The organism is Acetobacterium bakii (assembly GCF_001263355.1).
GTDB classification, from domain to species: Bacteria; Bacillota; Clostridia; order Eubacteriales; family Eubacteriaceae; genus Acetobacterium; species Acetobacterium bakii.
Genome location: NZ_LGYO01000010.1, coordinates 1 through 40989 on the forward strand (window position 1 = coordinate 1; position 40989 = coordinate 40989).

General features: G+C 40.6%; 39 protein-coding genes, 1 other RNA gene and 1 pseudogene. 6 read left to right on the forward strand and 35 right to left on the reverse strand.

Features of this window, described 5'->3' with window-relative positions; all coding sequences use genetic code 11:
* Window positions 1–74: 74 nt before the first annotated feature.
* The 7 genes from AKG39_RS04930 to dnaG form a co-directional block, all read right to left on the reverse strand.
* Window positions 75–1289, reverse strand: a complete 1215-nt coding sequence (locus AKG39_RS04930) for a Tm-1-like ATP-binding domain-containing protein (RefSeq protein ID WP_050739260.1) — start codon at window positions 1287–1289, stop codon at window positions 75–77.
* A 193-nt stretch (window positions 1290–1482) separates the two neighbouring features.
* Window positions 1483–3330: a sigma-54-dependent Fis family transcriptional regulator gene (locus AKG39_RS04935; protein ID WP_050739261.1), complete on the reverse strand. Its 1848-nt coding sequence runs from the start codon at window positions 3328–3330 to the stop codon at window positions 1483–1485.
* 108 nt (window positions 3331–3438) lie between these two features.
* An RNA gene (rnpB, locus tag AKG39_RS05125) (RNase P RNA component class A) lies at window positions 3439–3778 on the reverse strand.
* A 47-nt stretch (window positions 3779–3825) separates the two neighbouring features.
* Entirely contained in the window at window positions 3826–4944 is a 1119-nt protein-coding gene (locus tag AKG39_RS04940) for a Nif3-like dinuclear metal center hexameric protein (protein WP_050739262.1), read from the reverse strand.
* On the reverse strand, window positions 4935–5630 hold the full coding sequence (locus tag AKG39_RS04945; protein ID WP_242852557.1) for a tRNA (adenine(22)-N(1))-methyltransferase: 696 nt from the start codon (window positions 5628–5630) through the stop codon (window positions 4935–4937). The genes AKG39_RS04940 and AKG39_RS04945 overlap by 10 nt, the downstream gene beginning before the upstream one ends.
* A gap of 1 nt (window position 5631) precedes the next feature.
* Window positions 5632–6774 carry an RNA polymerase sigma factor RpoD gene (gene rpoD, locus AKG39_RS19680; protein ID WP_423230033.1) on the reverse strand — a complete coding sequence of 381 codons (1143 nt, stop codon included), beginning with the start codon at window positions 6772–6774 and terminating at the stop codon, window positions 5632–5634.
* Complete coding sequence (gene dnaG, locus AKG39_RS19685; RefSeq protein WP_050739263.1) at window positions 6775–8556, reverse strand: DNA primase; 1782 nt, start codon at window positions 8554–8556, stop codon at window positions 6775–6777.
* Between the two features lie 226 nt (window positions 8557–8782).
* Between dnaG and AKG39_RS04960 the strand changes: the two genes are divergently transcribed.
* Window positions 8783–9052: a hypothetical protein gene (locus AKG39_RS04960; protein WP_050739264.1), complete on the forward strand. Its 270-nt coding sequence runs from the start codon at window positions 8783–8785 to the stop codon at window positions 9050–9052.
* A gap of 91 nt (window positions 9053–9143) precedes the next feature.
* Here AKG39_RS04960 and ppdK read toward each other — a convergent pair whose 3' ends face one another.
* From ppdK to AKG39_RS05050, 18 genes are all read right to left on the reverse strand, one after another.
* Window positions 9144–11765: a pyruvate, phosphate dikinase gene (gene ppdK, locus AKG39_RS04965; protein WP_050739265.1), complete on the reverse strand. Its 2622-nt coding sequence runs from the start codon at window positions 11763–11765 to the stop codon at window positions 9144–9146.
* Window positions 11766–11770: 5 nt separating this feature from the next.
* Window positions 11771–12574: a pyruvate, water dikinase regulatory protein gene (locus AKG39_RS04970; protein WP_050739266.1), complete on the reverse strand. Its 804-nt coding sequence runs from the start codon at window positions 12572–12574 to the stop codon at window positions 11771–11773.
* Between the two features lie 15 nt (window positions 12575–12589).
* Complete coding sequence (locus tag AKG39_RS04975; protein ID WP_050739267.1) at window positions 12590–13228, reverse strand: helix-turn-helix transcriptional regulator; 639 nt, start codon at window positions 13226–13228, stop codon at window positions 12590–12592.
* A gap of 128 nt (window positions 13229–13356) precedes the next feature.
* Window positions 13357–13926, reverse strand: coding sequence for a ComEA family DNA-binding protein (locus tag AKG39_RS04980; RefSeq protein WP_050739268.1), 570 nt, complete (start codon window positions 13924–13926; stop codon window positions 13357–13359).
* A 3-nt stretch (window positions 13927–13929) separates the two neighbouring features.
* Window positions 13930–14781, reverse strand: coding sequence for a histidinol-phosphatase (locus AKG39_RS04985; protein WP_050739269.1), 852 nt, complete (start codon window positions 14779–14781; stop codon window positions 13930–13932).
* A 107-nt stretch (window positions 14782–14888) separates the two neighbouring features.
* Complete coding sequence (locus AKG39_RS04990) at window positions 14889–15647, reverse strand: amino acid ABC transporter ATP-binding protein (protein WP_278277920.1); 759 nt, start codon at window positions 15645–15647, stop codon at window positions 14889–14891.
* Window positions 15648–15657: 10 nt separating this feature from the next.
* Window positions 15658–16320: an amino acid ABC transporter permease gene (locus tag AKG39_RS04995; protein ID WP_050739270.1), complete on the reverse strand. Its 663-nt coding sequence runs from the start codon at window positions 16318–16320 to the stop codon at window positions 15658–15660.
* A gap of 116 nt (window positions 16321–16436) precedes the next feature.
* The gene (locus AKG39_RS05000) at window positions 16437–17267 is read right to left on the reverse strand and encodes a transporter substrate-binding domain-containing protein (protein ID WP_050739271.1); all 831 of its coding nucleotides are present in this window, start codon (window positions 17265–17267) and stop codon (window positions 16437–16439) included.
* A gap of 170 nt (window positions 17268–17437) precedes the next feature.
* Window positions 17438–18607, reverse strand: coding sequence for a TraB/GumN family protein (locus AKG39_RS05005; RefSeq protein ID WP_050739272.1), 1170 nt, complete (start codon window positions 18605–18607; stop codon window positions 17438–17440).
* A gap of 29 nt (window positions 18608–18636) precedes the next feature.
* The gene (lplA, locus tag AKG39_RS05010; protein ID WP_050739273.1) at window positions 18637–19623 is read right to left on the reverse strand and encodes a lipoate--protein ligase; all 987 of its coding nucleotides are present in this window, start codon (window positions 19621–19623) and stop codon (window positions 18637–18639) included.
* Between the two features lie 20 nt (window positions 19624–19643).
* Entirely contained in the window at window positions 19644–20654 is a 1011-nt protein-coding gene (locus AKG39_RS05015) for a LacI family DNA-binding transcriptional regulator (RefSeq protein ID WP_050739274.1), read from the reverse strand.
* A 46-nt stretch (window positions 20655–20700) separates the two neighbouring features.
* A complete protein-coding gene (locus AKG39_RS05020) occupies window positions 20701–21960 on the reverse strand; it encodes a pyridoxal phosphate-dependent aminotransferase (protein ID WP_050739275.1) in 1260 nt (419 codons plus the stop codon).
* Window positions 21961–22080: 120 nt separating this feature from the next.
* On the reverse strand, window positions 22081–22638 hold the full coding sequence (locus AKG39_RS05025; protein ID WP_050739276.1) for a Fe-S-containing hydro-lyase: 558 nt from the start codon (window positions 22636–22638) through the stop codon (window positions 22081–22083).
* A 1-nt stretch (window position 22639) separates the two neighbouring features.
* Complete coding sequence (locus tag AKG39_RS05030; protein WP_278277921.1) at window positions 22640–23485, reverse strand: fumarate hydratase; 846 nt, start codon at window positions 23483–23485, stop codon at window positions 22640–22642.
* A gap of 9 nt (window positions 23486–23494) precedes the next feature.
* Window positions 23495–24613, reverse strand: a complete 1119-nt coding sequence (locus tag AKG39_RS05035; protein WP_050739277.1) for a lysylphosphatidylglycerol synthase transmembrane domain-containing protein — start codon at window positions 24611–24613, stop codon at window positions 23495–23497.
* 98 nt (window positions 24614–24711) lie between these two features.
* Window positions 24712–25176: a tRNA (cytidine(34)-2'-O)-methyltransferase gene (locus AKG39_RS05040; RefSeq protein WP_083439423.1), complete on the reverse strand. Its 465-nt coding sequence runs from the start codon at window positions 25174–25176 to the stop codon at window positions 24712–24714.
* A 153-nt stretch (window positions 25177–25329) separates the two neighbouring features.
* Window positions 25330–26625 (reverse strand): sensor histidine kinase, encoded by a 1296-nt coding sequence (locus tag AKG39_RS05045; protein ID WP_050739279.1) that lies wholly within the window; start codon window positions 26623–26625, stop codon window positions 25330–25332.
* Between the two features lie 18 nt (window positions 26626–26643).
* Window positions 26644–27312: a response regulator transcription factor gene (locus AKG39_RS05050; RefSeq protein ID WP_050739280.1), complete on the reverse strand. Its 669-nt coding sequence runs from the start codon at window positions 27310–27312 to the stop codon at window positions 26644–26646.
* A gap of 150 nt (window positions 27313–27462) precedes the next feature.
* Between AKG39_RS05050 and AKG39_RS05055 the strand changes: the two genes are divergently transcribed.
* On the forward strand, window positions 27463–28140 hold the full coding sequence (locus AKG39_RS05055) for a response regulator transcription factor (RefSeq protein ID WP_050739281.1): 678 nt from the start codon (window positions 27463–27465) through the stop codon (window positions 28138–28140).
* Window positions 28127–29611, forward strand: coding sequence for a sensor histidine kinase (locus AKG39_RS05060; protein ID WP_050739282.1), 1485 nt, complete (start codon window positions 28127–28129; stop codon window positions 29609–29611). The genes AKG39_RS05055 and AKG39_RS05060 overlap by 14 nt, the downstream gene beginning before the upstream one ends.
* Window positions 29612–29627: 16 nt before the next feature.
* On the opposite strand, the gene AKG39_RS19975 is transcribed toward AKG39_RS05060, so the two are convergent.
* The 5 genes from AKG39_RS19975 to argC form a co-directional block, all read right to left on the reverse strand.
* The gene (locus AKG39_RS19975) at window positions 29628–29780 is read right to left on the reverse strand and encodes a hypothetical protein (protein WP_160316146.1); all 153 of its coding nucleotides are present in this window, start codon (window positions 29778–29780) and stop codon (window positions 29628–29630) included.
* A gap of 25 nt (window positions 29781–29805) precedes the next feature.
* A complete protein-coding gene (locus tag AKG39_RS05065) occupies window positions 29806–30978 on the reverse strand; it encodes an acetylornithine transaminase (RefSeq protein ID WP_083439420.1) in 1173 nt (390 codons plus the stop codon).
* Between the two features lie 11 nt (window positions 30979–30989).
* Window positions 30990–31859 (reverse strand): acetylglutamate kinase, encoded by an 870-nt coding sequence (argB, locus tag AKG39_RS05070; protein WP_050739283.1) that lies wholly within the window; start codon window positions 31857–31859, stop codon window positions 30990–30992.
* 91 nt (window positions 31860–31950) lie between these two features.
* Window positions 31951–33171, reverse strand: coding sequence for a bifunctional ornithine acetyltransferase/N-acetylglutamate synthase (gene argJ / locus AKG39_RS05075; RefSeq protein WP_050739284.1), 1221 nt, complete (start codon window positions 33169–33171; stop codon window positions 31951–31953).
* Window positions 33172–33185: 14 nt separating this feature from the next.
* Window positions 33186–34229, reverse strand: coding sequence for an N-acetyl-gamma-glutamyl-phosphate reductase (gene argC, locus AKG39_RS05080; protein ID WP_050739285.1), 1044 nt, complete (start codon window positions 34227–34229; stop codon window positions 33186–33188).
* Between the two features lie 290 nt (window positions 34230–34519).
* Between argC and AKG39_RS05085 the strand changes: the two genes are divergently transcribed.
* A complete protein-coding gene (locus tag AKG39_RS05085) occupies window positions 34520–35737 on the forward strand; it encodes an argininosuccinate synthase (RefSeq protein ID WP_050739286.1) in 1218 nt (405 codons plus the stop codon).
* Window positions 35738–35743: 6 nt separating this feature from the next.
* Window positions 35744–37123: an argininosuccinate lyase gene (gene argH / locus AKG39_RS05090; RefSeq protein WP_050739287.1), complete on the forward strand. Its 1380-nt coding sequence runs from the start codon at window positions 35744–35746 to the stop codon at window positions 37121–37123.
* A gap of 52 nt (window positions 37124–37175) precedes the next feature.
* Here the strand turns inward: argH and AKG39_RS05095 are convergent, their stop codons facing one another.
* Window positions 37176–37523 (reverse strand): GIY-YIG nuclease family protein, encoded by a 348-nt coding sequence (locus AKG39_RS05095; RefSeq protein ID WP_050739288.1) that lies wholly within the window; start codon window positions 37521–37523, stop codon window positions 37176–37178.
* A complete protein-coding gene (locus AKG39_RS05100) occupies window positions 37524–38000 on the reverse strand; it encodes a DUF6530 family protein (protein WP_050739289.1) in 477 nt (158 codons plus the stop codon).
* A 212-nt stretch (window positions 38001–38212) separates the two neighbouring features.
* Here AKG39_RS05100 and AKG39_RS05105 point away from each other — a divergent pair, with 212 nt between their 5' ends.
* Window positions 38213–38875 carry a TetR/AcrR family transcriptional regulator gene (locus AKG39_RS05105; RefSeq protein ID WP_050739290.1) on the forward strand — a complete coding sequence of 221 codons (663 nt, stop codon included), beginning with the start codon at window positions 38213–38215 and terminating at the stop codon, window positions 38873–38875.
* Window positions 38876–39009: 134 nt separating this feature from the next.
* Here the strand turns inward: AKG39_RS05105 and AKG39_RS05110 are convergent, their stop codons facing one another.
* The 3 genes and pseudogenes from AKG39_RS05110 to AKG39_RS20435 all read right to left on the reverse strand — a co-directional run.
* Window positions 39010–39549: a DUF2284 domain-containing protein gene (locus AKG39_RS05110; RefSeq protein WP_083439421.1), complete on the reverse strand. Its 540-nt coding sequence runs from the start codon at window positions 39547–39549 to the stop codon at window positions 39010–39012.
* A gap of 129 nt (window positions 39550–39678) precedes the next feature.
* On the reverse strand, window positions 39679–40656 hold the full coding sequence (locus AKG39_RS05115) for a uroporphyrinogen decarboxylase family protein (RefSeq protein ID WP_050739292.1): 978 nt from the start codon (window positions 40654–40656) through the stop codon (window positions 39679–39681).
* A 197-nt stretch (window positions 40657–40853) separates the two neighbouring features.
* Window positions 40854–40989, reverse strand: a pseudogene (locus AKG39_RS20435) (cobalamin-binding protein); the annotation flags it as partial.

The following is a 40989-nucleotide window of genomic DNA, read 5'->3' on the forward strand; positions in this document are numbered from 1 at the left end:
GCGATTTCTTCTGGTTGTGAAAACTGACGTCAAAGCAACCATTGTTTGATTCTATAAATTTTTGAAACTGCCGCTTATTTCTGGGCTTCCATCATTGAAATTAATTTTTTGGCCATTGCCAGGGCAAAGGCTTCGTTATTGATATCTGTATCGGATTCAATGAGTTCAACGTGATCCTCGATATTTTCTCTTAATTGTTTGAATAATTCCGCATCCTCTTCAGGGCCATAGAAGGGTGCCCCTTCCACATCAATGGCAGAAACGCCTTTTAGGGGAATAAACAGGGCCACGGGACCCGTTGCCATATTTAATTTACCGGCAATTATTTTTCCCATTTCTGAACATTCTTCAACCGTGGTACGCATGAGTGTCACACTGGCATTATGTTTATATAGATTTCTGTTTTTATATTTTTCCGGAACTGTATCAATGGCACCAAAGTTAACCATATCAAGGGCTCCCACCGAAACAACCTGGGGAATCCCAGCTTTTGCAGCCGCTTCCAAACGGGTGGGGCCGGCCGAAAATACGCCGCCGGCGACTTCATCACACCATTCTGTGGTTGTCGCATCCAAAACGCCTTTTATAAAGCCCGCTTCAATCAGGCTTTCCATTGCCATGCCACCTGCTCCGGTAGCATGGAATACCAAAACTTCATAACCCTTGTTTTCTAAATATTCTCTGGCCATGGTCACACAGGGGGTGGTTACACCAAACATACTTGCTGCCAGCAGTGTTTTTTCTTCCTTCAATTCAGGAACTTCAAAGCTGACCATTCCGGCAATCCCATTGGCTGCATTGGCCAGAATATGATTCGAAATGCTGTTAATGCCAGAAATATCTACTACCGAATACATCATGGTAATATCTTTTTCGCCAACATAGGGACGGGTATCTCCAGAGGCGACCGTTGAAACCATGATTTTCGGCACACCCACTGGGAGTTTTCTCATGACATAGGTCCCGATGGTTGTTCCTGCCGATCCGCCAAGGCTTATCACGCCATCAACCTTGCCTTCATCAAACAAGTCCTTAACAATTTTTCCAGCTCCGGACATCATCACATCAATGCCCAAACCCCGATCATGTTTTTGGTTAAGCTCTGCCAAAGTTGAACCCCCGGCGCTGGCAACCTTTTCGCTGGAAATGTCCGGTTCAAACAAAGGCTCACCAATCACACCGCAATTCACAGTCGTAGTTGTTAACCCCTGTTTTTCAATAAGATCTTTGATGAACTTAAACTCATGGCCCTTTGTATCAAAGGTACCAACAACAATAACATTTTTCATTTAACGATCCCCCTTTGGATTTTAGTCTGTCCTATATTATATATGCAAGAATTGAGCCAATAAACAAATCAATGAAAATAAAGGTTTAATCCCATTTTAAAATAAGTACTGTATAATTTTTTGCCCACATATATGAGAAACGGGCAAATAATTCCCAATAGATACACTGTTGGGAATTATTTGCCCGATATTATTAAACCAAGGTTTTAGGTTCCGGTTCTAATTCGTATTTTGCAATTTTATTATACAGGGTTCGTCTTGAAATTCCGATTTTCTTTGCTGTTTCCGTTCGATTCCAGTGACACTCCTTAAGGATTTCTGAAATATAGTTGCTTTCTAGTTGACTTTTACTTGTGGCTAAAATCCTGGGTACTTCACGTTCTGATAACAAGCCCATATCTTGATTCTTTGAAGCTGCCAGGATTCCAATGGGAATGTCATCCCGTCTGATATAGTCACCGTCACTTAATATAACCGCTCGTTCTAAAATATGCTTAAGTTGGCGGACATTTCCCGGCCAGGCATATTCCATTAAAAAAGCCATGGTTTCCGGTGCCAAACGTTTTTCTTCCAGCTGATACTTAATTTTGAATTCTTCTAAAAAACGATTACAGAGTAATGGGATATCCTCTGGATGGTTCCGAAGGGGTGGGGTGTTAATATCGACCACATTTAATCGGTAGTAAAGATCCTCCCTGAACAGATTTTTTTCCACTGCCTCTTTCAAGTCAACATTCGTGGCACAAACGATGCGAACATCCACAAAAATCGTTTTTTCTCCGCCTACCCGTTCAAATTCCCGTTGCTGAATAATGCGCAAAACTTTGGCCTGGAGGTCGAGATCCATTTCGCCAATTTCATCCAAAAATAAAGTTCCATGATTTGCAAGTTCAAATTTACCCAGTCGCCGTTTGTCCGCCCCGGTAAACGCCCCTTTTTCATGACCAAAAAGTTCGCTTTCCAGAAGATTCGGTGGTAAGGCTGCGCAATTTACTTTAATCAAAGGCCCAAGATAGCGTTTGCTGTTAGAATGCAGTGCTTTTACCACCAGTTCTTTGCCGGTGCCACTTTCGCCCTGGACGAGTACATTCACATCCTTGTCTGCCACCTTATTAATCAATTCATACATATTCTGCATTAACAGACTCTGACCCACAATTTCATCAAAGCCCCGCTTCTTCAAAAGTTCTTTCTTCAAATGTTTGTTTTCCTGTTTGAGTTTATAATAGTTTTTAAATTTATCCGTGGTTTCTAAGATCGCCAATTCCGTGGGAATCCGCTCAAAGCTTGAGCCACCGATATAACCGATGGTCTGAGTATTTTTATAAAAAAAGTAGGCATCCTCAGGGGTGTTAATAGGACCTCCGTAAATCATTTTAAATATTTTAGCATTGATTTGATCGACTGCGGTAAATATCAATTCGGCCATTTCCAGACACTCATTGATGGTTGAAAAAACCTTCCCGGCTTTTTCCCCTCCCCGGGTCCAGCCAAAATGGGCACAGATCACATCAACCCCCACCTTTGCCATGGCCCGGGCCTGTTCCTCATTAAAGACAAATGCAATGGTAAACAGATTAGCCTCCACGGCCTTTTGCATAAAGTCAACTTCCTGCTGATAACCAAGACCGGATTCTTCCAGCCATTCCCGAAATTGCCCATCTATGAGTCCGATGGTGGGAAAATTATTAACCCCACTAAAGCCCGATCTCAATACTTTTTGCAGTAATTCTTCATGGGTGTAATTCGGGTCCGTGGCACAGATCCCGCAAATGACGGCCTTGTCTTTTAGCCTGGGAAGAATTTCTCGATCTGAAAAATCAAAAACCATGTCATTGCTATTGCCAAACGGCATCATACAACCAATCGAAGGAATACCTGCAGATCGAAACCGCCCAGCGCTCAGAGCCAGCAAAAAATCCGCACCGCCCTTAATGGCCTGTTTTGCAAAAAGCCCGGAGCCCACCGCAACCCCAATCAGCGGCTTGTTCATCTTCAGACTATTCTTAATCATCTTCTCAATGGCTTCTCTTTTTTTCATGATTTTACTCCCGCTTTAAGAAATACTATTAATCGTATTATACATTCAAAATCCATAAAACGCAAAAAAGCATCACAGACGAATCTGTAATGCTTTGATACAAAATAATGGTTTACTAAATCTATAAGCCGAGTTCTGTTTAAATAGTCATCTATCTCGATTTATTGTTACCAATAAATTCTAGCGACCTACCTTAGGATAACGACGAGCAGCCGTCTTTTAAAATCCGTTCTTGGTCTTGCTCCAGGTGGGGTTTACATAGCTGATGTGTCACCACACCACTGGTGAGCTCTTACCTCACCCTTTCATCCTTACCATTGCTGGCGGTATACTTTCTGTTGCACTTGCCTTAAAGTTGCCTCCACCGGGCGTTACCCGGCACCATGCTCTGTGGAGCTCGGACTTTCCTCAACCGGTATAACCCGGGTGCGACTATCTGATTTACTAAACCATAATATTTTACCTTATTCTTTGCTTTTTTGCAATCAAAAGACCTTAATAAATAGAAATATAATCTTTTAAAGCTTTTGCAGTTATTAATTCCGGTGAACCATCGCCTAAACCGGCCATAATAATTTCCTTAAGACATTCTGTGACACATTTTTCCGTTCCAAAATGGCCGGCATCCAATACCCAGAAATTACTTTCCGCCGCTCGTTGGGCATCATGATGTTTTAAATCTCCGGTGATTAAAACATCCGCTCGCTGGGATTTGGCAATACCGATCATATCCGCCCCAGCCCCTGAACAAAGTGCGACCCGCCGAACAGTCCCCGGAGGAATTCCCCCGCCTCTGAGAAATGAAAGCTTCAGTTTATTCTTTACATAAAGACAAAAGTCAGCGGCAGGCATGGCTTCTTTGAGCAGTCCAATTTTCCCCAAACCATTTTGATTCAATAGCCGGCCGTTTTCAAGGGGGTAGACATCATAGGCCATTTCTTCATAAGGATGGTTCTTTTTTAATTGATTGATTAGATTTTTTAATAAGCCGCCGGGAACAATCGCTTCAACCCGATCTTCCATTACCTTTTCAATGCTGTCGATTTGACCAATAAAGGGATCTGATCCCAAAAGGGGACGAAAGGTGCCAACCCCTGAAGCATGGAAGGTACAAAAATCATAGCGTCCAATCGCGCCGGCACCGTTTTTCCCAAACACCTCAATGATTTTTTCCGTCATATCAATCGGAACATAAACCACTACTTTATAAAAGATTTCGGGGTTTGATGGGTCCAGGGTCCGAATGGACGTAAGGCCCAGCTTTCTGGCCAGAAAATCATTGAGCCCCGCTTCTGCTTTATCGAGGTTAGTATGAGCCACATAAAGGGCAATGTTATTTTTTATAAGCTTTGCGATCAATCGTCCCTTTTCATTATCCTGTGAAAGGGTTTTTAGTCCTTTGAAAATAAAAGGGTGGTGAGCAATAATGAGATCTGCTTTTTCATTCACTGCCTCTTCGATAACCGAAGGTGTCACATCCAATGTTAGCAGGATACGTTTTACCGGCTGTTGATAGGAGCCCATCTGCAGGCCGACATTGTCCCAGACTTCTGCCAATGCTTTAGGGGCTATTACCTCAATCACTTTAATCACTTCACTGAGTTTCACAGACATTTTTTTACCTCATTCAACCGCTTAATATACGCTTGACTTTCTGTAAATTGTTTCCGCGCAATAGCGGTTGTCTTTCCCCTGGTATGATCCAATATTTTCTCTTCAAATCGAATCTTGCGATTGATGTGAGCCTCCAGCAGCGGATGTTTTGTTTGGGTTGCCCGGTATCCCAGTTCATAATCCAGATGGTCTTCCACAATCATCACGCCTTTTTGAGCCACGATGATTTCATAAATACGATCACCTTCCCGGGCCAAATCTTCATGAATAATTTTAAAACCATTGGTTTCCAGATATCGACGAACCACCGCCTGATTATTCATCGGCTGAAGCACCAGTTTCTTAGCTGCAGCCGCAACCTCCGGTTCTGCTTCAAGCAGATCCCGAATCAGAAGACCGCCCATGCCAGCGATCACAATGGCCTCAGCTTCTTCAGGTTTAAGCACAGAAAGACCCGAACCAAGTCGGGTCTCAATGCTGCTATCAAAACCATAGTCTTCAATGATTTTTTTTGCTTTTTCCAGGGGTTTTTCATTGACATCACAGGCAATGGCACTTACCAATTTTCCTTTTTCAATAAGTGCCACCGGCAAGTAACCATGGTCGGTGCCAATGTCCGCCATTGTTTTCACATCGGTAACACAGCCGGCAATAACCCGTAATCGTGGGTTTAATTCCATAGGCATTTTAGGTTAAATAATCCTTTAGTTTTTTACTGCGACTGGGATGTCTCAGTTTTCGCAACGCTTTCGCTTCAATCTGTCTGATCCGTTCCCGGGTAACGTTGAATTCTTTTCCAACTTCCTCCAGTGTACGGGCGCGGCCATCATCAAGGCCAAAACGCAATCGCAGCACCTTTTCCTCACGCTCGGTCAATGTGTTGAGAACCTCAATGAGTTGTTCTTTTAATAAAGCATAAGAAGCAGCTTCAGCTGGTGCCGGAGCATCCTCATCGGGAATAAAATCGCCAAGATGACTATCCTCTTCTTCCCCAATAGGTGTTTCCAAAGAAACCGGATCCTGGGCAATTTTTTGGATTTCTCTGACTTTTTCTTCAGTAAATCCCATTTCCTTACCAATTTCAGCCGGGGTTGGTTCCCGTCCATATTCTTGGAGTAGCTGACGCGAAACCCGAATTAATTTGTTAATGGTTTCAACCATATGCACTGGAATCCGAATGGTTCGGGCCTGATCAGCAATGGCTCTCGTGATAGCCTGACGTATCCACCAAGTGGCATAGGTACTGAATTTAAATCCTTTGGTATAATCAAATTTTTCAACCGCTTTAATAAGACCCAGATTTCCTTCTTGAATTAAATCCAAAAATGACATGCCGCGGCCAACATAACGTTTGGCAATACTAACAACCAAACGGAGGTTAGCTTCTGCCAGTTCCTTTTTAGCACTGTCATCCCCTGCTTCCATTCTTCGGGCCAATATCATTTCTTCATCCCCGGTAAGCAGTGGAACCTTTCCGATTTCTTTCAGGTAAAGACGCACCGGGTCATTGACACTGACCGAATCTGCCAATTCTATTTCCTTACGGTTTTCTTCCTCAAGCTCTGCTGCCTCAATGGCTTCAAGTTCAAGATCAGTAAAGGCAACTTCAATGCCTTCCTTTTGGAGGTAAACATAAATGGAGTCTATTTCTTCCGGATCAAGATCTACCTTTTCCAGACATTCCTCGAAATCATGATTATTCAGGTTCCCTTTTGTTTTTCCGCGTTTTAAAAGCACCTGGACTTCAGGCATTTGTTCAATTGATATTTTTTCTACTTCAACACCATCGTCGTCAACATCTATTATGACTTTCACTGCATTTTTTCCCATTTAGTGCCTCCTGTTTTCCTTCATCATTTTCTTTATTCCAATTAATTGGTTAGTAAGCCTGGCAACTTCTTTTTCATTTCCATTGTTGGTTTCTTTTTTTATTTGTTCTGAAAGCTCTTCAATCTGAGCTTCTTTATAAAAACGTTTCATAATATCAAGCGCATCCTGATAATCAAGACGGGATACTTCCTCTTCGTTCATCACCAGTTCAACTATTTTTTGGACCTCCTCTGAATCCTCGAAATGATTCATTAAATGAGTGGTGTCCAATACCCCATTTTTTCTAACTTCTTCAGAGATTACTGTTAATAAATGATGAAAAAATTCATTGGTTAAATAATCCACGGGAAACTCTGTTATCATTTCAGGTGATTTCAAACAATGTCGAATGGCTAATTCCTGGGCCTTTTCATAGGCTTTTGGAATTTTTTGACTCATTAATTTTGTCTTCCCAAAATCCACCACCGTTGGTATGGATTTTTCCTGATTATTTTTTGAACGAATAACCTCGCGTCGAATGGTTGCTGCATTAATTCCGGTATCATTAGCAACTAACTTGCTGTAATAATCAACCTCCACTGAAGTTTCGAGCTCTTTTAAAATGTTTATGGCTTGATTGCCAAAATGAATTCGTCCATCGGTTTGTGTGAGATCATGTGATTTTTTTAATAAATCCAGCTGATATTCGACAATTGTCCAGGCTTTGGAAATTGCCATATTAAAATCTTCCGTGCCATTCTTCTGAATATATGAATCCGGATCTTCATTTTGAGGCAAGATAAGTATTTTAACATTTAAATTGCTTTTTTTCAAGATATTCATTGCTTTTTCTGTTGCCGCCGCTCCGGCACTGTCCCCATCAAAAGCTATAATAACCTCACTGGCATATCGCTCCAGAATTTTTGCATGGAATAATGTGAATGCAGTCCCCAAAGATGCCACCGTATTCATTATTCCTTTTTCATATAGGGAAATCACATCCATATAACCTTCAACGATTAATAATTGGTTATTTCCCAGGTGATTTTTACTTCGATTCAAATTAAACAACTCATAACTCTTTGAGAAAATGGCTGTTTCCGGTGAATTTAAATATTTGGGTCCATTATCATCAGCCTCCATAATACGTCCGCCAAACCCGACAATCTGATTTCTCGGGTTCAAAATCGGAAACATCAAACGATTCCTGAATCGATCATAATATCGTTTATTTTCACTTTGCATTACCAAACCAGATGATACCATTTCGTCCATAGTAAAGCCCTTGGTTTTTAGATAAGTCAATAGACTATCCCAGTTCTCATTTGAGTACCCCAAACCAAAGATTTTAATCGTTTCCGTACTAATACCACGTTTTTTAAGATAATTTAATGCTTTTCCACTACTACTCAAACATTTAAAATAGTAGTTCGCACCTTCTCTGTGCAAATCATAAAGGCGTTGTTTTTTTTCATAAATCTGTCGATCCTCAATCTCATTGTTTTTTTCCGGCAAAATAACATTCCCACGAGTGCTCAAAAATTTAAGGGCATCTATAAAAGAAAGTTTTTCCATTTCCATTATAAAGGTAATGACATTTCCCCCGACTCCGCAACCAAAGCAATGATACAATTGTTTCTCTCTGGACACAGTAAAAGATGCTGTTTTTTCGTTATGAAAAGGACATTTCCCTTTAAAAGAACTTCCTACTCGTTTTAGTGTCATATAATCTGCAATGACTTCCACAACGTCATTGGCTTCCACCACTTCTTGAATTACTTCTTCCGAATAATATGCTGCCATTTATTTTTCCTTATTTTAGAGTAGCAGAGCTATCCCCGCTGGATAGCTCCTCACTAATTCTATTCTCATTAAAAAGATAAACTCCTTTTTATATTATACTTTTCTTAAAACTATATCAGAAATCATACCTACATACTTTCAAACTCATGATTTCGGTGGACAAAAGCATTTTAGGGGAGTATAATTATTTAAACAAGTCTATAAAATTTTCAGAAAGAGGTGTCCTATGGTAAAACAAGAAATTATTACATTATTGAAAGAAAAAATTAAAACTGCCAAATACAATAACGAGGGAGTTGCAATTATTTCGATCAGTGAAGTTGGTGATGGTGCTGATATGGCCGATGTTTTAGAGGATTTAAAAGCTGATTGTACTTTAGATTTCGATTTGGACCTTGATAAAATGACCTTGAAAATACACAATGTTGACGATGATATTGAAGGTTTCGTAGCGAAACATCCTTCTCCACAACCATGCGATAAAATTCTAACTTAAACACATAAATTTAGCCACCCCATGGGGTGGCTTTTTTAATGCGTTAATTAAGAGACATAGAATTAATTCTATGTCTCTTAAATTTCAGTTTTTATTTGCCAAGCGCTGCCTGGGCTGCTGCCAAACGGGCGATTGGTACTCTAAATGGTGAACAGGAAACATAATCCAGACCTACCTTATGAAAAAAGTAAATTGATTTTGGGTCTCCGCCGTGTTCTCCGCAAACACCAACTTTCAAGTCTGGCTTTGTTTGACGACCCAGGGTTACACCTGTTTCCACCAATTTGCCGACACCTTCAATATCGATGCTTTCGAATGGATCATTTTTAAGAATGCCTTTTTCCTTGTAGTCGGTGATAAATTTACCGGCGTCATCCCGTGAGAAACCATAGGTCATCTGAGTCAGGTCATTGGTTCCAAAAGAGAAAAATTCGGCTGTTTCGGCAATCTGATCGGCAATCAGGGTTGCCCGAGGAATTTCCATCATGGTGCCAACCAGATATTTTATATCAGATTTTTTTTCGGCCTTGACTTGTTCGGCGATCTTTCGAACAACCTCATCCAGATAGGTTAATTCTTCTTTAATCCCAATAAGGGGAATCATAATTTCAGGAACCACATCAAAACCATAGGCTTCCTTGGCTTCAATAGCAGCTTCCATAATGGCTCTGGTCTGCATTTCTGCAATTTCCGGATAAGTAATGGCCAAACGACAGCCACGATGACCAAGCATGGGATTAAACTCTTTCAAGCCACTGATCACGGCAATCATATCGTCATTGGTAATTCCTATATCCGTTGCCAGAGCTGCGATATCTTTTTCTTCGGTTGGTAAAAATTCATGGAGTGGCGGATCAAGTAAACGTACGGTAACCGGTCGACCTTCCATGGCTTTGTAAATGCCAATGAAATCTTTCTTCTGCATCGGCAATATCTTTGCCAGAGCTTCTTCTCGTTGTGCCTTAGTACTTGCCAGAATCATGCGTCGGACGATGGGAATTCTGACTTCATCAAAGAACATATGCTCGGTGCGGCATAGACCGATACCTTCTGCGCCAAAGCGCACGGCAACTTCTGCATCTCTTGGGGTATCAGCATTAGTCCTGACATTGAGGGTTCTGTACTCATCTGCCCAAGCCATAATTTCACCAAAATGGCCAGAAAGTTCGGGGGTCATGGTTTTTATGCTGCCCTTATATACCTTGCCGGTACTGCCATTCAAAGAAATATAATCTCCTTCTTTAAACACCATTCCGCCGACGATAAATTGTCTTGAGGCTTCATCAACCTTAATGCTTTCACATCCGGCAACACAACATTTACCCATGCCCCGGGCAACAACAGCTGCATGAGAGGTCATTCCCCCCCGAGCCGTTAAAATGCCATTAGCGGCGTACATGCCTTCTATATCTTCAGGAGAGGTTTCTTTTCGAACGAGGATGGTTTCTTCCCCATTGGCAACGGCGGTACAAACGGATTCAGCCGTAAAGTATACTTTTCCGGTGGCCGCTCCTGGAGAAGCTGGCAGACCGGTTGCTAAAAGTTCGGCCGCGGCTAGCGCAGCGGTTTCAAACGTAGGATGAAGTAATTGATCCAGAGAAACAGGATCCAATCGTAATATTGCTTCTTCTTTGGTAATAAGGCCCTCTTCCACCATCTCGGTTGCCGCACAAAGAGCCGCAGCAGCCGTTCTTTTTCCGGTGCGCGTTTGAAGCATATATAATTTTCCCTTTTCGATGGTAAACTCAATATCCTGCATATCTTTATAATGGTTTTCAAGTAAGTTAGCAGTATCATGAAATTGCTGATAAATATCAGGCATAATATCTTTCAGATCATTAATGTCTTTTGGCGTCCGAATTCCTGCTACAACATCCTCGCCCTGGGCATTAATTAAAAACTCCCCGTAGAGTTTGTTTTCTCCGGTGGCTGGGTTTCGCGTAAAGGCAACACCGGTTCCACTATCATCGCCCATATTTCCATAAACCATGGATTGAACGTTAACAGCCGTTCCAATATCATGAGGAATATCATTCATATTTCGATAACTAATGGCACGATTATTATTCCATGATCTGAATACCGCTTCAATGGCCATCAATAACTGCTCTTTGGGATCCATTGGAAAATCTTTTCCGGTTTCATCCTTAATAATTTTTTTGTAAGCAACAACAATTTTTTTAAGGTCCTCCGCCGTAAGCTGAGTGTCATCCTGGTAAGCATTCGCTTCTTTGGCATCATCTAAAACACGATCAAATTTTTCCTTACTAATTTCCTGAACAACATCACCAAACATTTGAATAAAACGGCGATAGCTGTCAAAAGCAAAACGTTCATTATTAGTGATTTTTGCAATGCCGGCAACGGTTTCATCGTTAAGACCCAGGTTAAGGATGGTATCCATCATACCTGGCATGGAAAACTTGGCGCCGGAACGGACAGAAACAAGCAGCGGATTTTCTTTGTTTCCAAATTGCTTTTCAGTTTGCGATTCAATGATTTTTAGACTTTCATCAATTTGAGTTCTAATTTCATCAGATAGCTTCATATTTTGATTGTAGTATTCTGTACACGCTTCCGTTGTTACCGTGAACCCCTGGGGTACTGGCAAGCCAATATTACTCATCTCTGCGAGATTCGCACCTTTTCCACCTAACAATGCCTTCATGCCTGCATTGCCTTCTTTAAATAAATAAACCCATTTGTTTGACATATAGACTACCTCCTCATTATATTTGCAAGAATAATTGCTGCAATTTCTTCAATTGCTTTTGATGTTACATCAATGACTGTACATCCTAATTTATCGAAAAGCTCCTGTGCTTTTGTCAACTCCATAATGACTCTTTCGTAACTTCCATAATTTGATTCCCCGGTGAGACCCATTGCTTTTAATCGCTCGGATCGAATGTTCACAAGGTGATACGGGTCCAATATGAGACCGAAAATCTTCCTATTGGATATTTTAAATAATTCCTGGGGTGGTTCAACCTCAGGCATCAGTGGAATATTTGCAACCTTATAGTTGTTATTTGCCAGATAAATGCTTATTGGTGTTTTAGATGTTCGGGATGCACCAATTAAGATAATATCTGCTTTGTCGAGATTTGATGTGTTCTTGCCATCATCGTATTTCACCGCAAACTCAATGGCCTCAATTTTTTTAAAATAGTGGGCATCCAGCTTGGACTCCATCTTTAAATCATGCTTTGGTTCTTCTCCGGTGAGGTTTCGCAGGGTTTCGACCAGCGATCCCATCACATTATAAGTTGGAATGCCGCGGCGTTTTGATTCTGTGTCGATGTAGTATCTTAACTCCGAGGAGTTAATGGTATAGACCACCAATCCATTTTCTTGCTGGGCAAGATCAAGCAACGAATCAATACTTGGTTTATCGTCAACAAAAGGATGGAATCGCACCTCTTTAATTGAGCGTTCAAAACAGCTTTTTCCAGCTTTTACCAATAATTCACCGATCTCGCTGAGTGAATCAGAAACGACAAAAATTACTAATGATTTCATGAAAATGTTCCTCAATTATTCCTTACTTTTTCCCATGTTGACAACATAGCGGGTAATATTTGTGCGGGATACTTTTCCAATGAGCACCAATCGTTCATTTCCCTTGTCATCGAGTTCCTTGCTAACAATCGGTAATGACTCAACCTCATATTCCATGGTTTTAAAAGCAGCATCATAAACGGTGTCACTTGGCTCAAGATAGATGATATTCGGCATTCGCGTCATAATCAGGGGAAGGGGAAGAGATTCAACTTCCTTTCGTCCAATCATGGCTTTAATAAAATCTTTGCGCGAAACAATTCCTGAAAGATATTTGCCATCAACCACATATAAAGTTCCTGCATTTTTTGTAAACATGGTAATAATCCCATCATAAATAGATGTGGTTTCCTCAACAACGGTGGGCTCTGTTTGAATTTCCATCACACTGATGGTCTTGATGTAACTACCTAATATATGCAGCAATGACCGACCCGTATGAAAATATCCAACCTTACGTTTTGCCTCAAGAATTCCCATCATACTAAGAATTTTCAGGTCTGGACGAATGGTAGCTCGATTCACATTCAGGATTTCAGCAATGTCATTGCTTTTAATGGGTTGAGATTTTTTAACTAACTCAATAATTTCATTTTGTCGATCAGATAATTTCATTTACAACCCCCTTAAATGTGTATTAAACTGGATTAAGTATAGCACATATCGCAGAAATGTAAACAATTAAAATCATATTTTTGTTAAATTGATATTTTTTTATCAAAGCTTCTGGGATGTAAACAGTTTCATATGATAATTAATTGAGAAAGCCCCTCAAAAACTTTATCACCAATCCGAGTTACATTTTTCAACTCTTCCAACTGTGTAAAATTGCCATTTTTTTCTCGGTAATCAATAATACCCTGAGCAATAACATCACCAACCCCGGGAAGACTTTTTAATTCTTCCAAATCGGCAGTATTAATGTTAACCAAGCCGCTGTCGTTTATGCTACTTGTTTCTTTGGTTTCACCTATTATCGGAATATGGATCTTCTCCTCATCCTTGAGCTTCCTGGCAAGATTAATTGCCTCAAGATCAGCCGTATTCAAGAGTCCTCCGGTTGCTTCCACAGCTTCAGCCAATCGCGCCTCCCCGGTTAATTCAACGATTCCCGGATTTTTTATTGCACCGGTAATATAAACAATAATTTTTTCTTCAGAGACGGTATCATCCTCTGATTTGACTGCTTCAGCTCCTGAAACCGAGAGTTTTGTTTCATTGGACTGACTTAAATGATACCAACCCCAAAACAGCCCTAAAACAGCCATAACGCCCAACAGATAGATCAGCTTATTTTTATCAATTTTATCCATGACTTATTTTCCTAAAGGCTGCATTTCCCACTGGCCTTTTATAAGCATTCCATATTCTTTATACCCACAATCCATTAAAAATGCTTCTGTTTCCTCGAAATCATACGAAATTCCTTCTATGGAATGGCTATCTCCGCTCACGGTGATGGGGATTTTTCGTTTAAAAAGCTCAGGAATGATCCAATCAGAGGGGTAACGGCCAACACCCGGAACACGTAGATTGGCTCCGGTATTTATCTCAACCATTATTCCAGACTCTTTCACCACCTCAAGGCACTCAATTACTGACTTTCGGTACCATTTTTCCTGATCATCAAAGATAGCGTTGCTCTGATTGTATTTTTTAATCAGATCCAAATGGCCCAAAATATCCGGCTTAAATGTAATCACCATATTGGCAATACCGTCATAATAATTTTGGATAAATTTTTTTGGACTATTATCATAGAATTTTCTAATTGCTCTTAAAAAGTCATCTTGCGATTCATCGATGTATGAAACCTTATCAGAAAATGTGGAACCGATGCTGTGAATTGACATAATTGTGTAGTCAAGTTTCAGCATATTTTTTTTGGAAAATATGCTTATATCTTTTCGATCGAGGAAATAATCTATTTCAAGGCCGTAATAAAGTTCAATGAATGAGGCATATTTTTTTTTTAGATAGGAAAGTTCAAATAAATATTTTTCGAGATCGTCTTCTTTCATTGTCCAATCATTCTTAAACGGTAAAGACATATGGCTGGACAAACCCATACTAATAAAACCTGCATTAATTCCAGCCAGAACCATATCTTCTAAACTGTTTTTTCCATCGCAATAGTTTGAATGTATGTGATAGTTTGAACGGATCATTGATTTACCTCCATAAGCTAACGTATGTAAATTGTATCATGTTTTCAGTCAAAAACGCAAATAAAAAAATTGCCTTAAAGACAATTTTTTTATTTGCATTTATTCTTTTATAGTATTTTATTCAAAAATATCTTTGTTCTTTCTTCTTTTGGATTGAGCAGAACTTCTTCAGGGGTTCCCTGTTCACAGATTACGCCTTCATCCATAAAGATGACTCGATCTGCTACCTCTCTTGCAAAGCCGATTTCATGAGTAACAATGATCATCGTCATGCCTTCTTCAGCCAGTTTGCGCATGGTTGCCAGAACTTCACCAACCAGTTCAGGGTCAAGTGCGGAAGTTGGTTCATCAAACATCATGATCATCGGTTCCATTGCCAAAGCCCGGGCAATGGCGACGCGTTGCTGTTGCCCGCCTGAAAGTCGTGAAGGATATTCATCCTTTTTGTCAGACAATCCAACCATTTCCAACAGGTCCAAGGCTGTTTTTTCAATGACAGCTTTATCAACTTTTTTGACAATGGTAGGAGCTACAGTAATATTTTGAATTACTGTTAAATGGGGAAATAAGTTAAAGTTTTGAAAAACCATCCCCAGTTCTGCACATAAAGCCTGTACCTTTACCGGGTCGATTTTCATTAAATCTTTATTCTTTTCACGTTTGTCAGTGAGTTCTCCTTGTATATATACTTCACCATCGGTAATGCGCTCCAAATGATTCAGACAACGCAGCATTGTGCTTTTTCCAGAGCCGCTGGCCCCGATTATACACACAACTTCACCGGATTCTATCTCCAGGTTTATGCCCTTAAGAACTTCGTTGTCACCAAAAGATTTTCGGACATCTACTAATTTTACCATACTCATATCAATACCTCTATCTTTCGTATACTCCAAGCTTCTTTTCCGTTTTATCAAAGACCACCTGAATAATGGTTGTCAGGAATAGATAAATCGCTGCTGCGTAAATGTAGTAAACCCAGCTTCCCGTGGCACTTGCCATGGTTTTAACGGTTCTCAGTAAATCAAAAAGAGCAATGGTTGATACCAAAGAGGTATCCTTGAGAAGCAAAATAAGTTCATTACCCATTGGTGCAACCAATCGTTTAAAGGTTTGGGGAATAATTATTTTTGTCATTGCCTGACGATAGCTCATTCCCAAAGCCTTCGCAGCTTCCATTTGTCCACCATCGATGGATTCAATTGCAGCACGAATAATTTCAGCCAGATATGCAGCTGCATTCAAAGAAAAAGCAACATATGCACATAGCATTGGATCAATAGTAAAAGTCATTCCCGTTGAATCAAGATAAATAATGGGAATTGCATAGTAAATAATAAATAATTGAAGCAATAATGGGGTTCCTCTAAAGAACCAAATATAAAACCATGAGAGACTATTGGCCACTTTATTTTTGGAGATTCTTCCCAGTGCAATAATCACACCAAAAATCGCACCAAAGATAATAGCAACAATAGCAATTTGCAGTGTTACAATGGTACCCGCTAAAATTGCCTGTAATTGGATTTCGTTTAACACATTGATCTTCCCTTCGTCATAAAATAGTTGTTCCTATAAACAGATGAACAGGACTTGTCACAGCATCTGTTCCAAGTCCTATTCGGTTATGCTATTCAGTTTTTCTTAAAACCAGTCTATTCAATAACGACAAGATTGGTATCAATGTCAGTTGACATATCTTTTCCAAACCATTTCATTGAAATTTCTGTTAATGTGCCATTGTCCTGTAGTGTTTTAATGGCGGTATTTAATGTATCGGTCAGTCCGGTATCAGCCAAACGTGCGGTAACACCAATAGGTTCATTGGTTAACACATCTGAACTGACAATATAAAGATCTGGATTTTGAGCCACATAATACATGGCAACACCGATATCGGTAATAACATTGTCGATTTGTTTGCCTTGAAGTGCGGCAAAGGCATCTAACATGCCGTCAAATTTCTTGATCTCAACATTAACACCCTGATCAGCTTTTAGCTTTTCAGCTGCAATGTCAGCAGTTGTTTCAATTTGTGCGCCCAATGTTTTTCCTTCAAGTTGGTCAAATGTTACAACTGGGGTTGCATCTTTTCTGGAAACAATAACAATACCATTCGCTACATATGGATCGGACATACTAAATGCCTTTTGACGATCCGGTGTAATACTGGTACTGGAAACAATGACATCATATTGCTTTGCATTGAGACCATTGAAAATACCATCCCAGGAAACGGTTTGGAATTCTGTTGTTACGCCTAGTTCTGCTGCCAGAGCATTTGCAAAATCAATGTCAAAACCAATCAGTTCATTTTGATCATTTCTAAATTCCATCGGTAAATATGTGTCATCTACGCCAATACTTATTACACCATCTGCCAAAGGATCTTCCTCTGCAGTCTGGCCTCCGGAAGAACATCCGGTAAGGACGAGTGCTAAAAGCATCATCATTGCCAAGGATAAACCTAAAAGTTTTCTTTTCATTATCTTCTCCTTTTCAAATTCCTAATTTGCATGTATTATATATTATTTTACATCGATTAACAAGTTTTTTTGAAATGCTACCCTGGTTTTTTTTTATAAATATTACATTAAATGCGTTTTTATGCATCAATAATCATGCTAATCACTTGTTGGAATTGTCATTTCAAAGCCTATGAAAATGTTTGAACAAAAATGCCGATAACATTTAGGCCGCCCAGCCAGGTTCCCAGCGAACTGCCAAGATTTGCGAAAACAACAACCATGAGTATCTTCGTCACCTTATTGTGCCAGAGTCCTTTTAAGCTGCCCAGATCCTTGGGCAGTGATTCAAAATCCTCGACCTTTGGTTTCCGAAAATGGGCCTCTGTCATCCCGGCAAACCATCCCGCTGCCAGTAATGGATGCAGCGTGGTAATAGGGGCTGCAACAAAAGCGGTCAGCGCGGAAAGAATATGTCCACCGGCAAGAAGCGTTCCCAAAGCTGCCAGAACACCGGTCCAGAGGATCCAGGTTTTGGCCTGTTCCCAACCCGAACTGGGGTTGGCAATAAAGGTTGCTAAAATCAGCACAACAATCGATATTGGAATGATCCAACCAACAACTTTGCCAACCTTTGATTTTGGCGGAATGACTTCCAGCTTTTCAATGTCCTGGTCTTTATAAAGCTCTTCTTTGATGCCTGGAATATGAGCAGCCCCAAGAACAGCTACAATCTTATCCCCGGGTGCGTTTTTAATCTTGTAAGCCAGATATTGATCCCGCTCATCCACTAGATACCGCTTAACCCCTTTAAAAGCTGAACCCATTTCTGATAAGGCGGCTCCAAGCATATCTTCAGATTTTAAATTTTCCAAATCTTCTTCGGTAATCTCTTCATCATCAACCACACTGAGTAGAATGGAAAAAACAAGCTTTGCCTTTTCCCATAGACTGCACCCTCGCCAAATCCGATTAAAGGTAATCTGGATGCTGCGGTCTGCCAGCACCAATTCTGCACCATACTCCTTGGCACAGGCAATTCCCTCCATCATCTCCTGTCCCGATTCGATGCCGAATTGTTCGGCTAATTTTCTTTGATAGTTTGAAAGCAAAATATTCGCGAATAGAAATCCTGCTCGTTTACTTTTAATGATTTGTACAAGATCGGTATTCGACCATTTATCCTTTTGACTAATTGATTCAAATCGTTGGGCGTCAAGTTCGATACAAACTGAATCCGGCTGTTCGTTTTTTATTGTTTCTCTGACCTCGTCCACACTGTTTTTTGAAACATGTGCGGTTCCAATGAGAATAATCTCTTTGTCTTTGTACCGAAGTCGGGTAATGTTACTAGATTCCAAAGGGCATCCTTTCTGTTCTAATCCCAAACTTAATAAAGGATTAAATCAATCAATGTTTTCGAATCCAGTCCATTAATATAATATTCCAGTTCGATTTCTTTTAGTAGCGGAATCAAGGATTCTTCATTGGGTTTTATTCCCACAAACAATGCCTCCAACTCCTGTATTTCCCCGTTTCCAAAATAATCTCCAAAGAAACTTATTTCTTTAATAATCCCTTTGTCAACTTGGAGCAGAATGGTAATCAGACCAAAGTCGCATTTGCGTTCTTTTCTCAGATTATAAACCGGAGATCGTCCGTAGTTCCATTCCCAGGTATCGTATTTTTCATTTTTAAGTTTTTCAATGGCCGCCAAGTCTTTCTCATTGAGAAAAATTTCCTGAAGATCTTCATCCTTAAACATAAATGCCAACAATGCTTTTTTAAAATCTGCCAAAGAATAATCCTGATCCAAATATTCAGAAATATTGGTAACCCGACTTTTTATCGACTTAATTCCCTTGGATTCAATTTTATCCTTTTTGACCTTTAAAGCACTTTGAATGGTTGACAATTTTGAATCAAATAGGATGGTTCCGTGGTGAAGAATTCTTCCGTGCTTCGCATACTGGGAATTTCCCGAAAACTTTTTACCGTCAATGGCAATATCATTGCGACTATTGAACTCTGCATTAACCCCAAGGGACTTTAGCGCATCCACCAGGGGCTGAGTAAACGATTTAAAATCAAAGGGCTGCTTCCCGTTATCATTAACAATAAATGTGAAATTGAGATTGCCAAGATCATGATAAACCGCACCGCCACCCGAGAGCCGGCGAACCACCTTAATATCATTGGTCTTAACATATTCCTGATTCACTTCTTCAATGGTATTCTGATGTTTTCCAACAATAACCGCATTGTCATTTTGCCACAGCAAAAAATAGCTTTCGTTTTTATCCATCTGGTTAAAAACATATTCTTCAAAAGCAAGGTTAATTCGTGGATCAGTTTCTTTTTGGTCGATATATTTCATCGGAATTCCTTTATTTCTTTCTAGGATTCTATGGGCGCCACTGAGCCACGAATAATAACTTCATGAGGCACAAAAACATTTTTAACTGCCTGCTCTTCTTTTCCGCACATCTTAATGAGCATTCGTGTTGCAATAGCACCAATATCATACATCGGCTGAGCGACTGTAGTTATCTGAGGTCTTGTCCACTCTGCTATCCAAAAGTTGTTAAAACCGCAAATGCTAATATCGGCGGGGATTTTTTTTCCCTGCTCCTCAGCATAACGAATGGCGCCAAGAGCAATCTGATCATTGAAACAGAACACACAGGTAAAGTCGATCCCAGAATTAATGGCTTGTTCCATCATATGGTAACCACCGGTCAGGCCAAGCTTTCCGTATAAAGTTCGCGACGCATCAAACTCTACGTTTTGTTCTTTAAATGCCTTGAGAAAACCTTTCTTTCGTTCCTGTGAAATATAACCTTCTTCAACTTCATCAAAGAAGAGCAAAAATTTACGATGACCCATTTTTAGAATTTCAATTGCCAATTCGTAGGCTGCCAGTTCATTATTAATCAAAACGCCGCTTAAAAAACCGCTATTATCTGGAATACATCCCAAAACAACTTCGCTGGGAGCATCGATGAGCTCTTTTTGCATTTCTTCACTGAGATCCTTGCCAACATAGATAATACCATCACATTGTTTTTCGATTAACACGTTCAGCGCTTTTCTTTCCTTTTCAGGATCGAAATCAGTATTTGTGAGAATAATATTATAGTTATAAATACCACAAACATCCTCAGCTCCGCGAACAATTTCAGTATAGTAAGGATTTGTGATATCCGGAATCATAATTCCAATGGTATTGGTTCTTTGAATTTTAAGACTTCTGGCAATGGCGTTCGGCTTGTATCCGGTTCTCTTGATAGCTGCCAGAACACGTTCTCTTGTTTCTTCATTCACTAGCGGGATATTGTTCACAACTCGTGAAACAGTGGCTACCGAAACATTGGCTTCTTTAGCAACATCTACGATTTTAACTTTCATTTTGAAACCTCTCAAATTTTATTTGTTCAAAGAAAAACGGGGGCGTTTAAACGCAATCCTCTATTTCTTTGATGGCTTGTAATATAAGTGCGGGAGATCGGCGGCATTTTTCTTCAGATACAGCACAGGGTGCAAAACGAAGACCTTTTCCGAGTGCAACAATGAACATGTTTTTTTCCATTAGCAGAGTACTAACCGCTTTAGGATCTTTACAGGGAATACTGATAAAAAATCCATCGCAATAGGTCACCAATTTCAAATCAATGGCATTGGCTTCTTCCACAAAAGCTTTAGCCCGAGCTTTCAGAATGCTCTTGTAAAAGCTTTGTTCCGCCATGGCCTGATGATAAAGTTCTTCCGTGCTGAATATTTTTGTGATGGTTTCCATCGCTCCCCGGGTCCCGTTCGACCAATTGCCGCGATTGGAAAAGGTACAGGTATTGACAAATTCATCGGCAATATCCTGAGTTGGGGCGACACAAATGATGGCACCATTCCTTAGACCATACATCGTGTAACTCTTTGATGCGCTAAAAGCATACAAGGTTAGAACATTATGGGGCAATCCACTGAGCAGCGTCATAAAGTTTCTGGCATCTTCGCCTTCGCCGGCAAAGTCAATATAGGCCAAATCCACGAGTAAAATGATTTTAGAGTCCGGTTGGTCATTCGCGGTTTTCGCTACAAATGCAACGATTTCTTTCCATTCATCATCCGAAATCGTGTAACCGGTGGGATTATGAGCCGGGGTATTTAATACCGCCAGGACTCTCTTTTGTTGATCCAAAAGTTCAAGCACGCTTTTTTTGAATCCTTCGATATTAAAAGTCCCTTTTTCATTGTACATCGGAAAGGTTGTGACCTCTCGTCGGCATTCATGGGCAATGGTTTTATAAGGTGCCCAATACCAATCGGTGAGCAGAATGGTATCACCAAATTCAGTATAATTATAAAAAGCATGTCTTACAGCTCCGGTGCCGCCTGGTGTTGCAACAGAACGGATATAGCCTTCAGGCTTACAAGATTTAAAACAAGCTTCGATGACTTTTTCAAGAAAATCCGGTTGTCCTGAAAGCCCCGAATAATTTGCAATCAAATGATTTGGTAATCCCTTGAGGGTATCATAAACTGCATTAAAGGTTACCAGATCGCCATTATCATCCATCAATGCTCCGATGGTTGAATTAATCACCGCATCTGCCCCATATTCTTTCGTTCGCTTTTCTGCCGCTCCGGCAATTCTAAAAATCGGATCTGTTCCACCCTCTCTTGCTGAGGATTCAATAACCATTTGTGCCTTTTTCATTTTCCACTCCTATTAATTTAATTATTATTTAACTGCATATCCCTAAAACAGAAAATCGTTTGCTTTAGCATGGTTGATGTCATTAACGCCAAACCACATCACAATTTCAAAATTACATATTTAAATATGATATGCGAATTTTTTTCTTTCTGTCTCATATAAATTGTTTCCCATCGTGTCAATAACGACAATCGCCGGGAAATTTTCCACCTCAAGTTTGCGGATGGCTTCGGTTCCAAGATCCTCATATGCCAATATTTCCACGGATTTTATACAGCTTTGCAGCAAAGCTCCAGCTCCGCCGACACAGCCAAAATACACACCATCATGGCCCATCATGCTGTTGATAACACGCTCACTGCGGTTTCCCTTGCCAATCATGCCACCCAGGCCATTTTCCAGAAGCTCGGGGGTATAAATATCCATTCGGCCACTGGTTGTCGGCCCTGCAGATCCAATGATCTCGCCCGGCTTGGCCGGACACGGACCCATATAATAGATGATTTCATCGGTAAAATCAACTGGCAGAGGAATTCCTTTTTCCAAGCCTTCAATCATCCGTTTATGAGCCGCATCTCTGGCGGTATAAATGGTTCCTGATATTCGGACATGATCGCCTGCTTTCAGTCCTCTGCGGTCTTGTTTACAGAGGGGTGTGTTTAGATTAATCACTGCCATCTTACAACTCCCTTTCTATATGACGGTTTACATAACAGGAAATATTCACCGCAACTGGTAACCCTGCAATATGCGTTGGAAAAACCTCCACATTCACACCTAAAACGGTATTGGATCCACCTAAACCCATAGGACCGATTCCCAGGGCATTACACGCCTCAAGGAGATATTCTTCCAGTGATTCAATGTGGTTCTTGGGGTGATGATCTCCCAATGGCCGAGTCAATGCTTCTTTTGCCAGAAGTGCCGCCTTTTCCATGGTTCCGCCAACGCCTACCCCAACCACGATGGGTGCACAGGCATTGGGACTGCCAATTTCGACGGTATCCACCACAAATTTAATAACTCCGGGCATACCGTCTGAGGGTCTTAACATTTTAAGCGCACTGGTATTTTCACTGCCAAAGCCCTTTGGCAGGACTTTGATTTTCAGCCCATCCCCGGGGACCACCTGATAGTGAATAACCGCCGGAGTATTATCATTGGTATTTTCCCTGTTAAAAGGATCCAAAACCACTGATTTCCGAAGATAACCGTCTTTATAACCCTTGGCAACCCCAGCCTGAAGTGCCTCTTCGAGGCTTCCGCCTTCAATGTTCAAGTCCTGTCCAAAAGATACAAACATCACAACCATTCCGGTATCCTGACAGATCGGAATGCCCTTTTTCCCAGCCATGTCAAAATTTTTCAACATGGTTTCAAAAATCTCTTTGCCATTTTCCGATTCTTCATTGGATTCTGCAATCTGAATTCCCCGGAGCATATCATCCGACAAAAAAGTATTTGCATTGATACACATTTCTGCTACCGTATCAATGATTGTTTGAGTATGAATTATTTTTCCCAAGTTCTCTCCTTATTCTTTACTATTGTTTACACTGCAATTAGCCTGATCGGAAATTTCTTTTTCAATATCTTTTGCCTTCTCTTTGCCAACTCTGATCGAATGAATAGATAAATAGATTCCACCAAACAAAATAATAAAGTAGAAGGTTATAAATCGCCAGAGAATCATGGCGATTGGCGTATATCCCGGTCCATAAACAGGGCCAAATATTAATAAGAACCCAGCCTCTGCTCCTCCGGACGCTCCCGGTGTCGGTACAAATGCCATCGCCACATAAAGAATGGCCTGAAGCGAAATAATGGTGATCGCATTGGTTTCGTATAATCCCAAAGATCGATAGACCCAATAATTAACTGAATATAGAACCAGTATTTGCACAATGGATACTAAAAATAATCTAAACGTCTGCATTTTATGGCTTTTTAACGCTTCAATCGCAATTTGATATTCTTCAATAAAATGGTCTACTTTACTGTAATATTTTTCAGCATTTTTAAAAATATGCAGTTTCAGCAAAAGTTTTACACAGCCAATCATAATTCCCTTGGCAGCCTTAGGACTAAAGGCCAAAATAAAAATAAGAATGACCCCTGCGATATTCACGATAAGACCAATACCAATCAGCCATTTACCGGCATCAAGATTATGGTGGAGGGTTGTAATGCTAAATATGGTTGCCGCTATTGCCAGAAAAGTAACCGTTACCTGATACAAAGCATATTTTTGAACAAGCACCGCTGTGCCTGCTCCAAAGCCATAGCCCTTTCTTGACATCTCATATAACTGAAGTGGCTGCCCCCCAGTGGCACTGGGGGTAATCAGATTATAATACTGTCCAACAATGGTTAACGTCCAGGCAAATGAAAGTTTTTCATTTGGATTTTCCCGGTTCATGAGTTTTAACAGCATATAAGCTTCCAGTGTAAAGTAAATAAAAATACAGCCGATGCCCAGAAGTAAGAAACCAACCTTTGTTTGTTTGATAGTATTAATGAAGGTTTCCGGGTCAACCTGGGTTAAAATAACAAGAGCTGTGGCACTAATTAATATAACAAAGAAGATATAATTGGAATACTTCTTTAAAAATTTAATGAGATATTCCTTTTTTTTCTTTTCTTTCTTATCCATGCTACCCAACCCATTTCCACTATATAAGTAGTGATATTATACCACACTGTTGTGGCAAAGTAATAAAGTTTTCATAAAATTTTCATAAAATTACATTACTAAATCAGCCCCTGAAAGCCATGTTGTCTGAGTGCTTCATAAAGAACGATATTAACCGCATTGGAGAGATTAAGGGAACGGGCATCGACGTGATTTCTCATGGGTATTCTAAACCGGTTTTCAGGATAAGATTCATGTATTTCACTGGGGATTCCGGCAGTTTCCTTCCCGAACATAAGAAAAGCATCCTGTGCATAATCAATGGCATCATAAAATTTTTCCGCTTTTGTTGTTAATAAATAAAGCTGACTCTCAGGGTTTTTATCCTTAAAATCTTCGAAGGACTCATAAACATGTAGATCCAACAGATTCCAGTAATCCAAACCAGCCCGTTTCAAATGTTTTTCGTCCAGTGAAAAACCCAGGGGTTTTATCAAATGCAAGCTTGTTTCCGTTAAAGCACAGGTTCTTGAAATATTTCCGGTGTTTTGAGGTATTTCCGGTTGATATAATACAATGTTCATCATGAGCCTTTCATTGTTCATATTTGAAATTTGTTTTTATCCAGAAAAAAGTTCAATTACCCGGCTGTTTTTCAAAGAATTTTCACTGAAAAACAGTTTCTCTGAAAAGCAGACTTGTACTTGAACTTATTAAACTTTTTTCACAAAATAAGCCTATGTAATAGTATCTATTTTATGATTATTTTTTTTGGTGTCCTGTTTAAGATTTGGCCGTGGCAGTAAAATCGAAAAAGTACTTCCTTTATTGGCAACCGATTCAATTTTAATTTTTCCGCCGTGTTTCTTTACAATAAAATCCGCAATGTTCAGCCCCAGCCCAACCCCACCGGTTTCTCTGTTTCTGGCATCGTCTACTCGATAAAAACGACTGAACACCTTTGCTTTTTCCTCTTCAGTTAATCCAATACCGGTATCCTTAACCTCGATCACAAGGTTGCGTTTACCCTGGCTCAGACATAACTGAACCTTTCCACCGGTTGGCGTATATTTTATGGCATTGTCCAATAAAATTCGGGCTGCCTGTTTTAATCGTTCTTCATCCCCACGATACTGAACTCCGGGAAGAATATTTTCACTTAATTCAATTCCTTTTTCATTAGCAATTTCCGCCATCAGCCCAACAAGAAGGGTGCACATCGAGGACAAATCAAACACTTCTTTTTCCAAAACCAGGCGCTGGTTTTCTGCCTGTGCCAAAAGCAACAGATCAGAAATAAGTTTGGCCATGGTTTCACTTTCGCTGGCAATGTTATTCAACCACTTCATATTGTCTTTAATCTGTTCATCTTCTTTTAGCTTTAAAACTTCAATATTTGTTTGAATGACGGTTAGCGGCGTCCTTAATTCATGGGAAGCATCCGCAATAAATTTCTTTTGGTTTTCAAAGGTTTCCTTGATTGGTAAAAGCGACTTACCAGCTAAAAAATAACTGATGGGAATAAGTACCAGAATCGATCCAATTCCGATGAGCAATAAAAATGAAATAACATTGGTGATAATCGATCGTTCTGTGGATACTTGCTGAAAAACCTGTAAAACATAGTCGTTATCATTATTAGAAAAAGGCACAGTATACACCCGATACTCAAGGTTATCGGAAAAAACCGCGCTGAATTCCTGGGCTGGTTGTTCCCCTATAAGTAATTCATATCCCAACTTGACTAAATTTCGATCCTCCACCTTCATGGTCTTTACCGTATGACTGCTATCCCATTGGATGTATTGATAACCGAACTTATCGTGAACTGAATCAATGGGACCAATAAACCCTACATCTGAATCGCTATTCTTTTGAATGATTTCTTTGGCAACGTTCGTTAAATAAATTTCCCCAGACAGATTAAGACTCCAGTTTACAAGAAAACCTAAAAGAAATATAAACATGAACATAAAAATAATGAGGATAATGGTATTAAACAGAGTAATTTTTCGTTTAATTTCTTTAAACATGGGCCTTAATTCTCCAACCTATTTTTTTCCAAGGGTATAGCCAACGCCTCGAATTGTATCAATTTTTACTTGGGTGTCAATGATTTTTTTACGCAGATTATGAACATATATCTCAATATTGTTCTCATTGACTTCCTTATCAAAGCCCCACACCCGATCTAAAATCTGCTCCCGAGTAAATACCTGATTTGGCCGTTTTAAAAGCATTTCCAGGATTTTCGCTTCTTTTACCGAAAGTTTAAACTCTTTCTCTGCGGTTTGCAGGATATTCTTTTTGGTATTAAAGTTAACATCCTCAAACACAATGGTCTCACCCTTAATGCCATGGTCAGGACGACGTCCCAAAGCACGAATTCTGGCAAAAAGTTCCTTAGCCGAAAATGGCTTAATCAAATAATCATCTGCTCCTAAATCCAAACCCTTCACTTTATCGTCAATGGTCCCTTTGGCAGTCAGCATCATTACTGGGGTATTGATTCCCTGTTCCCGTATTTGCTGAAGAATTTCTATGCCGCTTTTAATGGGAAGCATAATGTCTAAAACGATGACATCGTAAATGGGATTAAGTGCAAACAACAAGCCTTCTTCTCCATCATTTGCAATATCACAATCGATGTTTTGTATCTTGCAAAGTTCCTGGAGTGCATCAGTTATTTTTTTTTCGTCTTCCACGAATAATATGCGCATAAGTCGACTCCTTCTACGTTTCAAATTTTGATCATATCTTAACAGGATAATTATAATTCCCAAATCTTAAAGCTATATGAAATTCAAAATCTTAAAGCTATATAAAAGTCTTAAACTATGATATTATTTTATGAAATTAGGAGGATAAACATGAAAGAAATACTCATCGTAGAAGATGATCGCAAGATTTCCCGGATAATCGAGCTTCAATTAAACCATGAAGGCTTTAAAACAACAAAAGCTTTTACCGGAAGAGAAGCCATTGAGCAATACAATAATAATCCCCATTTTGACTTAATCCTGCTTGACATAATGCTTCCTGAAATATCTGGCTTTGAAGTATTAAAACATATTAAATCCAAGGATCAAATGATACCGGTTATATTTCTTTCCGCCAGGGATGACACCAGCGCTGTGGTAGCCGGTTTTGAACTGGGAGCTGACGATTATGTCACAAAACCCTTTAATTTTGATGAACTCCTCGCCCGGATTAAGGCAAACATTCGAAAAAGCACCCCGATGACGTCTCAAAAAAGCATGATCAGCTTTAAGGATATTGAAATAAACATGGATACCTTCTCTGTCAAACGTGGGGAACAGCCCATCGATCTGTCACGAACAGAATTTGACCTTCTATACTATCTGGTCCTGAACCACGAATTGGTTCAATCCAGAGAACAGATTTTAGATAATGTCTGGGGTTTTGATTATGACGGCGGTGAAAATATTGTGGATGTTTATATTAAATATCTGCGGGATAAAATTGATCGGGAGTATTCTGAAAAACGGATTCAAACAGTAAGGGGTCGGGGTTATGTGGTTCGATAAGCTGAATATTCCCGGCCGGAAAAAGCCCTTAAAGCTTTATCACCGCATTGTAATGTTTTTTATTCTTGCCCTGACGCTCGTCCTGGCCCTTTCTTTTTTAATGGTTTTCTTTTTTTCCCGCCAGCTTATTTTTAATGAAAATGAAGCCACCATGGTTCGCTTTCAAAATTATGTGGGAAATACCATTGAAGAAAACAAGTCCCTTCTATTAAGTTTGCCAAATGATGAACGCCTCAAAGTAATTTCCGAGAAACTTTATCCTTATACCAAGGACAATTCGCTGATTGCTTTCCGCCTTTCTGATAATAGCGGTAATATCTATCAATCTGCAGTACTCCTTAATGATATTCTTGTGCCGGATAACCTGGACAAATATGACATCGACTTTTTTAAGTTTAGCTATGATGCTGATGACACCAACGATCAAATGATCGCCGTTGATGATTTTCGTTATAACCAGATTGAATACTATTACCTGGGCTCGTATTATACTCTGGATGATGGCAACATCATTTATATTCAAATTGTGAAAAATCTCAATGACAGTTATGTTTTTATGACAACCCTCTATGTATTGATGATCGCCATCAGTATTTTAAGTCTGATCGCCATTATTATTATTGGTATTTACGGAACAAAGAGCTCCCTGAAACCTTTAATCGAAATTTCTGAAACGGCGAAAAACATAACCGAGAACAACCTTAATCTACGGCTTGAAGAAACCGGCAACAAAGATGAACTGGATCAACTGATTATTTCACTGAATCAAATGATTCAAAAACTCGAATCTGCTTTTGAAAACCAAAAGCGTTTTGTTTCCGATGCCTCTCACGAACTTCGTATTCCCCTGACCGTGATCCAGGGTTATAACCAGATACTCAGAGATTGGGGAAAAGATGATCCTCAGCTCATGGATGAATCGATTGAAGCCATCAGTGAAGAAGTTCAGGGCATGAAAAAAATGGTTGAAGACTTATTGCTGATTACCCGCATTGAAAACAATTATTTTAATGAAGATTTTGAGTTGTTGGATGTTTCCATTATTTTAGAAAAAATATATTTCGAATCTTCCATGATTGATCCCGACCATGACTACCATATGGAATCCTGCAACCAAGCCTTTGTCCGGGGCAACGAAAGTCTGTTGGTCCAGGCCATTCGCGGTCTGATTGACAACAGCAAAAAATACACCCCCAATGGCGGAACCATTTCCCTGGGCTGTAAGGCCGGCGGCCAGAATACCAATGTTGTTTTTATCCGTGATACCGGAGTTGGCATACCATCCGACGAGTTGGAAAAAATCAAGGAACGTTTTTACCGGATCAGCCGTGACCGTTCCCGGGAAACCGGCGGGTCCGGTTTGGGCCTATCGATCATCGACAGCATCATTGCGATCCACCACGGCCGGCTGGTCATCGAAAGCCAGCTTGATGAAGGCACCACGGTATCAATTTTCCTTAAAAAACACTGATTAAAAAAAGAGCTGTTTAAAGCTCTGGGTTTGCTGGTAAACCGTCCCGGGGACAATGGTAAATCGTTGTCGGCTGCATGATCGGACAGGCTGTCGCCTGTTCGCCATGATGCCGACAACTGATGTTACGATTGTCCCCGGGACTTACTTTATTCTTCTGCAGTCCCAAAGCTCTGAATTGCTGTTAATGCGTTCTATAAACACTCTGAAAAAATCTGCACTGCCTGGTCAATTTCTTCTTTGCTGACAATCAGCGGTGGTACAAAACGAATGGCACTGCTGCCGGCGCCGATGAGCAGCAGACCTTTTTCCATGGCCTTGGCAACAATCGCACCGGTATCGGTTGATACTTCAACCCCAATCATCAGACCCATGCCTCGAACCTCGATAATTGAGGGGTGATCTTTCTTTAATGCTTCCAATTTTGATTGTAAATAGGCGCCTTTTTTCTCGACCGAATTAAAGAATCCCGGAGCGGTCAGGGTTTCTAAAACATATTTTGCGGTGGCACAAACAAATGGATTTCCGCCAAATGTTGACGCATGGGTGCCGGGAGTAAAGACCTCGGCCACATGGTTTTTTGCAATAATACCACCGATGGGAACACCACCGCCTAAACCCTTTGCCATGGTCACAATATCCGGAACAATACCAAATTGCTGGTAAGCAAATAATTTTCCGGAACGGCCCATGCCCGATTGAACCTCATCAAAAATAAGGACAATATTCTCTTCATCACAAATTTTCCTGACTTCTTTTAAATAGTCAATCGACGCCGGAAAAATGCCGCCTTCACCCTGGATGGGTTCTAAAATGATCCCACAGGTTTTGGGACTGATCTTTGCTTTAAGTGCTTCGATATCATTAAAGGGCACATGATATATTTCTGGCATTAGCGGCTCCAGATTTTGCTGGTACTTCTTTTGTCCGGTGGCCGTGATGGCCGCATAGGTTCGGCCGTGGAAAGAATTGTCCATGGCTATGATTTCCACTGCATCCTTGCTTTTTCTTAATTTTGCATAGACACGACACAGTTTTAATGCGGCCTCACAGGCTTCTGCCCCACTATTGCAAAAGAAAACCTTATCCAGGCCACTTTCCCTGGTAAGTATTTCTGCCAATTCAATTCCCGGTTCAGACCAATATAAATTGGAAATATGAACCAGTTTTTCCATTTGATTTTTCATCGCCTCCAGCAGACCCGGATGAGCATGACCCAATACATCCACGGCAATCCCGGCCACAAAATCCAAATATTCTTTTCCGTCCGTATCTGTCAGCACACACCCCTGACCCTTTTCAAAGACCAAGGGAAAACGCTTGTATGTTTCCATAATTACATTATTTCCGCGTGTTATTAAATTCACTTTCCTGCCTCCTATAAAATTGATCGTCGAATCATGGTCCCTACCCCGGCCGCAGTAAATAGTTCAAGCAGCAACGAGTGTTCGACCTTCCCATCCAGAATATGCACTGAATTCACGCCTTGGTTGAGGGCATCCACACTGTTTTCAACCTTGGGAATCATCCCTCCGGAGATGATTCCCTCTTCAATCAGTTTCTGAACATTTTCAGCGAAAAGACGTCGAATGATGGAATCCGGATTATCAGGATCCATGTAAACTCCATCAGTATCGGTTAAATAAATCAGTTTTTCAGCCTTCACCGCCTTGGCAATGGCATAGGCCACATGATCCGCATTGATATTATAACTTTGTCCGGTTTTGTCCGTTCCGATGGGGGCGATTACCGGCAGGTAATCTTCCTTTAGCAACGTTGTTAAAATGCGGCTGTCGACCCGAATGATGTCACCCACAAAGCCGATGTCCAGATTATTAACAAATTTCTTTTTAACCTTAATCATCCCCGCATCTTTGCCCGAAAGACCCACTGCGGTAATTTCCCGATTTTGGAGCAGCTGAACGATTTCTTTGTTAATCTTTCCTGATAAAACCATTTCTGCAATTTCAACCACCTTTTCATTGGTGACCCGCAAACCTTCCACAAACTCGGTTTGAATGTCAAGATCATTTAAAAGTCCAGAAATATCCTTACCGCCGCCATGAACGATAATCAGGCGAATCCCCACCAGACGCATGAGGGCAATATCATCCATTACCGATTGTTTAATATTCTCGTCATACATGAAACTGCCGCCATATTTAATGACCATGGTTTTCTTTTTAAACTGTTGAATATAGGGCAATGCTTCAATGAGAATATTTGCCTTTTCAATATATTTTTCCATTTAAGTCTACTTTCTTTGTTATTTGCTTATTCTAAAACAAGCCTTGCTCTTAGCCTTTATCAGGAACTGCAACGGGCAGCTACCTCGATTTTTAGCTTCGATAGTCGCCGTTAATCTTAACATACTCATAGGACAGATCACAACCCCAGGCCACGGCTTTTTCATCGCCCTCTTGTAATTCCACGATAATGGTAATATCCGTTTCCGACAATACTTTTTTGGCTTCGTCCTCGTCAAAGGCAATGGGAACGCCATCATTAAGTAACGTGATCATCCCCGCCTGGCTTGAAAACACCAGCGAAACCTTATTGGGATCAAAGGGCGCACCCGCATAACCAAGAGCACACAGAACCCGTCCCCAATTGGCATCTTCACCAAAAATAGCTGTTTTGACCAGACTGGAAGTGGTCACGGATTTCGCTAATACCCGGGCATCATCCTTGGTTTTTGCCCCTCGGACATTCACTTCCAAAAATTTTGTGGCACCTTCGCCATCCCGGATTATTTTCTTGGCCAGCCATTTATGAACATAAACAAAGGCTTCCCTGAAAACTTCAAAATCAGGGCTGTTTTCGGTAAGTTTTTCATTGCCCGCCATGCCATTGGCCAAAACGGTTACCATATCATTGGTGCTGGTGTCACCATCCACTGAAATCATATTATAACTATCGATGGTGGTTTCTCTTAACAGCTTTTGAAGAACATCAGCATCAATGGCCGCATCGGTTGTTACAAATGAAAGCATGGTTGCCATGTTTGGATGAATCATCCCTGAGCCCTTTGCCATTCCCCCAATTTTTACGGATACACCGTTAATTGTAATTTCTACGCCAATGGTTTTAGCCATTGTGTCGGTTGTCAGAATTGCCTGGGCCGCCAATAATCCCTCCTCAGAGGAAGACCCCAATAGAGGCACCAATTCATCAATTCCGGATAGAATCTTTTCAACCGGCAGCGGCAGCCCGATCACCCCGGTGGATGCGATTAAAATAGTCTCAGGTCCAATGTTAAGGGTTGTTCCCAGTTTTTTTGCCGTTGACAGCACAACCGACCGTCCCTGTTCTCCGGTACAGGCATTAGCATTGCCGCTATTGACAATAACCGCCTGGACATTCGGGTTTTTCATTACCTCCATACACCAGAGAATCGGCGCTGCTTTTACCAGATTGGTGGTGGTCATTACCGCCGCGGTTGCCATCACCTCAGAATAAATTATGCCAAGATCAAGAGCCTGCTTTTTAATTCCGCAGTGTATTCCACCTGCTTTAAAACCTTTAGGGGTTGTCACACCACCCGCTTCAATTATTTTCATGTCTACGCTCCTGCTTAGATTGGGAAGTCGGCAATAAAGTCAATTCCTGTTTTTTCATTTAAATCAAATAATATATTCATATTTTGAACAGCCTGTCCCGCCGCCCCTTTGATGAGGTTGTCAATGGCGCCGACAACAATCACCCGATTGGTGCGAGGGTCGACCTTTAATCCGATATCACAAAAATTTGTGCCCTTGACCCAACGGGTTTCTGGCAATTTTTCTCCGGCTAAAAGACGAACAAAGTATTCATCCTTGTAAAAGTCCCGGTATAAATCCTGAAGCGCTGCCACGCTGATATCTTTTTTTAGGTTGGCATAGCATAAAGCCAGGATGCCTCGGTTCATGGGCACAAGATGGGGCGTAAATAACAGTTTAAAATCGCCGCCATTGAATAAATGCAGTTCCTGTTCGATTTCCGGGGTGTGGCGGTGCTCGCCGATTTTATATGCTTTAACGGTTTCATTGCATTCGGAATACATAACGTCTAACACCGTTCCCCGACCGGCTCCGGTAACCCCTGATTTCGCATCAATAATAATACTGTTTTCGTCAATCAGATTATTCTTAATCAGAGGTGCCAGGCTCAGAATACTGCAGGTTGTATAACATCCCGGGTTCGAAATCAAGCGGGCCTTTTTTATGTCATTGCGATGTAATTCGCATAAACCATAAACAGCTTCCTTTAATAAGGATTTATTAAAATGCTCGGTTTTGTACCAATCCTCATAGACGGAAACATCCTTTAGCCTAAAGTCTGCACCCAGGTCAACAATTTTCGTTTTTTTCAATATATCCTCAGTAATCAGCTTTGAGGCAATGCCATGAGGAAGCGCAAGAAAGACCACATCCGACGTTTCCGCCAGGATGTTGATATCGGCCGCTTCACAGCGAATATCAGTCAGTCCCGTGTAATTCCCATAAATATCACTCAGCTTCTGACCGGCAAAGCTTCGGGACCCCACTGTCACAATCTCAACATCAGGATGTCTCATCAATATTCGGATCAATTCCTGACCGGCATAACCGGTTCCACCTATTACAGATGCTTTTATCATTTTTTTACCTCCCTAACGTTACTTATATAGAAACAATTTCGTTGTGTCTATTCTATCAAATTAATTGAATGGTGTCTGTGTGTTTTTAAAATTTACAATTTTGGAAAATTTATTTATTCCAGCATTATATCGGAACTTCGATGAATATTCAAGCATTATTTATGAATAATTATAAGTATATTTAAATTTTATTCTTTTTTTACTTGCATTAGCGTTCATTTGATTGTATAATCATTCATGAAATTAAAATAAAATTATAGTTATATATTAACTTTCAGGAGGATACAACATTGAGAAAAAAAGTAATTCTTGCCTATTCCGGTGGATTAGATACCACCACTATTATACCATGGTTAAAAAACACCTACGATTATGATGTTATTGCCGTTTGTGTGGACGTCGGACAGGGCACTGAACTGGAAGGCCTGGAAGAAAGAGCCCTGTCCTCAGGAGCCAGCAAACTGATCATTGAAGATGTCACCGATGAATTCGTTGAAGACTTTGTCTGGCCAGCCCTAAAAGCTGATGCGGTTTATGAAAAAAAATATTTACTGGGAACTTCCCTAGCACGTCCGTTAATTGCCAAGGTTCTGGTAAAATATGCAGAACTGGAAGGCGCTGATGCGATTTGTCACGGTGCCACCGGTAAAGGAAATGATCAAGTCCGTTTTGAATTGACCATCGGAGCCCTTGCCCCGCAACTAAAAATTATCGCTCCCTGGCGAATCTGGGATATTAAATCCCGAGAAGATGCCATGGATTATTGTATCCTCCACGATATTAAAGTGCCAATGACCGTCAGCAACAGCTACAGCCGGGATAAAAACATCTTGCACATGAGCCATGAAGGCCTTGAATTGGAAGATCCCTCCCTGGAACCGCAGTATAAAAAATTACTGCAAATGACCACCCCCATTGAAGACACGCCTGATGAATTTGAAATCGTCGACCTGGAGTTTATCGAAGGTATTCCCACCAAGCTTAATGGCATTGCCATGAGTGGCCGGGAATTACTCAGCGAGCTTAATATCATCGGCGGACGACATGGCATTGGCGTGGTTGATCTCATTGAAAACCGTATCGTTGGTATGAAATCCCGTGGGATTTACGAAACCCCCGGCGGTTCCATCCTTTATAAGGCCCATGAAGAACTGGAACACATGTGTCTGGATCGCCAAACCTTTGGCTTTAAGCAACAGGCTGCCGTTAAATTTGCCGAACTTGCTTATAATGGTGAATGGTATACCCCCCTTCGCGAAGCATTGACTGCTTTTGTGAATGAAACTCAAAAAACCGTAACCGGAACCGTCCAAGTGAAACTCTACAAAGGAAACATTATTCTGACCGGGGTCGCTTCACCTTACTCCTTATACAATGCCGAAATTGCCAGCTTCACCACCGGTGATCTTTATGATCATAAGGATGCTGAAGGTTTCATTCATCTCTTTGGTTTGCCACTGAAGGTTCGTGCCCTGATGCGTTTAAGCCGAGAAGAAAAAGGAGAATAAATACTGATGAAAAAAATGTGGGGAGGTCGGTTTTCCAAGAAAACCGACCTTTTAACCGATGATTTTAACTCGTCTATTTCTTTTGATCAACGCCTTTACAAACAGGATGTTCTGGGCAGTATCGCCCATGCCCGGATGTTGGGCAAACAGAACATCATTGATCCAAAAGAGTCTGAATTGATTATAAGCACACTGCTGGATATTTTAGAAGATATTGAAGCCGGTAAGGTCGAGTTTTCCGTCGCCATGGAAGATATTCACATGAATGTCGAAGCCATCCTCACCGAACGCATTGGCGAGGTCGGAAAAAAACTTCATACCGGACGCAGCCGAAACGATCAAGTTGCCACCGATATGCGCCTTTACGTCAAGGATATTTCCCAAGATATAAAGGGACTCATGAGTGAGCTGATAACCACGCTGCTGGATTTGGCTGATGAACACACCAAAACCATTATGCCGGGCTACACCCACCTCCAGCGGGCTCAACCGATTACCTTTAGTCATCATCTCATGGCCTATGTGGAAATGTTCAAGCGTGATATGATCCGCATGCAACAGGTTTATGCGATGTCCGATACCCTGCCCCTGGGTTCAGGTGCACTGGCCACCACCACCTATCCCCTGGATCGGGAATCTGTTGCTTTGGAACTCGGTTTTGCCGCCGTCTCTCTCAACAGCCTGGACGGCGTTTCCGACCGTGATTTCTGTATCGATTTTCTGGAAGCTGCGGCGGTATTCATGATGCACCTCAGCCGTTTTTCCGAAGAAATCATTTTATGGTGCACCAGTGAATTTAACTTTGTCACCCTGGATGATGCCTTCAGTACCGGCAGCAGTATTATGCCCCAAAAGAAAAACCCCGACATCGCCGAACTGGTTCGTGGCAAAACAGGCCGGGTTTACGGAGATCTTCTGGGCTTTCTCACCACCATGAAAGGCATTCCGCTAGCCTACAACAAAGACATGCAGGAAGATAAAGAACCGGTATTTGATGCCTACGATACCATCAGCATCTGCGCCATTACTTTTACCAAAATGGTCAAAACCATGACCGTCAATAAAGCGGTTATGGTGAAAGCGGCCGCCGGCGGTTTTTCAAACGCCACCGATGCCGCTGACTGGCTGGTGAAGCATGGGGTTGCTTTTAGAAATGCCCATGAAATCATCGGGAAACTGGTTTTCTATGCCCTGGACCATCAGAAAAGTCTGGACGAATTAACACTGGCAGAATACCATAGCGTCTCTCCTGTTTTTGATGATACCATTTACCAGGCCATCGACTTGAATGTTTGTGTAAATCAACGCAATATCATCGGTGGTCCCGCTGAAGAACAAGTAAAAAAAGCCATTGCCTTTAATCGGGAATGGTTAAATCAATGCTAAGATTTTGAATGCATTTAAAAACGTCTCAAGCAATTTAATGCTTGAGACATTTTTAATAAAAAGTGGCATTTGCCAATTTTTCCTTCCACATCAACTTCAACACTTCAATATCATCCTTATATTCTTTCAATGTCTGGGTTTCACCTTTTTCCAGTTCCTCTAAGACTTCAAAAACAAAGCGATCTTTTCCAGTAATAGTCCAGTCTTTTTGGAGTTTTATCATCCCACAGGATCCGGTTTTCTTTGAAAACGCAAAAAGATTTTGTGCCCCTTGTAAATTTGTGGTGGAATCCACAAGTATTTTTCCAGAGTCAATGTTTCGAATAACAAAAATACCACCCAAAATTTTGCGTTCTTTATACTCAGTGATGATCTCTTTTTTTGTTCGCTCCATTTTCATTTAATAACCCATCTCTCTTAGAATGCCGGCCAATCGGGATAACCGTTCCCCCATCAATTCATCATCTTCAGCCAATGCCTGTTGGACTAATTTTATATCCTCGTCCAATAAAGGATTATCCATACATACTGATACACTCATGGCCCCACCCTGTAATGCAATGCGGTCGATTTGAGGCTCATTTTCATCATAAAGCTTTTCATAGCGATAAGCTTCTCTAAAATACTGCTTGGTTCGGCAAACAAAAATAGCTAGATCAATAACCCGATGCAACGGCATTTCCTCGGATTGTCTTGACCATTTTTCCCCGGTATAGCGCCAGATCTTTGCCGAAACATCAACTTTTCCGCGATCATTCCACTGGGCCAGGCCAATGGATAAACCTTTTGCATCGGAATTAATATCTCGTCCATCTATTTCGTCATAATCTTCGGATACAATCACCGGTTTATGCTTCAATGTTGTTGGAATTTTCATTTTTCTCTCCTTAATATTAAGTTTATAAATTAGTAATTTACTAATTTATAAACTTAATATTAGCATAGACAATAAATCATGTCAAGTGATGTGTTTTACAATGGCTTTCGCTTGTTTTTAATTTTAAAATATGATAAGATTTATAAGAAAATTCCCTATAATACAATTAAATTTAAACCTAATTATAAAATAAAGCATAGAAAGTTGAAAAAATGGGAAAATACAAGGTTGGAATTGAGACAAAAGAAAAAATATATGAATCTGCCAAGAGTTTATTTTATGAATACGGCTATACAAATACCACCTGCCTGAAAATCGCCAAGGAATCCGGCGCAAATGTGGGACTCATCAACTATTATTTTGGATCAAAAGGCGGTTTGGGGATCATGATTTACGATGAAATTATGAATGCCTATAAAAATTTGGTGCGCCAAAAATTAGATGCGGCAAATATTGAAACCACTCTTTTATTACAGACAGCTGTTGAAATGCGAATCCATCATCAGAACATCCGAATGAACAAAAATTTTAGTCGCTTTTATTATGATTTACTGGCCGAAAATGTCATCTATAAGGAACATAGTGTCATGACAAATTTTTATGACAATTTAGCTAAAAGCTGTGACCTCCACTATAGTGACTTTGAGATTGCATTCATAACTTATGCCAATATGGGTGCCACCCAGGGTGCTAACTTAGCTTATGATGCAGGGCTTATCGATTGTTCCTCGATTGATTTTGTGAACGCCAGCATTCACCTTTTACTTACTAACATGGGACTTGATCAAGATATTATTGCAGCGGTTATTGAAGACTCCTTTAAAATAGAAAAGAAAATTAAAATACACATGGAGAAAAATTTTTGTATTTTATAGTTTTTGTATTTAAATCATAATAATTAAAATAATATCATAACCTAAAACGCCGCTGGAATAAAAATTCCAGCGGCGTTTTAGGTCTGCTGTTCGATTTGTTAAAATCGAACAGCAACACATACAATTAAAGCATACTAATCGAATAACACACAACCAACATAAGTCAATGTATTGGGCCCATAGTAATATGGTATATTATTTAATTTACACAAATCGCTTACTAAAATACCGAAAGCTTCCATCGATGACATTGCCTGATCCGGAAAACGACATTCCTTTTCCGGGTAAGTGCACTTCTCACAAAGGGAACAACAGCCATCTCCAAGAGGCAGCATGTTAATTTTCATATCGTGCAGCTTATGAATGAATTGATTCAAACATATATTTTGTTTCTCTTTTATATCTTCCATACCTTCAAAATCAAAACTGTCTTCTAACTTGCCTGTTGTCTGAACGATGATACCACGCTTGTATTTCTTTGTTTTTTCTTCACATTCCGCCAGGGTTCCACACCCAGGCGGACATGCCCAATTTGTATCATATATCTTACATTTGTTAGCCGCACACATTTCTCGCACATCCGGATATAAATGAAGCGAGGTCACATCAAGCTCCACCGCTTTTGTAAAGCCATTTTCGTATGCCAAGTCCAGCATATCTTTTATTTCAATCATCATTCTTTTCCTGCGCTTTCTTATTATATTTAGCAAATTATACCATAAATAGCGCTATCCATGCCTGAACTTTATTTTGTTCCAGCTAGAATAGCGCTATAAATTATTTAACTCGAAAAAAAAATATTTTTAAAACATTTCCTTGGTCATTTTATCAATTGCTTCGTCATTTGATTCATATACACCAGGGTAACATCCAAAATTCAGGCCATGGCTTGCACCCGGAATAAAGTATAGTTTACCACATTCCTTACAGGCGAGTTCTGTGTAATGTTGAATGATTTCTGGTGTCCAGCCGGCAAAATCAACGACGCCACTGTCAATATCGCCCATGAATGAGATTTGTTTGCCGTATTTTTCGATGAGTTCAGGAACATTATTGGTGGTCATAACGCCCTGCCAAATATCAATACCCATTTCAATCATCGCAGGCACAAGATTAGCCGCATAGGAATCGCTGTGGTGAACAATCAGTTCAACGCCGTTTTCTTTATAGTAACCGTAAATTTTCTTATAGGCAGGCACAAAGAATTCGTCAAACATTGCCGGCGAAACGAAAGACGAACGTTGACTGCCCCAGTCATCATGATGGAAAATACAATCTGGATGCAGACGACTAATCATTTCTTTGGCATAGGCCAGCTCATAGTCAACCAGGTAATCAATAAGGTCATGCATGTCTTCAGGTTCTTCATACAGAGCCATTAAAGCATCTTCCATGCTCATCAGGTGATGGGTCATTTCAAAGATACCGGGGGCAACAAAAGCCGTTGCAAATTGTTCAGTGCGATCAACCGCATTGGCGTGGGCAACCGCTGCCGCCCAGGCTTCGTCCGAAGTTTCAACAGCCGGTGCTATAACCTGCTCTCTCCACTTGGTAATGTCTTTTAATACCTTGTGTGCATCATCATGGATAGGAAAACCGCCCAATTGACCTTCTGGCCATGTAAAGGTAATACCCCAGCCATTCTTGATTGTCTGACCGGGTCCACACATTGCCCCTATCGGAGCTTCCATAATCAGATCCATATATTCATATTGTTTCACAAACCGGTCAGGATTTCCACCTTTAATAGTTTCCATTAAATTTTGTCTTTTCGTTAACATAATTGTTCCTCCTTGATTTATATTTAGTTTTTATTGTAACAGTCATTAATAATCGGCCTTTATACCGATCCGCCTGCTTTAAAAAGATTTTGTAACGTCTTAGGCGGACAATACGAGAAAATGTTGTCCGACCTAGTAAAAAATTGTTCGATATCAACAGACAACGAAAGTCGTCGTTTTCCTGTGTGGCAGCTGAATTATGCGGTTGCCAGTTCTTTGGCTTTGACTGCGGCGGTTCCGGCATCGGGAGCAAATCCGTCGGCGCCGATTTCGGTGGCATATTCCGGGGTTACCGGTGCTCCGCCGACAATAACTTTGAATCCGGTTAAGCCA

Bases quoted from the DNA above. Each gene is read 5' to 3' on its own strand.
- AKG39_RS05100 (WP_050739289.1), bottom strand. From the start codon at position 38,000: ATGAAAATTCCAACAACATTGAAGCATAAACCGGTGATTGTATCCGAA.
- argB (WP_050739283.1), bottom strand. From the start codon at position 31,859: ATGGAAAAATATATTGAAAAGGCAAATATTCTCATTGAAGCATTGCCC.
- AKG39_RS04990 (WP_278277920.1), bottom strand. From the start codon at position 15,647: ATGAGTATGGTAAAATTAGTAGATGTCCGAAAATCTTTTGGTGACAAC.
- AKG39_RS05060 (WP_050739282.1), top strand. From the start codon at position 28,127: ATGTGGTTCGATAAGCTGAATATTCCCGGCCGGAAAAAGCCCTTAAAG.
- rpoD (WP_423230033.1), bottom strand. From the start codon at position 6,774: ATGGGAAAAAATGCAGTGAAAGTCATAATAGATGTTGACGACGATGGT.
- argC (WP_050739285.1), bottom strand. From the start codon at position 34,229: ATGATAAAAGCATCTGTAATAGGTGGAACCGGTTATGCCGGTCAGGAA.
- AKG39_RS05025 (WP_050739276.1), bottom strand. From the start codon at position 22,638: ATGGCAGTGATTAATCTAAACACACCCCTCTGTAAACAAGACCGCAGA.
- lplA (WP_050739273.1), bottom strand. From the start codon at position 19,623: ATGAAATATATCGACCAAAAAGAAACTGATCCACGAATTAACCTTGCT.
- AKG39_RS05050 (WP_050739280.1), bottom strand. From the start codon at position 27,312: ATGCGCATATTATTCGTGGAAGACGAAAAAAAAATAACTGATGCACTC.
- AKG39_RS04935 (WP_050739261.1), bottom strand. From the start codon at position 3,330: ATGAAAAAAAGAGAAGCCATTGAGAAGATGATTAAGAATAGTCTGAAG.
- AKG39_RS05095 (WP_050739288.1), bottom strand. From the start codon at position 37,523: ATGAAAATGGAGCGAACAAAAAAAGAGATCATCACTGAGTATAAAGAA.
- AKG39_RS05105 (WP_050739290.1), top strand. From the start codon at position 38,213: ATGGGAAAATACAAGGTTGGAATTGAGACAAAAGAAAAAATATATGAA.
- AKG39_RS04975 (WP_050739267.1), bottom strand. From the start codon at position 13,228: ATGAAATTATCTGATCGACAAAATGAAATTATTGAGTTAGTTAAAAAA.
- AKG39_RS04985 (WP_050739269.1), bottom strand. From the start codon at position 14,781: ATGATCCGTTCAAACTATCACATACATTCAAACTATTGCGATGGAAAA.
- AKG39_RS04930 (WP_050739260.1), bottom strand. From the start codon at position 1,289: ATGAAAAATGTTATTGTTGTTGGTACCTTTGATACAAAGGGCCATGAG.
- AKG39_RS05035 (WP_050739277.1), bottom strand. From the start codon at position 24,613: ATGGATAAGAAAGAAAAGAAAAAAAAGGAATATCTCATTAAATTTTTA.
- AKG39_RS05045 (WP_050739279.1), bottom strand. From the start codon at position 26,625: ATGTTTAAAGAAATTAAACGAAAAATTACTCTGTTTAATACCATTATC.
- AKG39_RS05110 (WP_083439421.1), bottom strand. From the start codon at position 39,549: ATGATTGAAATAAAAGATATGCTGGACTTGGCATACGAAAATGGCTTT.
- AKG39_RS04940 (WP_050739262.1), bottom strand. From the start codon at position 4,944: ATGTCTGTGAAACTCAGTGAAGTGATTAAAGTGATTGAGGTAATAGCC.
- AKG39_RS04980 (WP_050739268.1), bottom strand. From the start codon at position 13,926: ATGGATAAAATTGATAAAAATAAGCTGATCTATCTGTTGGGCGTTATG.
- argH (WP_050739287.1), top strand. From the start codon at position 35,744: ATGAAAAAAATGTGGGGAGGTCGGTTTTCCAAGAAAACCGACCTTTTA.
- ppdK (WP_050739265.1), bottom strand. From the start codon at position 11,765: ATGTCAAACAAATGGGTTTATTTATTTAAAGAAGGCAATGCAGGCATG.
- AKG39_RS05040 (WP_083439423.1), bottom strand. From the start codon at position 25,176: ATGAACATTGTATTATATCAACCGGAAATACCTCAAAACACCGGAAAT.
- dnaG (WP_050739263.1), bottom strand. From the start codon at position 8,556: ATGGCAGCATATTATTCGGAAGAAGTAATTCAAGAAGTGGTGGAAGCC.
- AKG39_RS05015 (WP_050739274.1), bottom strand. From the start codon at position 20,654: ATGAAAGTTAAAATCGTAGATGTTGCTAAAGAAGCCAATGTTTCGGTA.
- argJ (WP_050739284.1), bottom strand. From the start codon at position 33,171: ATGAAAATAATTGAAGCGGGTGGTGTGACAACCCCTAAAGGTTTTAAA.
- AKG39_RS05115 (WP_050739292.1), bottom strand. From the start codon at position 40,656: ATGTTAACGAAAAGACAAAATTTAATGGAAACTATTAAAGGTGGAAAT.
- AKG39_RS04970 (WP_050739266.1), bottom strand. From the start codon at position 12,574: ATGAAATCATTAGTAATTTTTGTCGTTTCTGATTCACTCAGCGAGATC.
- AKG39_RS05020 (WP_050739275.1), bottom strand. From the start codon at position 21,960: ATGAAAAAGGCACAAATGGTTATTGAATCCTCAGCAAGAGAGGGTGGA.
- AKG39_RS04960 (WP_050739264.1), top strand. From the start codon at position 8,783: ATGGTAAAACAAGAAATTATTACATTATTGAAAGAAAAAATTAAAACT.
- AKG39_RS05000 (WP_050739271.1), bottom strand. From the start codon at position 17,267: ATGAAAAGAAAACTTTTAGGTTTATCCTTGGCAATGATGATGCTTTTA.
- AKG39_RS05055 (WP_050739281.1), top strand. From the start codon at position 27,463: ATGAAAGAAATACTCATCGTAGAAGATGATCGCAAGATTTCCCGGATA.
- AKG39_RS04945 (WP_242852557.1), bottom strand. From the start codon at position 5,630: ATGCCTATGGAATTAAACCCACGATTACGGGTTATTGCCGGCTGTGTT.